43 protein-coding genes, 1 tRNA gene and 1 pseudogene are annotated in these 46,478 nt (G+C 67.1%); 13 read left to right on the top strand and 32 right to left on the bottom strand.

The window, feature by feature from the left end; all coding sequences use genetic code 11:
• From T370_RS0110415 to T370_RS26295, 16 genes and pseudogenes are all read right to left on the bottom strand, one after another.
• Positions 1-547: pseudogene (locus tag T370_RS0110415) on the bottom strand (hypothetical protein); the annotation flags it as partial.
• A 30-nt stretch (positions 548-577) separates the two neighbouring features.
• Complete coding sequence (locus T370_RS0110410) at positions 578-1,471, bottom strand: hypothetical protein (RefSeq protein WP_156034398.1); 894 nt, start codon at positions 1,469-1,471, stop codon at positions 578-580.
• 191 nt (positions 1,472-1,662) lie between these two features.
• Positions 1,663-2,328 carry a DUF2612 domain-containing protein gene (locus T370_RS0110405; RefSeq protein ID WP_005027495.1) on the bottom strand — a complete coding sequence of 222 codons (666 nt, stop codon included), beginning with the start codon at positions 2,326-2,328 and terminating at the stop codon, positions 1,663-1,665.
• Positions 2,325-3,485 carry a baseplate J/gp47 family protein gene (locus tag T370_RS0110400; RefSeq protein ID WP_029435677.1) on the bottom strand — a complete coding sequence of 387 codons (1,161 nt, stop codon included), beginning with the start codon at positions 3,483-3,485 and terminating at the stop codon, positions 2,325-2,327. The genes T370_RS0110405 and T370_RS0110400 overlap by 4 nt, the downstream gene beginning before the upstream one ends.
• Positions 3,485-3,838, bottom strand: coding sequence for a contractile injection system sheath initiator (locus tag T370_RS0110395; RefSeq protein ID WP_005027499.1), 354 nt, complete (start codon positions 3,836-3,838; stop codon positions 3,485-3,487). The genes T370_RS0110400 and T370_RS0110395 overlap by 1 nt, the downstream gene beginning before the upstream one ends.
• Positions 3,835-4,566: a Gp138 family membrane-puncturing spike protein gene (locus tag T370_RS0110390; RefSeq protein WP_005027501.1), complete on the bottom strand. Its 732-nt coding sequence runs from the start codon at positions 4,564-4,566 to the stop codon at positions 3,835-3,837. The genes T370_RS0110395 and T370_RS0110390 overlap by 4 nt, the downstream gene beginning before the upstream one ends.
• On the bottom strand, positions 4,566-5,534 hold the full coding sequence (locus tag T370_RS0110385; protein WP_029435676.1) for a phage protein: 969 nt from the start codon (positions 5,532-5,534) through the stop codon (positions 4,566-4,568). The genes T370_RS0110390 and T370_RS0110385 overlap by 1 nt, the downstream gene beginning before the upstream one ends.
• Positions 5,527-5,832: a phage baseplate plug family protein gene (locus tag T370_RS0110380; protein WP_005027505.1), complete on the bottom strand. Its 306-nt coding sequence runs from the start codon at positions 5,830-5,832 to the stop codon at positions 5,527-5,529. The genes T370_RS0110385 and T370_RS0110380 overlap by 8 nt, the downstream gene beginning before the upstream one ends.
• A gap of 43 nt (positions 5,833-5,875) precedes the next feature.
• Positions 5,876-6,397: a phage baseplate protein gene (locus T370_RS0110375; protein WP_029435675.1), complete on the bottom strand. Its 522-nt coding sequence runs from the start codon at positions 6,395-6,397 to the stop codon at positions 5,876-5,878.
• Positions 6,394-9,138 (bottom strand): phage tail tape measure protein, encoded by a 2,745-nt coding sequence (locus tag T370_RS22845; protein WP_051643815.1) that lies wholly within the window; start codon positions 9,136-9,138, stop codon positions 6,394-6,396. Before T370_RS22845 ends, T370_RS0110375 begins: the two co-directional genes overlap by 4 nt.
• Positions 9,138-9,290, bottom strand: coding sequence for a DUF6889 family protein (locus T370_RS25515; RefSeq protein WP_005027512.1), 153 nt, complete (start codon positions 9,288-9,290; stop codon positions 9,138-9,140). Before T370_RS25515 ends, T370_RS22845 begins: the two co-directional genes overlap by 1 nt.
• Before the next feature lie 26 nt (positions 9,291-9,316).
• Positions 9,317-9,724, bottom strand: coding sequence for a phage tail assembly chaperone (locus T370_RS0110360; protein ID WP_016360354.1), 408 nt, complete (start codon positions 9,722-9,724; stop codon positions 9,317-9,319).
• Between the two features lie 2 nt (positions 9,725-9,726).
• Positions 9,727-10,170, bottom strand: a complete 444-nt coding sequence (locus tag T370_RS0110355) for a phage structural protein (protein WP_005027516.1) — start codon at positions 10,168-10,170, stop codon at positions 9,727-9,729.
• Between the two features lie 16 nt (positions 10,171-10,186).
• On the bottom strand, positions 10,187-11,671 hold the full coding sequence (locus T370_RS0110350) for a DUF3383 domain-containing protein (protein WP_029435674.1): 1,485 nt from the start codon (positions 11,669-11,671) through the stop codon (positions 10,187-10,189).
• 13 nt (positions 11,672-11,684) lie between these two features.
• Positions 11,685-12,269 carry a phage neck terminator protein gene (locus T370_RS0110345; RefSeq protein ID WP_005027520.1) on the bottom strand — a complete coding sequence of 195 codons (585 nt, stop codon included), beginning with the start codon at positions 12,267-12,269 and terminating at the stop codon, positions 11,685-11,687.
• Positions 12,270-12,896: 627 nt separating this feature from the next.
• A complete protein-coding gene (locus tag T370_RS26295) occupies positions 12,897-13,334 on the bottom strand; it encodes a hypothetical protein (RefSeq protein ID WP_371419105.1) in 438 nt (145 codons plus the stop codon).
• A 228-nt stretch (positions 13,335-13,562) separates the two neighbouring features.
• Here T370_RS26295 and T370_RS24990 point away from each other — a divergent pair, with 228 nt between their 5' ends.
• Entirely contained in the window at positions 13,563-13,793 is a 231-nt protein-coding gene (locus T370_RS24990) for a hypothetical protein (RefSeq protein ID WP_156034397.1), read from the top strand.
• Here the strand turns inward: T370_RS24990 and T370_RS0110330 are convergent.
• From T370_RS0110330 to T370_RS23590, 4 genes are all read right to left on the bottom strand, one after another.
• Positions 13,771-14,049: an RNA-binding protein gene (locus T370_RS0110330; protein WP_248604245.1), complete on the bottom strand. Its 279-nt coding sequence runs from the start codon at positions 14,047-14,049 to the stop codon at positions 13,771-13,773. The two genes, T370_RS24990 and T370_RS0110330, sit on opposite strands and share 23 nt — an antisense overlap.
• 11 nt (positions 14,050-14,060) lie before the next feature.
• The gene (locus T370_RS0110325) at positions 14,061-14,447 is read right to left on the bottom strand and encodes a YcbK family protein (RefSeq protein ID WP_016360356.1); all 387 of its coding nucleotides are present in this window, start codon (positions 14,445-14,447) and stop codon (positions 14,061-14,063) included.
• Between the two features lie 389 nt (positions 14,448-14,836).
• Positions 14,837-15,223 (bottom strand): hypothetical protein, encoded by a 387-nt coding sequence (locus T370_RS0110320; RefSeq protein WP_029435671.1) that lies wholly within the window; start codon positions 15,221-15,223, stop codon positions 14,837-14,839.
• A 402-nt stretch (positions 15,224-15,625) separates the two neighbouring features.
• The gene (locus T370_RS23590; RefSeq protein WP_029435670.1) at positions 15,626-17,077 is read right to left on the bottom strand and encodes a hypothetical protein; all 1,452 of its coding nucleotides are present in this window, start codon (positions 17,075-17,077) and stop codon (positions 15,626-15,628) included.
• 319 nt (positions 17,078-17,396) lie between these two features.
• Here T370_RS23590 and T370_RS0110305 point away from each other — a divergent pair, with 319 nt between their 5' ends.
• The 3 genes from T370_RS0110305 to T370_RS0110290 all read left to right on the top strand — a co-directional run bounded on the left by T370_RS0110305 (position 17,397) and on the right by T370_RS0110290 (position 19,819).
• The gene (locus T370_RS0110305) at positions 17,397-18,014 is read left to right on the top strand and encodes a S24 family peptidase (protein WP_009369308.1); all 618 of its coding nucleotides are present in this window, start codon (positions 17,397-17,399) and stop codon (positions 18,012-18,014) included.
• Between the two features lie 999 nt (positions 18,015-19,013).
• Positions 19,014-19,358 (top strand): pyrimidine dimer DNA glycosylase/endonuclease V, encoded by a 345-nt coding sequence (locus T370_RS0110295; protein WP_029435667.1) that lies wholly within the window; start codon positions 19,014-19,016, stop codon positions 19,356-19,358.
• A gap of 68 nt (positions 19,359-19,426) precedes the next feature.
• On the top strand, positions 19,427-19,819 hold the full coding sequence (locus tag T370_RS0110290) for a hypothetical protein (RefSeq protein WP_016360359.1): 393 nt from the start codon (positions 19,427-19,429) through the stop codon (positions 19,817-19,819).
• 291 nt (positions 19,820-20,110) lie between these two features.
• Here T370_RS0110290 and T370_RS0110285 read toward each other — a convergent pair.
• The 7 genes from T370_RS0110285 to T370_RS0110245 form a co-directional block, all read right to left on the bottom strand.
• Positions 20,111-20,187, bottom strand: a tRNA-Met gene (locus tag T370_RS0110285).
• A 151-nt stretch (positions 20,188-20,338) separates the two neighbouring features.
• On the bottom strand, positions 20,339-20,827 hold the full coding sequence (locus T370_RS0110275; RefSeq protein WP_029435666.1) for a EutP/PduV family microcompartment system protein: 489 nt from the start codon (positions 20,825-20,827) through the stop codon (positions 20,339-20,341).
• Positions 20,828-21,059: 232 nt separating this feature from the next.
• On the bottom strand, positions 21,060-21,401 hold the full coding sequence (gene eutS / locus T370_RS0110270) for an ethanolamine utilization microcompartment protein EutS (RefSeq protein ID WP_029435665.1): 342 nt from the start codon (positions 21,399-21,401) through the stop codon (positions 21,060-21,062).
• Between the two features lie 45 nt (positions 21,402-21,446).
• Positions 21,447-22,433 carry an ethanolamine ammonia-lyase subunit EutC gene (eutC, locus tag T370_RS0110265; RefSeq protein WP_029435664.1) on the bottom strand — a complete coding sequence of 329 codons (987 nt, stop codon included), beginning with the start codon at positions 22,431-22,433 and terminating at the stop codon, positions 21,447-21,449.
• Positions 22,434-22,464: 31 nt separating this feature from the next.
• Entirely contained in the window at positions 22,465-23,826 is a 1,362-nt protein-coding gene (locus T370_RS0110260) for an ethanolamine ammonia-lyase subunit EutB (protein ID WP_029435663.1), read from the bottom strand.
• 608 nt (positions 23,827-24,434) lie between these two features.
• Positions 24,435-25,607: an iron-containing alcohol dehydrogenase gene (locus T370_RS0110250; protein WP_051643814.1), complete on the bottom strand. Its 1,173-nt coding sequence runs from the start codon at positions 25,605-25,607 to the stop codon at positions 24,435-24,437.
• Between the two features lie 325 nt (positions 25,608-25,932).
• Positions 25,933-28,002 (bottom strand): sigma-54-dependent Fis family transcriptional regulator, encoded by a 2,070-nt coding sequence (locus tag T370_RS0110245; RefSeq protein WP_029435660.1) that lies wholly within the window; start codon positions 28,000-28,002, stop codon positions 25,933-25,935.
• 584 nt (positions 28,003-28,586) lie between these two features.
• Between T370_RS0110245 and T370_RS0110240 the strand changes: the two genes are divergently transcribed.
• From T370_RS0110240 to T370_RS0110205, 8 genes are all read left to right on the top strand, one after another.
• Positions 28,587-29,474 (top strand): dihydrodipicolinate synthase family protein, encoded by an 888-nt coding sequence (locus T370_RS0110240; protein WP_029435659.1) that lies wholly within the window; start codon positions 28,587-28,589, stop codon positions 29,472-29,474.
• Positions 29,475-29,608: 134 nt separating this feature from the next.
• Positions 29,609-30,802: an NAD(P)/FAD-dependent oxidoreductase gene (locus tag T370_RS0110235; RefSeq protein WP_005027552.1), complete on the top strand. Its 1,194-nt coding sequence runs from the start codon at positions 29,609-29,611 to the stop codon at positions 30,800-30,802.
• A 327-nt stretch (positions 30,803-31,129) separates the two neighbouring features.
• On the top strand, positions 31,130-31,507 hold the full coding sequence (locus T370_RS0110230; protein ID WP_016360363.1) for a (2Fe-2S)-binding protein: 378 nt from the start codon (positions 31,130-31,132) through the stop codon (positions 31,505-31,507).
• Entirely contained in the window at positions 31,507-32,895 is a 1,389-nt protein-coding gene (locus tag T370_RS0110225) for an NAD(P)/FAD-dependent oxidoreductase (protein WP_029435658.1), read from the top strand. Before T370_RS0110230 ends, T370_RS0110225 begins: the two co-directional genes overlap by 1 nt.
• Positions 32,896-33,242: 347 nt before the next feature.
• Positions 33,243-34,601 carry a GntP family permease gene (locus T370_RS0110220; RefSeq protein ID WP_005027559.1) on the top strand — a complete coding sequence of 453 codons (1,359 nt, stop codon included), beginning with the start codon at positions 33,243-33,245 and terminating at the stop codon, positions 34,599-34,601.
• A gap of 64 nt (positions 34,602-34,665) precedes the next feature.
• Positions 34,666-36,231, top strand: coding sequence for an L-serine ammonia-lyase, iron-sulfur-dependent, subunit alpha (locus T370_RS0110215; protein WP_029435657.1), 1,566 nt, complete (start codon positions 34,666-34,668; stop codon positions 36,229-36,231).
• Between the two features lie 171 nt (positions 36,232-36,402).
• Entirely contained in the window at positions 36,403-37,413 is a 1,011-nt protein-coding gene (locus tag T370_RS0110210; protein WP_029435656.1) for a proline racemase family protein, read from the top strand.
• Between the two features lie 490 nt (positions 37,414-37,903).
• Positions 37,904-39,403: an aldehyde dehydrogenase gene (locus T370_RS0110205; RefSeq protein WP_029435655.1), complete on the top strand. Its 1,500-nt coding sequence runs from the start codon at positions 37,904-37,906 to the stop codon at positions 39,401-39,403.
• 218 nt (positions 39,404-39,621) lie between these two features.
• On the opposite strand, the gene T370_RS23585 is transcribed toward T370_RS0110205, so the two are convergent.
• The 5 genes from T370_RS23585 to T370_RS0110180 all read right to left on the bottom strand — a co-directional run bounded on the left by T370_RS23585 (position 39,622) and on the right by T370_RS0110180 (position 45,974).
• Complete coding sequence (locus T370_RS23585) at positions 39,622-42,714, bottom strand: efflux transporter outer membrane subunit (RefSeq protein ID WP_005027567.1); 3,093 nt, start codon at positions 42,712-42,714, stop codon at positions 39,622-39,624.
• Between the two features lie 24 nt (positions 42,715-42,738).
• Complete coding sequence (locus T370_RS0110195; RefSeq protein WP_016360365.1) at positions 42,739-43,776, bottom strand: HlyD family secretion protein; 1,038 nt, start codon at positions 43,774-43,776, stop codon at positions 42,739-42,741.
• Complete coding sequence (locus tag T370_RS0110190) at positions 43,767-44,378, bottom strand: TetR/AcrR family transcriptional regulator (RefSeq protein WP_005027572.1); 612 nt, start codon at positions 44,376-44,378, stop codon at positions 43,767-43,769. The genes T370_RS0110195 and T370_RS0110190 overlap by 10 nt, the downstream gene beginning before the upstream one ends.
• A gap of 454 nt (positions 44,379-44,832) precedes the next feature.
• A complete protein-coding gene (locus T370_RS0110185; RefSeq protein ID WP_005027578.1) occupies positions 44,833-45,372 on the bottom strand; it encodes an HPP family protein in 540 nt (179 codons plus the stop codon).
• Positions 45,369-45,974 (bottom strand): CBS domain-containing protein, encoded by a 606-nt coding sequence (locus T370_RS0110180; protein ID WP_005027580.1) that lies wholly within the window; start codon positions 45,972-45,974, stop codon positions 45,369-45,371. The genes T370_RS0110185 and T370_RS0110180 overlap by 4 nt, the downstream gene beginning before the upstream one ends.
• A 166-nt stretch (positions 45,975-46,140) precedes the next feature.
• Between T370_RS0110180 and T370_RS0110175 the strand changes: the two genes are divergently transcribed.
• The gene (locus T370_RS0110175) at positions 46,141-46,407 is read left to right on the top strand and encodes a DksA/TraR family C4-type zinc finger protein (RefSeq protein ID WP_005027582.1); all 267 of its coding nucleotides are present in this window, start codon (positions 46,141-46,143) and stop codon (positions 46,405-46,407) included.
• The last annotated feature ends 71 nt before the right edge of the window (positions 46,408-46,478 follow it).

Genomic DNA, 46,478 nt, shown 5'->3' with positions numbered 1-46,478 from the left:
CTCGGAAAAACTGGTCGCTCAGCTTGGGAACATATAATCCCGTAGGGTTAGCGGCGTTGGGGCGCCATTTGCCGAGGTTGGCGGCGATGGTGGCACTGATGGCGTTGTAGGCGAGCAGCATTCCGGTGAATCCTCCGCCATCATAGACTTTTTTCAGCTCGGGCCAGTCGGAGAACAGGACGAGGTCTCCGTTCGCCCAGACGTGATTCGCGGGGAGGGTCGTCGAGCGCCAGTAGCGCGGCACGCCGATCATCGACAGGCGGAGCGCTTCGCAATAATCAACGGACTTCTTGTCCGCAGCGCTCATGAGGCCGGCGACGGACTGCGTGGCCGCGGCGTACGTCGTATCCTTGGCGGCGATGGTCAGCTTGTCGTTCGCAGCATCCGGCGTCAGGGTCACGTTGGTCCCGGCTACGAAGGTCAGCGTGTCGGTTTTCGTGTCCGCCGCAATGGAGGTCGAACCGACAAGGATGTTGCTGAACGCGTTCTGGTTCACTTCCGCGCCCGGGGCCACTCCATCCAGCTTTTTCTTGTCCGCAGCGCTCATGAGGCCGGCGACGGACTGCGTGGCCGCGGCTTACGTCGTATCCTTGGCGGCGATGGTCAGCTTGTCGTTCGCAGCATCCGGCGTCAGGGTCACGTTGGTCCCGGCTACGAAGGTCAGCGTGTCGGTTTTCGTGTCCGCCGCAATGGTGGTCGAGCCGACGAGGATATTGCCGAAGGCGTTCTGGTTCACTTCCGCGCCCACGGCGATGCCGTCCAGCTTGCCCTTGTCGCCCTTCGCCATCAGGCCGTCGTTGGAAGCCGTTGCGAGGGAATAGGTCGTGTTCGTGTCCACGTCGCCGACAAGCTCGTACTGCGCGCCGGTGTAGACGAATTCGTAGGTCCGGTTCGCGGCCAGCGTCCCGGCGGCGATGGCGGCCCCACGGTACTGGATGGGCTTCGCGCCCGTGCCGTTGACGTCGAGGGTCGGGTTGGCGGCGCTGTTGGTTACGGTGAACTTCACAAGGACGCGGGCCCCGGTAGCCAGCGCGAATCCCGCCAGCGCAACGGTTTTTGCGGCGGTGGCGGCAGCCGTCGAGCAGGTTGCGTAGTGATGGATGTTCGCCGAGCCGTCGAAGGCCACGCCTCCGATGGTGCGTTTCGTGGCGAGGCGGGTGGCGGTCTGGGCGTTGCCCGCGGCGATCAGGGCCGTGATGGCCGCTGTGATGGCCGTTTCCAGCGCGTCCAGATCGGCATCGTCACGGACGCCCGGCGCGTAGCGTTTGGCGACGAACTGGGCGAGCCCGGCGGCGACGAAGGACGACTGGCGCAGGGCCATGTTCTCCAGCTCGCGTCTGGCGATCCCCGGCTGATGCCCCCGGAGGCGCTGCACGTCGTTCTTGTAATCCTCCAGCGCCATGATGTCGCCGCTGGCTATGGTCCCCTGTGGGCAAAACGAAAGAATTTCATTGATAACGGATGTGGGCATGATGAACTCCTCTTCCGCCCACCATGCCCGCCCATGCCGCCTTTTCCGACCCTGAACAAGTTCCTCCGCTCCGCGCCCCTCCTGCTCCTCCCCCGGCTTCCGGCCCCTCCGGACAAACAAAAAGGGCATGGCGGACGCCCTTCCGTCCGCCATGCCCCCTTTCGATTATCTCCGCCCTGATGCCCCCGCACCTACGGCAGCGGCTCCAGCCTGACGGGCCAGATCCCCTTGCCCCATCCGGACAGGCCGCCCGTTTCGCAGTTCCAGCCGAGCAGCGGTCCGCGCTCCGGGGCCACGGCGTACCACGCCACCCGCACGCCTTCCGGCTTGAGCGGCAGGTACCCTTGCAGGAGGAGGTTGCGCATCACCGCGTCGAGCGGCGTCCCGGCAAGCCCGATGACCACGGACATATCCTGATTGTCCTGCATGAGGATGAGGCTGCCCGTGTCCGCAAAGGCCGATTCCCAGACCTCATACGCGCCGGGCACGGTCCCGTCCCAGCGGTTCGCGCCGATCTTCGCCTTGAGCAGCAGGCGGTACGTCTCGTCGGGCAGGCGCACCATGCCCGTTTCGGGGTCGTACAGCCCCTTCCACGAGCCCCGCGCCCAGCCCACGGCCTCGCGGCCCCATTCGAAATACACGTCGTCCAGCTCAAGCCGCAGGTGGCGGCTCCTGCCGATCCATTCGCCGGTACGGTCGAGCTGCCCGCCCACGGCGGAATCCACGTCAAAAGCGGCGCGCATGGTTTCCAGCAGCTCCTGCAGCCCGCACAGCGGATCGGTGACCGCCGCGACCGTCGCCATGAACCGGGGACGGTTGCGGTGCTCCGAGGTCACAAGGCCGAGATAGCCGCTCATGGCCGCACCACCAGCTTGACGCGATCCACCGAGCAGGACGCCACGGCGTTGAAGGCGACGGCCACGTTTGCGGCGGACTGCGCGCCCTGCGACGTCCCGAGCGTGATGGACTCGATGTCGTAGGAGGCGGCGTTGGCCGCGTTCGCGGGCGAGTACAGGCGCGAAAGCGACACGTCGTCCCCGATGTTCAGGCCGTTGATGTGTTCCGCCACGTTCTTCCTGATGCTTTCCCCGGTGGTGGAAAGGTAGCCGGGGAAGGGCCTGATGGTGACGGTGGCGTACACGGGCGTCTCCACCGGGCGGAAGAACTTGATGACATTGGGGACGCCGAACTTGTCGCGCACGAGCGCCTCGGTCGTGCCGTACGTCCCGGCCCCCGGCCCCTTCTTCGCGGCGATGGCCGCCGCGATGGCCGCCGTATCCCCGCCTTCGACGACCATGCAGATGCTGTGGCCGGGGATGCCGTCGGCGTCGGGCACGCCTCCGTCGTTCTCATAGCCCCGGCTGCGGGTGACGCCGGGGATGGACGCCACGGCCCCCAGCGTGCCCTCGAACACGGTCAGGGACGGGAGCGCGGTGGAGATGGCCTGGCGCCGCCTGAGCTCCGCGTCCGTCTCCACGGCGGCACCGGGCAGGGCCGCGGCGGGGTTGCCCACGGACTGCCAGCCCCGGGCGGGCGTGAGGATCTTGACGATGTCCCCGGCGGCGGCCCGGATGTCCCCGCTCTCCTCCGCCGTGGCGGTCACGGTGATCTCGCCGCTTTGCGGGATGGCCACCTCGTCGGGGAGCAGCCAGCGTTTCCCGGCGGCGTCCCCGGCCATGCCGCCCCGGATGACCGTCCCGGCCTGCCCCACAAGGCGCAGGTCGACGGTGCTGCGGCCCGAGGGCTTGCGCCGGAGGCCGTTGATCTTGACCATGCGGGACAGCCCGGTCCCCTGCGCCGTGGCGGGGGAATAGGCGTTGTAGACGCTCCCGGCGAGGGTATAGGCGTCGTGCAGGGCGAGGGCGAAGACGGCGCAGAGCTGCCCGTCCTGGCTGTCGGGCTCAAGATAGAGGTCGTCGCCGTAAATGCCCCGGAAACGGGCTTTGACGTCCTCAAGGACCGTGGGATAGTCGGGCAGGTGCAGCCCGGTTTCGTCGATGGTGGCGAGCGCCATTAGAAAACCTCCTGTATCGTCGTTTCCCCGTAGACCGTGCCGATGACGGCCCGCACGGAGAGTTTGCGGGTTTCGCCGTCGAAGGAGGAGGCATACGAAACGATGCCGGTCACGCCTTCCGTATCCAGTATCCGCTCGCGGAAGACGGGGTCATACGTGTCCTGCGTGTGCTTGCCGAGCACGCCGGGGACGTAGGGCGTCCCTTCCTTGAGGTCGACGAACCATTCCCCCGCGAACAGCCTCAGCCTGGTCAGGACGGCCTGCCCCACGGCTTCCGGGGTGTCGGCGTGCATGTCCGCGCCGCCGCGCCCGAAGGCGTAGTCGCCGTTTTCCGTCAGTTTGCGGTATTTCATTGCGGGCCTCCCGTGGTCCCCCCGCTGTCGCCGGGGTGCGTATGGCTGTTGAGGCTGATGTTCGATGCGGTCACGTCGCCCGTGGCGTTGAGCGATCCGGCGAGCGTGGCCGTGGTCGCGCCGCCGCCCTGCGACTGCATGGAGAGCAGCCCCTTGATGACGATCCGCGGGGCGTCCAGCGTGATGGAGCCGCCGCTTCTGACGGTGACGGACGAGGGCCCCACCGCCGTAACCGCCCCGCCGGGCGTGATCTCGACGTAGGCGCTCCCGTCGTCGGCGCGAAGCTGCGTGTTCCCCGTGTGCACGGCGGGGGACAGCCTGTGCGGCTGGCTGCGCACGCCGACAAGGGCGAAGCCGTCCGAGAGGTCGTGCATCCGGGGCTCCATCGGCTCGCCGACGCCGCCGGACTGCCACCACGCGTCGATGCAGCGGGAGGCGAACACCACAAGGCACTCGTCCCCCGCCGCCACCGGGAAGGTGAGGGCAAAGCCGCCCCCGCCCGGGAACACCACCGGCACGTCCGGCAGGATGGGCAGATCCACGGAAGCGGCCTTTCCCGCCTCGTCGGAGATCCGCCCGGCAACGGCGGGCTGTACGGAAACCGTCATCGCCGCCGGATCAAAGGACTGGACGATGCCGGGCAGCGCCGTCCACATTTCCGCCTGCCTGCCGTCGAGGGCCGCGCGCAGGGCTTCGACGGGCTCGGCCCATCTTTCTCGTCTGTCCATCACCGTGCCTCGTCCAAAGGAAGCTGAGAGGTATCGTCAATGCCGACGCACGACAGGGTGGCGTACCAGTCCGTGCCCCGCGTGTCGCCGGAGAAGGTTATCGAAAGGATGCGGTAGAGGCCGTCGTGGACGTCCCTCGGCTCCCGCCCCGCCCCGGCCTTGAGCCCGGCCCCGCCCGCGTTGTCGAGCCGGACGCGCCCGCCGATGCGCAGGCGGGGGTTGAGCAGGCACTTGATCTCGATGCCCTTGTCGTTGGCCTTGGGCGTGCCGATGAGCCCGGTTCCGGCGGAAAGCACCACGGCCTCGCCGGGGAGGTAGCCGCTGGCGGGCACCATCTGCATCTTGCCCTTCTGGAAGCTCCACGCCGTGCCGGTGCGCCTCGCGGTATCGCGCATGTAGGCGCGGGCCATGCCGTACATGACCTTGCCCCGGGGGAGCTTCTGGCCGGGAAGGAGAGGGATGTAGCCGGGTTCGATCCCCTTGGCGGAAAAGGCCTTCATGCAGGCGCGGACGTGGTCGTCGGGGGTGGAGCCCGCCGCCAGCGAGGTATTGACCAGCGCGTAGTTGTAGGCCCTGTCGCCGTCCCCGGCGCTGATCTCGAGGCAGGTGTCCACCCCTTCGCCCTCGCCGCCGTTCTTCCCGGCTCCGGGGCCGCCCTCCTGCCCGAGCGCCACCTTGGTGATGTTCCCGTCGAAGATGACGGAACAGTTGCCCTGATACCCGGCCTGAAGGATGACGCGGGTAAATTCCTTGCGGATCCGCCCGGCTGTGGCCTCGGAGAGGTTGTAGACCCTGATCGAGGCGCTGTTGGGGGTTTCCTGCTCGCTCACCTTGACGGTGAAGGCAACGCGCAGTTCCCCAAGCTCCAGCGCGCCGCCCTCCTTGGGCCCGACGAGCAGCGAGCACCGGCGCAGCCACTGGCGGCCCTCATCGCGGCGTTCCCCGCTACGGCTTGTTGCCTCAGCCATGATCAGCCACCTCGAACAGCAGGTCCACGCCCCGCCCGAGCGTATCCGGGGAGGGCGGCTCGTCCCCCGAGAGCAGGAGCGCGCCCCCGAGCCCCAGATACGCATACGGCTCAAGCAGGTCGCACCCCGCCACCAGCGGGATGCCGGAAACGAGGGGGACGCCCTCGGCGTCGGCCATGTCGAGCAGCCAGCCGCCTTCGGGCGCGTCCATCCAGCGGACGGCAAGCAGCAGCTCGCGGCCCGCCAGAACGATGCTGAACCGCTGCGGCTCAGGGGTCAGGGGAATGACATAACGCATTGTCGCACTCACTTTGGTTGTATCTTCAAGGCCATGCAGAACGTCACCTCACGGGGACGGCCTGCTTCTGGCCCTTGTTCGCCGTCCCGCCGGTCTTGGCGGGGTTCCGGTGCCTGCCGGGTTCGGCCGGGACCGCCATCACCTGCGTCCTCACGATGATCACCTCGCGGCACTCCGCCGTCACCATGAGCGCGTGCTCGGAGTCCGGGGTGGTGGTCACCGTCAGCTTCTCCAGCAGCATGTTGCCGTACTTGCGCTTGCCCGTAACGATGTCGAAGGGCTCACGGGCGTTTTGCAGCGCCAGCAGCGCGTTGTAGAGGGTGGCGTTGTACGGGTCCCAGACCGGCAGGCCGTAGGTGCTCTCCGACGACGCGCCCCTGATGACCACCTTGCACGGATTGCGGTAGGCGTGATCGCTGATGTTCGCGCCCTGCTCCACGGGATGCTTGGCGATGGTCAGGGTGTCCTCGTGCTCCTCGGAAACGACCACGTCGAAGGAGAGCCCGCCGAGGCTGCGCAGCGGGCGCAGGAAAACGCGTTCCAGCGGTTGGATCAGCCAGTTCATCGGGCGGCCCCCTGTGCGTAGCGGATCAGATCCGCGTTGATGTTGTCCTGTTCCACGGCGACGCGGCGGGCCACCTCATCCGGCGAGCTTGCGCCGCTGACGTTGATTTCCGTCCTGGATTCCAGCGAAACCGCGCTGCCGGCGGAGGCCATCGCCGCCGACTGCCACGGGGCGGCCATTAGGTAGGCTTCCGTGGAGGGGGAGAAGAACGGCTGCGTCCCGAAGCCTGGCCCGAAAAGGCCCGCGCGGGAGGAGCCGCCCCCCGGCGTCCTTCCCTGTCCGGAGCTTCCCGGAGCGCCCCCGAAGGAGCCGCCGGAAGCGCCCGGGAAGAATGGACCGCCGGGGCCGTCCGCCCCAAAACTGCCCGCCCCGGAACCTCCCGTACCCAAGCCTCCCGCAGGAGCGCCCGCGAAAGCGCCATCCGAAGGCGTGCCGCCCACAGAGCCCGCTCCCCAAGCGCCGCCGGAGGAAACGCCCGCAGCGGAACCCGCCCCCCAAGCATTCCCGGAGGAACCGTTCCCGGAGGAAAGGCCGCCATATCCGGAACCGCCGTTCCCGGCGGGGGCGCCCTGCCCGCCGTGGGCGTACGGAGCGCGGAATCCGGGCATACCGTCCTCCGCGCCCGCATCGGGGAGCCGCTTCCAGCCGAGCTTTTCCAGCGCCCAGTCGGGAAGCATGTCGACGAGCCCGTAGAGCTTTTCCCGCACCCAGCCGAGGGCCTTGCCGAACGCCCCGGCAACCGCCGAAGCCGAGCTTGCCGCCCACGCGCCGAAGTCCGGGAAGGACGCCGTGACCTGTCCCCACACGAAGGCGAACACGCCGAGCACGGCTTCCCCGAGCGCCGCGAAAATGGCGAAAGCCGTTTCCCGGAAGCCCGAGAACAGCCCGAGCGCCGCATCCAGCGCGCCGGAAAGATCCCCCGAGAACACGGAGGCCACGAGATCGCGGATGCTCTGGAACTCGCTGGCGAGCCCCTGCCCCACGGCCTCAGCCGCCGCGCCGAGGCTCGGGAACCGGTCGGATACGAACGCCACTGCGCCGGACAGCGCCGAAGAAAGCCGATCAGCGGCTTCCGAAGCCGCGGGCCCCACCACATCCAGCGCACCGGAGAAGGCCGAGGACGCCGCGCCAGCGACGTTCCCGAAGGCTGCGCCCAGCGTGTCCGCGACGCCTCCGAAAGCCGAAACCGCCGCTTCCGCTAAACCGGAAACCGCCGGGGCCACGGCTTCAGCCGCACCGGAGAAGGCCGAACCCACGGCTTCCGCAACGCCAGACGCCCACGCGCCGAAGTCCGGGAACGCCTCCGTGACCCTGCCCCACAGTGAGGACAGGCCGCCGAGGATGCCTTCCCCGAGCGCCGGGAAGACGCCGAGGGCCGTTTCCCCGAAGTTCCGGAACAGCCCGATCCCCGCATCCAGCGCGCCGGAAAGATCCCCGGAGAAGATCGCGGCGGCGAGCCCGCCGAGGAGCCGGAAGCCGTCCATGATCCCCTGCAAGGCAATCCCGATCGCCGCGCCCATGCCCGAGAACAGGCCGGACACCACGTCCGCCGCGCCGCCGAACGCCGAGGCAAGCAGATCCGCCGTGCCGGAAACAGCCGCGCCGGCGAAGCCCATTGCGGAGGAGACGGCCGGGCCGACAGCCCCGGCAATGGCGGACCCCGCCCCTGTTACGAAGTTTACTGCGTTATTGAAGGCCGACGCCACCGCATCCACGGCGGCCCGCGCGCCGGACGCCACGGCGTCCCAGACGCCGAGGAGGAACGCCTTGACCGCGCCCCAGTTGTCCATGACGACCACCGCGAGCGTTACGGCGGCTCCGATGGCGAGGAGGTAGGGGTTGGCGGAAAAGGCCGCCGTCAGCAGCGCCCACGCTTCCTTGAGGTTGGCGAACCCGATGATCGCCGCGCCCACGGCCCCGCGCAGGGCCATGAAGGCCGCGATCCCCTTGCCGATCCCGGCGACGAGATCCGCGTCCAGCGTCCCGAGCAGGCCCGCGAGCTGCCCGCCCCACGAGACGAGCAGGCCGAGCGCCGCGCCGATGGCCGGGGCGGCGGCGGAGGCAAGCGCGACCACAAGCTCCAGCACGCGCCGGATGTCGTCGAAATGCGCCACGAACGCATCGCCGAGCGCCTCGATGCCGCTCCGGGCCGTGCCCACCAGCGAAAGCGCCACCGTCTTCGCCAGCAGGTCGCACAGGCCCGCCAGCCGCGCCATGCCGTCAAGGAAGCCCTTGCCGTCCTCGGCGGCTTTCGCGGCGTCCGTCCCCGCCGTGGCGTAGAGCGACCGGAACATGTCGCGCAGCCCGGAAACGTCCCGCGTGAGCATGGGGATGAGGGAAGGATCGATGCCCAGCCCCCGCGCATACGCCTCGCGCTGGGCATCGCCCATCTCCCGCATCGCCCCGCCCGCGCGCTCCAGTTCCGAGGCCGCGTCGGACAAACCCGGATTGTTGGCGAGCATGGCCTTGAGGGAGGCCCCGAGCGCGTCCGACGAAGCGCCCGTCTGTTCCGCGATGAACCGCCATTCCGCGAACCGCTCCACGGAAACGCCGAGCGCGTCCGCCTGCGCGGCGACCTCGGCCTCCCCCTTGGCGACCCCGACGAACGCGGCGGACGCGTCGGCAAAGGCCCGCCGGAGAGCGGAGCCGAACGCCGCGGCCTTCTCCAAGGAGGACTTGAGCGAGATCCCGTCGACCTCAAACCCCAGTCTGGTGAGTATCTGCTCTCCGGCTACAGCCATCACGCACGTTCCTTTTCTTTCGCCGCCATAAAGCGGCGTTCGTTCTCTTCCTGCACGGTCAGGGCGTCGTTCATGAGCGCCACGTCCTCAAGCGAAAGCGTGCCGTCCTTGAGGCCCTCATACCGGCACAGCCCCCGCAGGACCGGCCTCATCAGCCAGTCCTGCCCATCGGGGAGCGTTACCCATCGGATTCCGCAGCCTTCCCCGCACGGTTCAAAACCGAGGGGAGGTCTGCGAAAAAACCGGACAGGTTGTCTTTCAGGACATGCGCCGCGATGCCGAGCAGCATGGTCAGATCCAGCGGGAACATGACCACGCCGTTCACGCGCAGCCTGGCGAAACCGCCCGTATCCTGCCGGATCTGCGTCACGTCGAGGCAGGCGTTCAGAATGTAGTCCACATCGGCGTCGGGCAGCTCGCCTACGGTGCGGGCCAGCGGGCCGAGGAAGGCTTCGGGGTCGCCCGCGCTTCCGGCGAGGGCCACGAGCCGCTCGGTCACCGGGGCCAGACGCCGCACCACATGGAGCTGCTGGAAGGCGTTCAGCCTGCCGGAATCGAAGGTCTTGTCCTTGATGGTGAACTGCATGGCTACATCCCCAGCAGGAAGGAAATGGACCCGGCGTTGAACGTCCACTCCACAGCCCCGGCATCGGTGCCGTAGGTGATGGCGGGCTGCTTGGCAAAGGCGCAGTTCTGGCAGGTGATCACGTCGCCGCGCGCAACGTCGCGGATGACGATGGTGTTCATGCCGTGCTGGGCGCCGGTGGTGGTCTGGAGGTTGTACATGATCTGGAGCGCCGCGTTGACGCTGGAGGTCTTGAGCAGCTTGACCGACACGGTGCCGGATTTGTCGCCGAGCAGGCTGTGCATCACGGAGCCGTCGGCCCCGACGGTCATCTTGCTCCGCTCGCCGGCGGGCGTGACGGTGATGCCGCCCTGTTCGACCCCGGCCTCGTCTCCGGCGAGGGAGACGTTGCCGCCCGGCCCGTAGATGGAAGCCTGCACATCGAGAAAGCTATACGAATGTCCCATGGTTTTCCGTCCTCAATCAGCGGTTGACGTCGATCTGCACGTCGACGAAATGGATGGCCCCGGCAAGCTTGGCGGCGATCTGGATGGGCGGGCACTTGCGCTGCTCGCGCTCGGACTGCGCCTGTTCGGCCACGGGGGTCGTGTATACGTAGTAGCCCTTGTCGAGATAATCGCCGCGTTCCAGCAGGCCGAAACCGTCGGCGTTCCACGTGCCCGGAGCCACAAGGCCGTTGTTCACGGCTTCGCCGAGCACGGCCTCGATGCAGGTGATGATCTGGTTGGCGCCCGCGTCGGTCTGGGGGATCTTGGCCTTGGACTGGTAGAGCAGGTTCCAGGTTTCGGACTGGATGGCGTTCTGAAGCCAGTCGAGGCCGTGGATCTCGTCGAAGTAGGCCGGACCGGACATCACGCCTTCCTGGAAGATGGCGGTATCGTTGTCGTAGGCGGCGAACACGTTGCAGCGCTTGGCTTCGAGGGCCTGCGCCTGCGTTTCGGTGAGGCCCTCGGCGACGACGCCGGGAAGCTGCTTGAACTTCAGGGTGATGGTGCTGCGGTTGGCCGAGAAGTTCACGGTGAAGGCGCGGCCGAGCGCGGAGACGATGGCGTAGGGGTTGCGGCTGTAGGCCACGATGGTGCGCTTGCGGGCCAGCTCCTTGAGCTTGCTGGCGGCGTCCTCGGCGTATCCGGCGTCCAGCGCGCGGCTGTCGGTGACGGTGACGCCGTAGATGCGGGCCTTGGCGGAGGCTTCGACAAAGGCGGCCACGTCAAGGTGATCCTCGACGGCCAGGCCCTCGTCGGCAAAGACGCAGCCGTACCAGTCGCCGGACTTGTCGGCCAGCGCGGCCACGGCTTCCTTGGCGGTTTCGCCGTCGGTGCCCGCGACCGGGGGCAGGCCGGTGGAGGCGGTCATGCGCAGCAGGGCGGAAATGTCGGTCCCGGCGGGCTCGGACAGCGGGGCCAGATAGCCGATCCCGGCGGAAGCGCCCAGCGTGCTGGTCTTCATGGCGAAGCGCTGCCCGTCCCACGCGCAGGAAGCCCCGGCGGAGGCGAGGGCGGCGCTGACGACGGCGGCGACGCCGTTCATGTTGGTCGCGCCGGAGAAGTCGAGGCCGGTGATGTCCTTGGAGACGCCGCCCACGGAAACGGCGAAGCTGCCGTCCTTGACGGAAGCCCACGCGGAAGCGTCGGCCTCGCCGTCGGAGAGGATGCCGCCCTTGAGGATGGCGGGAGTGGGGGTTTTGCCCCAGCGTCCCACGCAGAGCTGCGCGGGGCGGGGGGACTGGGAGAAATAGAGTTCGGCGGCCCGGTATTCCGGGGCGTCCATGCCGAAGTCGGCGGCCACGCCGTCGATGCCGGTATAGGCGCGGAGGCGTTCCTCCATGTCGATGACGCCGGAAGCGCCGATGATGAGCAGCGTGCCGAAATTGCGCCGGGCCGCCGCCATCGGCTGGAGATTGATGCCGACGCGGACGACGCGGTCCACGCTCAGAGCTCGTGCCATGATAAAACTCCTGTCAGTTGCCGCGGATGCCGCAATCGGGCTGTTCCGCATGGGTGATTGCCACAGTGCCTTCCGCCGCCTTGCCCTGCGGGGACGAGGGCCCCCGCCGGAAGGTCAGCGTCAGATCCGCCCGCCCGCTCCAGCGCAGATCGTCAGGTACGCCGGGTGCGGAGGAAGCCGGAGGCGTGATCACGTCCCCTGCCTGCACCAGCGCGATGTTGGCGTGCCAGAGCGGTTCGCGGTTCTGGGAAATGTGAAGCCCCGCCTTCAGTTTCAGGGCCATGTCCTCGCAGGCGGGGCCGAAGAAGCTGGCCGGGACCGTCAGCGTCTCAAGGGTGAGCACGCGGCTCATGCCCTGCCCGTCCTCGGTTTCGTAATGCCGCACCTGCGATTTGGATTCGGAACGCTTCGTGATGCCGAACGAGCACCACGTGGCCCCGGTTTCCGGATCGGCCTGAGGCACGGCGATCCGTTCGCGGACGAGATCCCGGGGAAGCCCGGTGATGCCCGCGATCACGTCCCCGATCAGCCGCTCGATGTCCGAACGGGCCAGACCGGGTTCGGGCTGAAGGAAGCCGCCTGTCGCGCTAGTGTTCATGAACGCTCCTTTTGTGATCCGGGGCCTCCGCATTCCGGAGCGCCCCTCCCCCTTGCGGCGAGGGGCCCCCTGTCATCAGGGCCCGGCTTTATGCGCCGATCGACCTGCCCCTGTGCGGCGAGGGGCCTCCCCATCGGGAGGCTGTCCCCACAATGCGGCGCAACGCCCCAAAAGCGCACCCTGAACAAGTTCCGGCGGACGGAAAAAGCCGAAAACGCCGGGCCGCGGGAAACCGTTTGCGGCGGAAAACCGCCCCCGGAGAAGGGCATTGAAACAGGGGGCTGGGCAAGGGGAAAGGGATGAAGGCACGGATGAAAGCCGGAGCGCCTCCCTACGGGTGGGAAAGGGCGTGCGTAGGGAAGCTTATCGGATCGGGCTATGGGAACGCCCCGCGGACGGGAAAGGGGGTATCCATTCCATAGCTGTCCATGTTGATCGTAAGGACGCCCCACGGGTGGGAAAGGGTCCCCCCGGACGGGAGGGTCCCGGAGCTGCGCCTCGGCCTCAAGCGCTTGCAGGGCCCCTCCAGACGGGGATGAAGGTCTCATGCGGGCTGAGGAAGCTGGTATGTGTGTGCAGGCCCCTCCAGACGGGGATGAGGGGGTGCCGGATGCGGGACGCCGGAGATCAGCCGAAGACCTTCATGAGCAGCGCCCCGACGCTTCCGGCGACCGTGGCGATCGCCGCGAGCGCGGAAATCCCCCCCGCCCGCCTGTTCTCGGCCTGCTCAAGGGAGCTGATGCGGATATCCTGCATGGCCAGCCGCTTGCCGTGATCCTTGAGCTGGGTGATCACGATGTCGTCGAGGCGCTGGTTCGTGCCCGCGACCTCGGCCTTGAGCCCCGAAAGCTCGGCCTTCACTTCCCCGATCTCGCGGACAAGCCGGATGTTCTCTTCTTCGCTCACCGCGCCGCCTCCATACCCTTGAACCGCAACCCCCACCCGCCGGAACCGGGCACGGGATGCGCCCGCCGCCCCGGATACGGGGCCTCCGGGCCCGCTTCCCGCGCCAAGCCCAGCCCTTCCCCGCCGGAACAGGGGCTTGCCGGGGAGACGGTTCCCCATACGAACGGCAGCCCCTCCGCAGAGCCCGCCACGCAAGGCTGAGACGGCTCCGGGAACGCCCCCGCAGAAGGCAAGGGCGGGTCCGGTGTATGGGCCAAAATGCCCGAAAGCCGCCCCTCCGCCCCAGAAGCCGGGAGGCCCGGAAGCGGGGCCGGTTCCGGCATAATCCCCTCCAATGTATCTGAGAGCGGGGCCGGCATACCCCACTCCGATGCGGAGGCCGGGAACGTGCAGGCCGGACGTGCCGGGCCTTCCGGAGCGGTGGCGTCCGCCAAGGCCAGCCCCGTCCACTGGGCGCAGCCGCACGCCCCCGGCAGCAGCGCGCACAACAGCGCCATCAGCCGCCCCACGGCGGGCACGCGCCAACTCCGGGATTGCCGCCAGCCGCGGGCCTTGCCGCCCGGAGAGCCGCTTGGGGGATACGACGGCCCGCGCATCACTTCCCCGTCACGGCTTTGACTTCGGCCTGCACGGTTTCGGATCTGCCGTCCGCCACCGCGCCCCGGTTCTGCCCGAAATGCGCGGCAAAGGCATGGGCCCAGCGGTACACGGCGGCATACGGCCCCGCCGTTCCCTTGGGCACGGGCATCCAGACGGTAGCCACCGCGCACAGCCCGCAGACGGTCATGACCGCGCTCAGGGCGACGGCAAGCCACGCCGCGTCGGGATACTGGGCGGCGAGCTGGGCCAGTGCCGAAAAAAGGAACTCAATCACAGCCGTTTCCATCAGTATGCGCCTCCATGCCGGTAAAAGGCCACGTCGCGCGGCTTGTCCGGGTCGTTGTCCACATGGATCCACGTCGGGGCCAGCTCGATGCGCCGGAAACCAACTTCAAGCAACGCTTGAAGGATCACAAAACGGGAATGGGAATCCACACAGCGGATGTCCACGGCATACCCGCGCGTGTGGGCGGACGTGGGCACGCCCCCGACGGCCTTGTTGTGCTTGGGGCAACGGTAGGCGGACGTCAGCGAAAACGGCGTGCCCGCCAGATCGCGGGCCTCGTCGAGCAGATGCAGCAGATCGGCGTCCATTTTTTCCATGCCCGCGCCGCACCCGCACTTGCAGCGGAATTCGACCGGGGAAAAATGACGCAAGGTAAAACCAGCCATAGGAACCTCCTCCCCCCACCTTGGCGCGTCCGGCCCGGAAGCCACACCCTGAACAGTTTCCGGCGGAGCCCCGCCCCACGCCCCCAAACGTACGGCCCACGCCAGCTCAGGAGCCCCCGGGGAGCCTCAGGTTCAGGCCCGCGGGAAGCTCGCCCCACACCGTGGATCGGCAAGAAAAAAGAAAGGGGCACCTCCCCGCGCCTCGGGCAACAGGCTGCCTTGCGACGTTTCCGGGGTTGCGGCGGAAACCTCCCACGCCTCGCGCACGGGGCTTTGCGAAGCCCCGAACCGCCCCCCTCCCAACCCGGCAAGCCGTGCCTGCCGGAAGGGGCTCCGATTGAAGCGGGCGGCGGACAACGCGGACAACGCGGGGCGCGCCCTTCCCCTTCTCAGTCCGGGCGGCATACCGAACCCCGCCCGCCGCTTCCGCCGCTCCCGATCTTGCAGCGGCTTGCAATCATGCGCACATACCGTTCCGTGACGCCGATTTCGAGGGCGACGGCCCCCGGCGCCTTGCCGGATTCCAGCAGGCGCGCGATCCGTACCTTGGAGGGCTCGTTGCGCCTCCTGTTGGGCAGCGTCACCCGCAACCCGCCGAACGCCGAACACAGCCGCCTCATCCGTTCCATGCCGATGACCCCGCAGAGCGGAGAACCTTCCGGCTGCGTGCGCGGAATGTACGTGGACACCCCGCCCACGGCGCGGCACAGCTTTTCCGCCCCGTCTTCGCCAATGGCATCAGCCAGTTCCGCATAATTCACCCAAAGCTCGCCCATCACGCCTCCTTTTTGTTTCCGTATTCCGCTTCCCCGTTCCGCAGGGCTCCGGCACCCCCGGAGCCCGCGCCATCCCGCGCCGTGCCCCGCAACCCCCAGCCACCGCGCGCTTGCCCGCCCGGAAAGGCCCCGCACGCGCAGGCGCGTCACCCCGCGCGTCCGCAGCCTCCCCGTTTCCCGCGCTCCATCTTCCCCCGCAGGTTCGCAAGGATTTTGGCGCACCAGTCCGTATTCAGGGCGATCTGCTCGTCCCGCGTCAGCGTCCTCCCCGGCAGGGCCCGCTCCGCCTCCCGGCGCGCCTCAAGCCCCCGGCGCAATTCCTCGCAACGCCGCCATATATCCGCAACCGTAGGGAAATACGGGGATTCGCGGCGATGTGCCTTTACAGCCCGCTCCACGATGTCACGCGGGAACGCCGCAAGATCCTCCGCCCAGTCCTCCGCCAGAATCCGCAGCTGCGCGGGCGTCCTGCCCGCCTGCGGGTAGTGCAGCGCCAGATTGACCAGCGTTTGAAGCATAAAGTCCAGATTGTGCATGAGCCCTCCGCACCTGCAAAAGCATTTTCGCCATGTCGTCGTTGTCCTGCGCCCGCCGCGCCGCCGTGCCGACACGCGGACGCCCGGCCCCCGCGCATCCCTCCGGCTCCACGAACGGGCGGTCATTCCAGCCCATCCCGGCCAGCCATTTCGCCATCTTGGGGATCTTGCCCCGCCTCCAGCGCGTGTCCTCGGCCAGCATGAGCCGGATGGCCTCCCGCACGGCGCAGGGTTCGGGAAGCGCCCGGCGCTCCCAAAGCCGCAGCCACTCGCGCCATGCGTCCTCCCGCCCCTGCTGCACGGGATACGCCGACCAGCAGGACAGGAACCCCTCCCGCTGCGGGTGCCCTTCCAGGAGAGGCCCGCCCGGAAAGGAGCCCGACGAGGGGAAAGGCCGCTCCGCCCTTTGGGGCGCCGGATGCCCAGCCCGGAGTCCTGCCGGATGCCCAGCCGGGTACGGGGCCTGATGCGGGAACGGATGCGAAGCCGAGCGCGCCCCGCAAGGAAGCCGTCCGTCGGGCAGGGGCATCCCCGCCGCAACGCCTCCCCCCTGTGGGCATTCTCCCGATGGATATTCCCCCGGCAAGCGCCCGTCCGCAGGGGCCCCATCCCGCGGGCTTCCGTCCGGCGAAACGCTTCCGGCGCAAGCGAAGGCCCCGCCCGGAGCCCCGCGCCCGCCAGACGGGAAAGCCCCGGCCTCTCCATCCCGGATCGCTCCGCCCGCGCGCGTGCCCCTTCCCCCCTTCCGCCGCTGTTCCTGCTCCTGTTCCTGATTGGGCATACCCTCCGGAAAGGCTTCCCCGAAGGGTATGGGCAAGGCTTCGGAAGGAGCCCCGGCAAGATTTCCGGGACGGCTGGCGGAAACGCCGGGCGCGGCCCGGCCCAACACGCCGGGGAACGCCTCGGCGAACGCGTTGCGGAACCCCTCCCCAAGCGTCCGGACGGCCTCACCCGTGCGCTCCAGCATGGCCCCCTTCAGCGGGGATTCCGGCAAGTCCCTGAAGGCCCCCACCCACGAGCGCACAACATTGGGCGATTCCGGCATGTTGTGGCGGAGGAAGTTCGGGAACCATACGAGCGGGGCCTTGGCGTCCTCCTTGGCGATGCCGAGCGCGAGGACTTCCCCGAACGCCTTCCGGAACACCTTTTCGGACCACCCGAGCTCACAGGCGAGGCCGGGGGCGTTCGCCCGGATCGCGCCGAGCGGGGTCATGTGCGGGTGCGTCAGCAGGAATAGCAGCGCGAGCTTGCCCTTGTCGGAAAGCTCGCGGACTTTGGCGTCGTTCCAGATGCACGGCGATATCTTACGGTATTTCATCACCTTTCCTCCCGTATGGCGTCCGGGGCGGCCCTGCCGTCCCCCCTAAACCTCAAGTGTTCCTTCAACTTTTCCGCTCCCTTGCCCCGCACGATGAAACGCCGGCGAAGCGGCAACGGCGCGCCGATGATGCCGGCCTCGCCCCTGATTGGGCCGGGCAAGGGGTGCCGAGCGCCGGGGCACAGCCTCGGGCCGGTTCACGAAAGCGCGCCCTATCCCATGTACGGAATGGATAATTCCATATATGAAAATAAATGGCAACAGAAAAATGCCACATGGGAATCTTCCCATATATGAAAAAACTTGCTACGGTTCCGGGATGAAGACCGATTACGAAAAGGCCATAGAATGGCTGAACAAAAAGGCGGAAAAGGCGGGCGGGATCACCAATCTGGGCAAGACGGTGGGAGCCCCGGCCTCGACGTTTTTCCGTGTGCTCAAGGGCGGATCGCCTCCCGGAGCCGACAAGCTGCTGGACTGGATTTCCCAGCTCGGCGGAAAAATCGTATTCCCTGACGAGCGGATGGAAGGCTATACCCTGATCCCCAAGGTCGTGGCCCAAGCCGGGGCCGGATCGTCGCTCATCACTTCGGACGAGGTTCTGGGGATGTATGCCTTCCGCGACGACTTCCTGCGCAGGGTGGGCGTCCACGCCAAGGAATCCGTCATGCTGGACGTCATCGGGCACAGCATGGAGCCGATGATCCGCCATAAGGACACCATCCTCGTCGATCAGTCCGTCAAGGAGCTGCGGGACGGGGACATCTTCCTCGTGGGCTTCGGGGAGGAGCTGCTCGTCAAGCGCGTCCAGCGCACCCCGCGCGGCTGGCTGCTCAAGTCGGAAAACCGCGATTTCTCCGACATCGTGGTCGAAGGCCCGGATCTCGAAACCTTCCGTGTCTACGGGAGGGTACGCTGGTTCGGGCGGGTCGTCTGAGGGCTGCCCCTTCCAGCGGGAAAGCACCCGCCACACGCCTATCCCGGCTCACAGGAGGAGTCCCCCCCTCCCCTTTGCAGCCCCCGCCAACCTACACATATCCCGGAATGCGGCCCGCGCAAGGCTCCTCGGAGGCACGGGCCGCCTCCCGGCACAGCCCAGTGCGGGCACGCCCTCCTTTTTCCCTCCCTCTCTAGGATAGCGGGGGGCACCCTTTGCCGCCCCCCACCTCCTCCCCCTCCACGTTCCTACCTTCATGGCAGGGGATTCCCCGCCGTACCCACGCCTTTCCTTTAGGAAAACCGTACCATCAGGCATTTCCGCTCCCCTGCCCGTGCAGCCCTCTTATCGGTGTCCGCAAGCCTCACCATGATTGGCTGCCCTGCGCCCCCGGAACCGCCTCCCCCCAACCGCCTCTCTCCTCAAGGCCCAGCCGCCCCACCGTACCGCTCCCTGCCCGGCCCGGAGCCCGTTCCGGTCGGCCATGCCCTTACGCCTCCCCCGTCCACGGCCGCCCCTTTCCGGGCTTTCCCACCAAACCGGGCTGTGATTCCTTCCTATCGCCTTCTTCTGATCTTTTTTCGCATGGTTGGGAAATGGATTCCCATGCATGATGCTGTGTTTGGAATCCATACGACGGTTTTTAATCTCATATATGGAATTTTATCTTGACTTGATACTCTATATATGGAACGCTCTCTTCACGGCACGGAGCTGAAAGCCCGCTGCCGACGTAATCCCGCGGAGTGCAGGGAAGGGCCCGTCCTCCACCGGGCTCAAGGTTCCCGGCTCCCGGGGTTACGTCAGTGCCCCGCCCACATGGGCAGCCTTCCCGCCGCGAAACGGACGGAGGCCGCACAGGGGAAAACGGCGGCGCAACCCGGTTCCTCTCCGGCGGAATGGCGGCTGCAAAGGCACAGCCCAAGCGCCGCAAGCCCGCACAAGTCTCATTGTATGGAAGCGCCCCGCCCGCTAGACTCCCGGCAAAGGAGTACGGCTATGCGAATGTGGATGCTTCCCCCGGAAACGATGTGCCGTAAGCACCTGCTGGGCGAACATGTTGAATTACATATGCTTCTCGGAAGCTTACGGCGCGGGAAAAACATTGACGGGTTCCTCGCCGGGAAGCTGGTGGACCCCCGGCGCATGTTCCGGCGGCACGAAGAGCTTGTGCTCGAAATGGAGCGGCGCGGCTACAGGCACGCGTCGCCGCTGGATGAGGCCGAGTGCGAAACGCTGGCGCGGCGGTACGGGCGCACGGGCACGGGGATAGATGCCGGAGCCAATGCCGCCGAACTGGCGCGCAGATGCCCGGAGTGCGCAAAACGCCTCCGCCGCCCCTAGCACGGAAAGCCCCGGGACCGGGGCTTTTTGTCCCCGTCAGGTTTCCTTAACAATCCAAGGAGGATGCCATGCGTAACCCTTATGAGGCGGAACCGGCTGAGGAGCCCCGCGTATGCGCCACCTGCGCCCGGTATTTCGATTTCGACCGGATGTGCAACGTGCCCGAAGCGGTGGAAAAGCTGTTGCGCGAGCGCTTCGGCATCGTGCTCGGCGGGTCTGAATTCGCCGTCGAACCTGAAAAAATCACCGACTGCGCCGCATGGGTAAGTGCCCGGCTGATCGACCGGTACGCCCTCCTCCGGGCCAAGCAGGACGGAAAGGCCGCGGCACGGGCCGCCTCAGCCCCCGCCGCGAGGCATGTTGCGGATGCCGCATCGGGCTTCGCACGGGCACGCCCCTATCCTCCGGGCGGGCGCCGTACGCCGTACGGGCAGCCGGGCGGCGCGCGGCCTGTGGTATAGCGCGTCCCTGCCAGGGAAAGCGGAGCCCTTTTCACGTGGAGGACCGGTCCCGCTCCGAAATCCCCGCCCCGTTCCACGCAGGCCCGACGGCACGGACAGTCCGCCATTCCCCTACGCGGCGTCGGCGATGGACAGCCTGCCGTTCCAGCCGCCATGCCCCACGGCGGGCATTCATCAGGGCCAAGGGCGGGACAGTTTTTTCCGCCAGCCGCCGATGCCCCACGTCGGGCATACCGCACGCACAACAAAAAAAGCCCAAGGAGGTTGTCCTTGGGCTTCTTCATGTCGTTGTGGTTGCGGGGGCAGGATTTGAACCTACGGCCTTCGGGTTATGAGCCCGACGAGCTACCATGCTGCTCCACCCCGCGTCGTGTGGAAAGAGTCCTACGCTTACCATGCGGGAATGGCAAGCTTTTTTTCGCCCCGTGGCAAAAAAATCCCGCCCCGCTGCCGTCCGTCCAGCCCGGACCCCTTCGAGAGCCTTTCCAACAGGCCTTCCTTACAAGGCTTTCCTCCAGCTCAGGCGCCTTTCCCGGTTCCGGCGCACGGGACGAGATCGTTCTCTCCAAGCCAGCGGCGCAGCGGCTCCAGCGTTTCGGGCCGGAATGCCGACACCGTGAAGAACGGCCCCCGCAGGCCCATGCGCGCCAGCCCCCGCTCGGCACGCGGGATGTCCGCGCCGGGATGTTCGATTTTGCTGATGATCCCGGCGATGAGGAGGTTCGGCACGGTTTGCAGCAGCCCCGGAGGGACATGGGCGGGCTCCGCCGTGGCGGACTGCACGTACAGGATGGCCCGCACGTCCTCAGCCGCCACAAGGAACGCCGTGCGGCGCTGCGGGTAGGTGATGTACTCGCCGGGCAGGTCTACCATCAGATCTTTATGGAATACGGGCGATTGCGTCTTGATGACCCGCCTTTCGGAACCGGGCTCCAGAAGCGCGGCGCAGAGCGTGCTCTTCCCGGCCTCGGGCGGCCCGGCAAGCAGGCATTTCCAGCGTTTGGGCATGATTTCCTCCGTAGCGGCCTCTCCCCTTCAGCATCGGCGTAAGGCCGCCCCCCAGCGGCTCCAGCGGCCTCAGCGCGCCGGGCCCGCAGATAAGCGATGCCCCCCGCTTCCGGATTGAAAGCGGCATGGCGTCCCCACCCCGGAAGGCGGGAGGCACGCAACGTATCGCTCTGCTGGCATCGCCCCGCCCGAACCCACTCCGGAACGGGGGCGGGCCCAGCGCTGCCCGGCGTCAGTGCCGGGTGACGGGGCAAATGGTGAATTGCAGCAGCCGGTTGAGCATGTCGTTGACCTGCGCGAGGGCCTGCTCCACCGCGCCCACGGAACCGTACAGGATCAGCGTGCCGGAAAAGCGGTCGAGGAAGGCCACGTTCACGTCCGCCGAACGCACCGCCATATCCCCGGCGATGATCGCCGTCTCGCCCGGCGTCAGGGTGAGGATGCCGATGGCGTCCACGTCGGGAATCCCGGCCTTTTCGCAGATTTCCGGCGCGGGGTGCGCGATGAGGTGCGCCACCGTCACCTGCTTCCCCGGCACATAGGCGCGCGTCCCGGTATTCGCCTCATTGGGCATGGGCTTCCCCCTTTCCCGTCCCGGCATCCCGGCCTGCGGACGGCGTCATGCGCCCGCGTCCCCGGCCTGACGCCTGTTCAGCTTGATGCCGCTGGCCTTCCAATGCAGCATGTCCCGGACAAGATCCACAATGACGGCGGCGGCTTCCACAGGCGGCGTCCCTTCCCTGTGGATGTTCGAAAGCACCGAACGGTCGGATTCGAGCGTGTCCGCCGTGGGGCGGTAGACCGCGTAGCAGCTCATGCTTTCCGACTGCCCAAGCCCCGGCCTCTCGCCCACGAGCATGACCACCACGTCGCAGCCCACGGCCTCGCCGATGCGGTCTTCGGCCTTCACCCTGCCGTGCCGCAGGAACAGCGGGGCCCCGGCCCGGATGCCGGCCTGCTTGAGCCCGTTCAGGAGCGGGGGCAGGATTTCCTCATAGTTGGCGAGCAGCGCGTCCGTGCTCAGGCCGTCCGAAAGCACGATCACCACCTGCGGGGCGTCGGCATAGCGGCGCTTCAGCTCCCGCAGCGACTCCTCGGACAGCAGCCGCCCGAGGTCGGGCCGCGTGAGGTAGGTATCCTTGTCCTCCGCCAGCGTGGAAACGCTCCACAGGCCATGCCCGCTGATCCATTCTTCAGGTACTTCTTTAAAGACCGTCCCCTTCGAGCGGGCATGATCCGCAAGGAAACGCAGGCAGGCCCGCGTCGGGGGCCGCGTCCCCACAGTCCCGGTGGCGATGCGCGCCCCGGTGTGCGAAACGAAATCATCAATGACGTCATGCCGATGGGGTGAAGCGATGAAACACCCCCGGCGGAATTCCGGCCCCGCCAGATCGGGAAGCGTACCGTCCCCGTCCCGGCCCTCGTCCTGAGCCGTGGGCATCCCGGTATGCGCCGCTTCCGGCTGGCTTCCCCGCCCGGCGGGCGGGACAAGGCCCGCCCCCCCGGTATCCCCCCGGCCGACCGGACGATCCGCCCCGGCCGGAGCGCCTTCCCTCAGCGCGGCGAGCACTTCCGCCGCGATACGCTCTACATCCTGTTCCCGCATGTCCTTTCCTTACGAATGGCGACGCCGCGCCTTAAAAGAGGAATGAGGCGTCCCCGGCCCGCGCCGTGAGCATGCCGTTTTCCATGATGCCGTGCCGCTCCAGCCATTGCTCGAACTCCGGCGCGGGCCGCAGGTTGAGCAGCTGGCGGGCCGTGGCGATGTCGTGGAACGAGTTCGTCTGATAGTTCAGCATGATGTCATCCCCCATCGGCAGGGAGATGATGAAATTGACCCCGGCGACGGCCAGCAGGAGCATCAGGTTCTCGTTGGAATTCTGGTCGGTGTCGGCGTGGTTGGTGTAGCAGCAGTCGCACCCCATCGGCAGGCCGTGCAGCTTGCCCATGAAATGGTCCTCAAGGGCGGCGCGGATGATCTGCTGATGGTTGTACAGGTATTCCGGGCCGATGAAGCCGACCACCGTATTGACCATGAACGGCTGGTAGCGGCGGGCCAGCCCGTAACAGCGGGCCTCCATCGTCACCTGATCGCAGCCGTAATGCGCGTCCGCCGACAGCGCGGAACCCTGCCCCGTCTCGAAGTACATGACGTTGGGCCCGGCGGCCTGGCAGTAATGCCCGGCGAGGTCATACGCCTCGTCAAGCAGCCCCACGCTCACGCCGAACTCGCCGAGCCCCTTCTCGCTCCCGGAGATGCTCTGAAAAATCATGCCCGCATTGGCCCCCTGCCGGATGGCCTCCATCTGGGTGGTCACGTGCGCGAGCACGCAGTTTTGTGCGGGTATCCGGTGCCGCTCGATGACCTCCCACAGGGCGTTGAGCATGGCCTTGGTGTTTTCCACGGTATCCGTCACCGGGTTGATGCCGATGACCGCGTCGCCCGCGCCGTAGGACAGCCCCTCATAAACCTGTGCCACAATGGAGGAAATGTCATCCCGCGTGTCGTTGGGCTGGAGGCGCGAGGAGAACCGCCCCGGCAGGCCCACGGTATTGTTGGAGCGCACCACCACGGGCATCTTCTTCGCCGCGCAGATGAGGTCGGCGTTGGACATGATCTTGGACACGGCGGCGGCCATTTCGGAGGTGAGGCCCTTGCGGACGCGCTCGATGTCGGCGGCGGACGTGCGCCCGTCCAGCAGGAATTCCCGGAACTCCGCGACGGTCCAGTTCCTGATGCTCCCGTAAACCGGCGTGTGCACGGCGTCCTGAATGACCCGCGTGATGGCGTCGTCCTCGTAGGGGACCACGGGGTTTTCGCGCAGGTCGCCGAGCGTCAGCTCGCTGAGCACCTGCTTGGCGGCGACCCGCTCCCGCATGGACGAGGCGGCGACGCCCGCAAGCACGTCTCCGGAGCGCAACTCCCCGGCCTTGTTCAGGACTTCCTTGATCGAACCGAATGCATACGTTGTCCCGAAAAGGACGGTCTTCAGCTTCACGGCTGCTCCACGAAAAAAACGTTGCCCCGAGGCGGCACGCCGGGGATGGCGGCGCCCCGGAAGGGGATGGACGGGCCTCCCGCCGCGCGCCTGGGGATGCGGCGGCCTTCGGGAAGCGGGCATGTGCGGAGGCAAGCGGCCCCAGCCGGGCTGGGCGGCCCCGCCCGAGGGGGGCGCCCCTGCCCGAAGGTCCCCTTGCGGGGCGGGCCACTCTCCGCCCCGCAAGGCTGCCGGGCCTGCGCCACACGGGAACGGGCTCCGGGCATATTCCCAAAATCCAAAGCCTATCGGACACACCAACGGGGAAGGGGTTCCAGTCCCAGCCACCAAGCGGGGGACGGAAGAGCCGCCGGGACGCCCTCAGCGCGAATACAGCCACCGCCCCGCGCGGGGAACGGCTGCAAACCCACCTTCCCCGCCTTCTCAGGCAAGTCCGCCGCCCACGCGGGGAACGGGCCGCCCGCTGGCTCACATTGGAGGGGCCGCCCTCCGCACAGGAACGGGGAGGGAACGGGGCCGGGAGCGCCGGAGGCATCCGCTGAAACCCAGGCCCCCGCCGCCCGCGCGGGGAGCGGCACCCCGCGCGCTTCCCGGAAAGGGAACGGCGGCTACTTGTAGGACTGCATCAGGATTTCGACCACGTCCGCTTCCGTGACGGTGTAGCGGTCGCACTCGAACCCGACTTCGGCGGCGGCGATATGGGCCACCTTGGGCAGGTCGTCCTTGTTGATGCTGAAGCCGGACATGGCGAGCTTGTCCATGCCGGTACGCTCCATGAGCTTGGCAAGGGCGGTCACGAAGGCGTAGCCGGGCTTGGCGGGGTCGGCCTTTTCGCCCATGATTTCGCCGATGGCGTCGAATTCCGTGGGCAGCAGCGAGCAGACCTTCTTATAGTAGGCGTCGGCGATGAGCAGCAGGGACGCGCCGTGCGGCACGTTGGGGAAGAACCCGCCGAGGGCCTGCGCGATGATGTGGTGGGAGGTGGTGCACACGAGGGACTGCGTGAACCCGCACAGGATATTCGCGGCGTAGGAGATGTTGCTGCGGGATTCGAGGTTCGAGCCGTCCTCGGAGAGGATGGGCAGGTGCTTGGCGACCTTTCCGATGGCGTCGACGGCGAAAAGCTCGGTGAGGCGGTTCTCGTTGCCGTTGTTCACGTAGCATTCGGAAGCGTGGAACAGCGCGTCGAAGCCTTGGAACAGGGTCAGCTTGTGCGGCAGGGTGAGCATCAGCTCTGGGTCGATGATGGAAATGGCGGGGAAGATCTCGTCGAGCGTGAAGTCGAGCTTTTCGTTGGTTTCCTCATTGGTCACGACGGCATAGGGGTCGGCTTCGGTGCCCGTCCCGGCGGTGGTGGAGATCGCCACCACGGGGAACGCGCCGGAGACCGGCTTGCGCCCGCCGCTTCCGGCGGAGGCGTAATCCCACAGGTCGCCGGGGTTGGCCATCATGATGGAGGCGGCCTTGGCGGTGTCGATGCTGCTGCCGCCGCCGAGCCCGATCACGAAGTCACAGCCGCTTTCCTTGGCGAGCGCGGCGGCCGCCATGACGCCGGTGCGGGTCGGGTTGGGGGTGACTTTGTCGAACACGGCCACGGACACGCCGTTCTGTCCGAGCAGTTCGATCACGCGCTGCTGGATGCCGAGCTTTTCCATGAGCTTGTCTTCGGTGACGCACAAGAGGGCCTTCTTGCCGGGCAGGGAAAGAGTGGCGAGTTCCTTCAGGCGGCCCGCGCCGAAGACGATCCGGGTGGGGATGAAATAGTCGATGCGCTTCATCATGGCTTTGTGCTCCGTATAAGGTTTGGCGTTTTCAGAGGCGTAGCGCCTTGTTCTCATGCCCTTTCAGTGAGCAATAACGGTGCCAAACTCCTATCCGTTCAAATTGCTTATCTCTTTTCACAAAGCCCTGTTTGTCCGCTCAAAGTATCTGTAGCGGAGCACGCGGAACCTGTAGCGCAACGCTACACTTTTCACAAGGAACGGCCAAACTGTAGCGTTCTCGGACAAAGAGACGCGGGGGAAGGTGGGAGAAACGTTTCTGAAAAAGGGGGGAGCGCCCCACGCTTCTCCTCCCTTCCCCAGCCTTCTCTCCCCATCCGCCCATTCATTCAATAATCCCAAACTTTCGCAGCCTTCTGTACAGCGTGCTGCGGGCCACGCCGAGCTGCTCCGCCGCCTTGCTCAGGTTGCCGTTGCAGGCGTCCAGCGTGCTGCGGATAAGCTCGTAATACACCGTGTCCACGCTTCCGGACGCGAAAACCTCGTTCCGGGCGGGCGCATCGCCCGGCGCACCCTCCCGTGCCCCGGCATCGAAGCCCTCGCCAAGCCCGCCGCCCTCCTCGCCGGGCTGCGCCCCGTGCGCCGCCTCAAGGATGCGCGGGGGCAGGTGCGCCTTGGTGATGGCCGCGCCGCCGGAAAGCAACCACGCGCGTTCACAGACGTTCTCCAGCTCGCGGATGTTGCCGGGCCACGCATAGTCCTGCATGGCCTTGAGCGCCGGGCCGGAAATCTCCGGCGCGCCCTGCCCGCTGGCCTGACTGAGCCGGTCGAGGAATATGCCCGCGAGATAGCCGATGTCGGCTTTCCGTTCGCGCAGCGGCGGGATGGCGATCTCAATGACGTTCAGCCGGAAATACAGGTCGCCCCGGAACGTCCCCTGCGCCACGGCGTCCTTGAGATCCTCGTTGGTCGCGGCGATGATGCGCACGTCCACGGGCGTCGGCTTGGTGTCACCGATGCGCACGATCTCCATCTGCTGCAACGCGCGCAGCAGCTTGGCCTGCATTTCGAGGGGCAGGCTGTTGACCTCGTCGAGGAACAGCGTGCCGCCCTTGGCAAGCTCCATCTTCCCGATCATGCCGCCTTTTCTGGCCCCGGTGAACGCCCCGCCCACATAGCCGAACAGTTCGGACTCGATGAGGTCGCGCGGGATCGCCGCGCAGGAAACCGCCACGAACGGCCCCTTGCACACCGAGCTGCTGTTGTGGATGGCCTGCGCGAAAAGCTCCTTGCCCGTGCCGCTCTCCCCGGTCAGCAGCACGCGCGAGGCCGTGCGCGCCGTGCGCCGGGCAAGGTCGATCTGCGCCTTGAGTTCCGGGCTTTTCCCCCTGATGGCGTCAAAGGAATATTTGGCGTAATTGCCCCCCGCATGGTTGGCAATATTGATGATCTGGCTCTTCATGCTGATGGAGAGGGTCATGCCGAAGTCGCCGTTGCTGAGCTGGATCGGCTCGAAGCGGCAGAAGTGCGTCCGCTCGCCCTCGTGCGTCAGGATGGTCACGTCCCCCGTCTCCGGAACCCCCCGCCGCATGAACTGCCGGACGCGCGGCAGTTCGGGCTTCGGGAACAGATCGTCAATGTTCTTGCCCACAAGGACGCCGTTCTTGGGGAGCAGGTAGTTGGCGGCCTTGTTGTTCGCGTGGGTGATGGAGCCGTTCCCGTCGATGGCCACGACCGCCTCGGGGAGCGAGTTGAGCACGCGCTGGAGCATGGCGTTGAGGCGCTTTTCCGTGTCGATGAGCGCGCTCTCCCGCAGCCGGATGCTGATGCAGTTGGCGCAGGAGGTCGTGAGCGTCAACGTGTGGATGTCCTTGCACGAAATATGGCTCGAAATGGTGAGCGAGGCGATGGGGATGTCGTTGTCGTTGAAGATGGGGGCCGAGGCGCATTTCCACTCGTGGAACCAGCAATTATAGTGTTCATAGCCGGTTATCTGGATGGGCGCGCGCTCCACGATGCTCATGGACAGCGCCGACGCCCCAATGGTCTTGATGCTCCTCTGCGCGCCGGGGATATTGTATTGGCTCCGCGCCTGCACAAGCAGGTTGTCGTCGCCCACGGCGGCCAGCAGGTGCCCCGAGGCCACCGCGAGGATGGCGATGTACCCGGTGTCGCGGATCGAGACTTCCAGCATGTCGAGGATGGGCTTGGCCGAGTCGATGAGCGTCTGGTGCTGGCGGCACAGGCTCGCCAGTTCCCGCTTGTTCAGGACCGGCGGCACCTGCGGGTTCAGCGGGTCCATGCCCGCCTCGCGGCTCAGTTTCCAACTGCGCAGGATGTGCGGCGGGATGTCCTTCTCCCTGATGGGCTTGTTGGCGATGAACTGTTTCCACGCCTCATGGACGGCGGATTGGTAGCTTTTTTCAAGGAGATTGCGTTTTTCGTAGGTATCCATGCGGGGCCTCCGGAAGTCCGGGCGAAAGGGGGAAACGGGGCGGCGTCCCGTAGACGCGGACGGCGCCGACGGCTGAAGCATTCAACGCCGTATTGGACAGCGGCGGGCGATGATCGCCCTGTGGGGCTTCTGCCCCGTGCGGCATCCCACGGACGGGGCGGCGCAACAAAGACGCCCCGGGGGACAACCTCAAAACGGCGTCCCGTAAACGCGGACGGCGCGGCGGCGGAGCGGACGCCCCAAGTGTAGCGCGCCGGTGTCCGCCTGTCGTGTATCGCTACACTCATACGCCCTTTTAGGGAAAAGTGGAGCGAAACGCAACACTCGAACCACGCTTTTCCGGACACGGTTTTGCCGTCCGCCAAAAAAGGTTTCCTCTTTCCAAACGATTCTCATACGATAGGGAAACCGTCCCGTTTTGGCATTTTCCTTGCTGTCAGTGAAGAATCCGCAGCAACCAACGCAACACGGAATCCGCGCCCTCCGGCTCCCGGCTTCCGCAACGGACAACGGCGGCCGACGCCGCCCGCATCGCGGAGCCGGCGCGCGGAATCCGCCGCAACCAACACAATGAGGTGTTCTTCATGAAACAGATCCACGGCATTTTCGCCGTCACCGTCACCCACTTTCAGGAAAACGGCGAGATCGACTACGCCGCCTGCGCCAAGCACATCAACTGGCTCATCGAATCCGGCGTGCACGGCCTGCTCCCCCTCGGCGCGACCGGCGAATTTTCCGCGCTGACCCTTGAAGAACGCAAAGCCTTCGCGGAATTCGCCATGAAGGAAGTGGCGGGGCGCGTTCCGGTCATCATCGGCGCGGTGTCCACCAACGTGGACGTCACCCTCGAAGTCGCCAAACACGCCGCCTCCATCGGCGCCGACGGCGTCATGATCCTCCCCCCTCCCGGCCTGCATCCCAGCCAGGACGAAATCTACGCCTTCTACAAGCACATCTCCGAAAACGTCACCCTGCCGGTGATGATCTACAACAACCCCGGCAGCAGCGGCGTCAACATCCTCCCAGAAACGCTGGACAAAATCGCTGATCTGCCGCACATGGGCTTCCTGAAGGAATCCACCGGCGACATCATGCGCCTCACCCGCGCCGTGGACGAGCTGGCCGACCGCCTCGTGATCTTCTGCGGCTGCGAGAGCCTCGCCTACGAGAGCTTCGTCATGGGCGCGAAGGCGTGGGTCTGCGTCCTCGCCAACGTCGCCCCGGCCCAGTCCGCCCGCCTCTACGACCTCATCGTCAATCAGGGCAAGCTTGAGGAAGCCCGCGCGCTGTACCGCCAGATCCTCCCCCTGCTCCGCCTCACCGAGGAAACCGGCGAGCTGTGGCAGATCGTGAAGTACATCCTCAAGCAGCGCGGCTTCGGCACCGGCACGCTCCGCCTGCCCCGCCAGCCCATTTCCGAAGGCGTGAAGGCCCAGCTCGACGAACTGCTCGGCAAGACCGACTTCGCCTAAGTCCCCCGAATGGGGAGCCCTCCCCGACCGCCCCGGCAGGCCCCGGCCCCCGGGCGCGCCGCCGGAGGGCCCCCGCGCCGGGCTGGAAACCGCCCGGCAAGCCTCCCGCCGCTGAAAGGCCAAAGGAACGAACGATGAACAAACACGAAAACGCGGAAATCGTCGTCATAGGGGGCGGAGCCGTAGGGACCGCCGTCGCCTGCTACCTCGCCCGTGACGGCGCGGACGTGGCGCTCGTCGAGCGCGGCGAATACGCCTGGGGCTCCAGCCGCCGCTGCGACGGCCACGCCGTGACCTACGACAGCGCGCCCGGCTACTTCAGCCAGTTCTGCAAGATCGGGCAGGACATGTTCCCGGAAATCAGCCGCGAGCTGCCCTGCGACATCGAGTTCGAGCCCGAAGGCCTCGGCCTGCTGGTCGACGACGAGCGGGACATGGAAACCGTGCTCGCCAACTATGAGGGCAAGAAGAACGAAGGCGTGGACGTGACCTTCTGGGACCGCGACGAACTGCTCCGCCACGAGCCGCACGTCTCCGACAAGGTCATCGCCTGCCTCAACTTCAACGGCGACGCCAAGCTCAACCCCATGCGCCTGTGCTTCGGCCTCGCGGAGCTGGCCCGCCAAAAGGGTGCGAAAGCCTTCAACCGCACCGCCGTCACCGGGATCACCGTCAGGAACGGCGCGGTGCAGAGCGTGGAAACCAGCAGCGGCAGCATCGCCACCAAGAAAGTGGTGCTGGCCTCCGGCGTCTGGACCCCCGGCCTCGGCGACATGGTGGGCGTGAAAGTCCCGATCCGCCCCCGGCAGGGGCAGATCCTCGTCACCGAGCGCCTCGACGGGCTTGTGAGCAAGAACTACGCGGAATTCGGCTATCTGGCGGCCAAGAGCGGCAAGAAGCGCCCCGGCGTGACCCCGGAAATGGAGCAGTTCGGCGTGGCGATGGTGCTTGAGCCGTCCGCGGCGGGCACGGTGCTCATCGGCAGCAGCCGCCGCTTCGTGGGCATGGACACGACGCCCCACCCCGCCGTGATGCAGGCCATAGCGCAGCGCGCCAAGCATTTTTTCCCGTCCTTCAGCGGCGTGAAGCTCATCCGGGCCTACGCGGGCGTCCGCCCCGCCTCCCCGGACGGCAAGCCCATCATCTCCCCCACCCATGTGGAGGGCGTGTATGTGGCCGCCGGGCATGAAGGCAACGGCATCGGCCTGTCCCTCATCACAGGCAAGCTCGTATCCCAGATGCTGCGCGGCGAAACCCCGCTGGTCGATCTCGCGCCCCTGTGCATCGACCGGTTCGGCATGAACCCGCCGTCGCTGCCGTCGGCCTGACCGGAACGGCGGGAACGGTCCCGCAGGCAGCCCGGAAACGGGCATGGCTCCCGAGGCGGGCCAGCCGGAAAAGCCCGCCGCACTGAACCGGGGGCCCCGGCTCCGGCCCGGAAAGCGGACCGCCGGACCCTGCGAAGGCCGCCTTCCGGCAGGCCCTTGCCGGAGGCCGTCCCCCCTCCGGCGGAAAGCGGGCCGGAAGGCCACAGCAGGCCCCCCGCAATGGAAACGGGGCAAGGGCGGCGATGCCGGGGCAAAGGACGGCGGAAGGCCGCCCGGAAAGGGGGGTTCCCCTTCAGGGATTCCCCTCCCTTGGAAGCAGGCCGCGGGATGTCCCGCAGACAAGCAGCCGCAGCCGGTTCCGGCACGGAAACGACAGCGCAGGAGAGAGGTTTTTTCATGTTCAAGTCCGTTTTTCCCCCCCAGCGCGCACTGGTCACCATCACCTTTGAAGGCGAGGCCATACAGGTTGAGGAAGGCACGACCGTCGCGGCGGCGGTCCTCGACCGGGCGGGCGGCGAAACCCGCACCACGGCCCGCAAACACGACGGGCGCGGCCCGTACTGTCACATGGGCGTCTGTTACGAATGCCTCATGGAGATCGACGGCGTCCCAAACCAGCAGTCCTGCCTCATCCCCGTGCGGGAGGGCATGTCGGTGAAACGGCAGTCCGGAGCGCCTTCCTTCAGGACAGAGGAGAACAAGTGATGCGTACGCAATGGGATATCGTCATTATCGGGGCCGGGCCCGCGGGCATGAGCGCGGCGTTGCAGGCCACGCGGCACGGGCTTTCCGTCCTCGTCCTTGACCGGCAGGCCGAGCCCGGAGGCCAGATCTTCCGCAGCGCCGGTTCCGCCTCCGCCGACAAACGCAAGCAGATCGGGGCCGATTACGCGCGCGGCGAAGCCCTCGTCCGCGAATTCCGCCAGTCCCCCGCCACCTTCCTGGGCGGGGCGAACGTCTGGCACCTTGCCCCGGGCCGGGCCTATGTCAGCCATCAGGGGACGAGCCACGTCATGCAGGCGCGGCAGATCCTCATCGCCACCGGCGCTATGGAGCGCCCCGTGCCCCTGCCGGGCTGGACCCTGCCGGGCGTGCTCGGTGCCGGGGCCGCCGACGTGCTGCTCAAGTCCGCCTCCATGCTGCCCGAAGGCCCGGTCGTGCTGTGCGGCAACGGCCCGCTCATCCTCCAGACCGTCGTGCACCTGAAGCATTTCGGCATCCCCATCGCGGGCGTCGCGCTGACGGGCAGCCCCGCCAGCCTGTTCAAGGCCGCGCTGCGTATGCCCGGCGCGCTCCTGCGCCCGCAGTACCTGCTGCACGGCATGGGCATGGGCCTGCGCACCTTCTTCGGCGCGCCCTGCCACCCCGCCGCAAATGACATTTCCATCCGCAGGGACGGCGAAACGCTGACCGTGGACTTCACCAGCTTCGGCAAGCGCAAGTCCCTGCAAGGGACCGCCGTGCTCCTGCATGAAGGCGTGGTCCCGGAAACCCGCATCACCCGCCTTGCCCGCTGCCGCCATGCGTGGAACCCCCGCCAGCGCTACTGGCACGCCGAGACGGACGTATGGGGCAAGACCAACGTCTGCGGCATCCGGGTCGCGGGCGACAGCGCGGGCGTGCGCGGAGCCGACGCCGCCATCGCCAGCGGCGAGGCCGTGGCCCTCGACATCTGCCGCGAGCTCGGCGCGCTGACGCTGGAAACCCGTGACCGTCTGGCAAAGGCCGCGCTGTTCCGGCTGTACCGCTGCGACGCCATGCAGCCGTTCATGGAAACCTTTTTCGCGCCCTCCCCGTCGGCCCTCCTGCCCGCCGACGACGCCGTGGTGTGCCGCTGCGAGGAGCTGACCGCGGGCGAGCTGCGCCGGACCATCGAAGCCGGGTGCTACTCCCCCGACGGGCTCAAGTCGCAGGCCCGCCCGGGCATGGGCACCTGCCAGGGCCGGATGTGTTCCGCCGCCGTAGCCGAAATGATCGCCCACGCGCACGGCCTGCCCATCGAGACGCTGCCGCCCTACCACGCGCAGCCGCCCCTCTTCCCGCTCCCACTGGAAGAGCTGGCCTCCATGTCCATTCCACCCGAAGGATTATAGCCGTCAGGCCGTAATCTCTCATAAACGTTCGGGATTTCTTTTTCCTGCCACGGCCCGCGCCCCGGTTCCCACCCCACGGGGACCACGGCGCGCCGTCGGCGGGCGGGTATTCCATTCCCCCCGGAGTACCTGAACCGTCAGCCGGAGGCGCGTTCCCCGCGTGATCCGCAGGCCAAGCCGGAAGCGCTTCCCCCGCGTTTTCGTCAGGCCTTCCGCCGGAGGCGCTTCCCCCGCGACCTCCGGCGGACACATCGACGGCGAAGAACCCCTTACACCCCCGGCCCCCTGCCTCCCCACGGCAGGCTGTCCTTCCCCGGACCCCCCAACCCCTTCCACAGGAGCCTTTCATGGACGGTAACCTCTCGCTCATCCTGGCCTTTCTTGTGTCCATCTCGGTCGTCTTGGCGCTGGTCATCAAGTTCAAACTGCACCCGTTCCTCTCGCTGTTCATCGGCTGCCTGCTGATGGGCGTATGCTCCGGCCTTGACCCGATGGCCATCATCAAGACGTCCTGCAAGGGCTTCGGGGACACGATGGGCGACATCGGCATCATCATCCTGCTCGGCGTCGCCATGGGGCAGATCCTCCACGAATCCGGGTGCACCCGCGAAATCGCCAACACCATGCTGCGGCTGTGCGGGCGGGAAAAATCCGCGCTGGCCCTGAACCTCACCGGCTATATCATCTCCATCCCGGTGTTCTTCGACGCGGCCTTCGTCATCCTCATCGGCCTCATCCGCGAAATGGCCCGCGAAGGCAAGCTGGCCCTCAACACGCTGGTCACGGCCCTCGTCGTCGGCCTCACCTGCACGCACGCCCTCGTCATCCCCACCCCCGGCCCCGTGGCCGTCGCCGGGAACATGGGCGCGGACATCGGCTGGTTCATCGTCTACGGCGTGCTCATCGCCCTGCCCGCCTCGCTCATCGGCGGCGTGCTGTACGGCAAGTTCCTCGGCAGGAAGTCCCCCATTTTCCTCACGGACGAGGAGCCCGACGCCGCCCTTGTGGAGCAGGCCCTCGCCAAGTCCGACCACCCCAGCGGCGCGCTCGGCATCGCCATCATCTTCCTGCCCATCATGCTGATTTTCTTTGCCAACATCCTGAACGCCTTCCTTGACCCGGCCTCGTCCGCCAGCCGCGTCGTCTCCTTCTTCGGCAACACCAACATCGTGCTGCTGATCACCGTGTTCGTGGCGTATTTCTCCCTGCGCGAGCACCTCCCCGAACCTTTCGACACCGTGGTTTCGCGCGGCGCCGAATCCGTGGGCTCCATCCTCGCCATCATCGGCGCGGGCGGCGCGTTCGGGGCCGTCATCGGCGCGAGCGGCATCAGCACCGCCATCGTCGACGTCATGCAGAGCTGGAGCATCCCGGTCATCCTGCTCGGCTTCCTCATGAGCCAGTGCCTGCGCATCGGCCTCGGCTCCATTACGGTCTCCATCGTGACGGCCTCCGCCGTGCTCGCCCCGGTCGCTTCCCAGCTCGGCGCCTCCCCGGTCCTCGTGGGCCTCGCCATCTGCTGCGGCGGCATCGGCCTCGGCCTGCCCAACGACTCCGGCTTCTGGACCATCTGCAAGATGTCCGGCCTGAGCACCAAGCAGGCGTTCCTCGTCTACCCCATCCCCACGCTGATTTCCGGCCTCGTGGGGCTTGCCGTCCTCCTCATCCTGAACATGTTCGCAAGCTCCCTCCCCGGCCTCATGTAGCCGTACCGCGCGGGGCCTCGACGGGCCCCGCTCTTTTTTTCAAGCACTACTTTAAGGAGTCGTTATGGCAAAACTTCCCGCAAGCCTGTTCAACGACGTCATCGGCCCCGTCATGCGCGGCCCTTCAAGCTCCCATGTCGCCGGGGCCGCCCGCATAGGCGCCCTTGTCCGCCAGTCCCTCGGCGGGGATGTCCGCAGCGTCCTCGTCGAATTCGACGTCAACGGCTCGCTGGCCGAATCCTACCACGGGCACGGCTCGGACATCGGATTCGTCAGCGGGCTCCTCGACATCGACCTGACCGATCCCCGCGTCCCCGATGCCTGCGCCATCGCCGAGCGCGAAGGCGTCGAGGTGGCCTTCTCCATCCTCGACTACGGGGCCTCCCACCCCAACAACTACCGCATCGCCGCGACCGGCGGCGACGGGCGCACCCTCCATTGGGAAGCCGTCTCCGTGGGCGGCGGCATGGTGGAGATGCAGCGTTTCGAGGGCTTCCCCGTGAGCATCGACGGGGGCTACCATGAATACCTGCTGCTCATCGACGCCCACGCCGCCCCCCTCGAACAGGCCGCCGCGTCCGTGAAGGCCGTGGCCTCCTCCGACGAACTGCGGGCGGAAAGCGACGGCGCGCGTCTGCTCATCAACCTCAAGCGCGCCTCCGCGCTCGATGCGGAAGCCGTGGCCCGGCTGCGGGCGCTGCCCGGCGTGGCCGGGTGCACCGCGCTCGATCCCATCTTGCCCACGCGCTCGTGGGGGGGCTGCTCCGTCCCCTTCTCCAACGCCGCCGGGCTCCTTGAATACGCCAAGCAGGACGGCAGGCCGCTGTGGGAGCTTGCCGCCCGCTATGAAAGCGTGCGCGGCAACACCACCGAAGAGGACATTTTCAACAAGATGGATCGGCTGGTCGGCATCATGGAAAAGGCCGTCGAGGACGGGCTTGCCGGGACCGAGTACGCCGACCGCATCCTCGGCCCGCAGGCGCACCTGATCGACGCGGGACAGCGGAACAGGACGCTCCTGCCCAACGACCTGTTCAACAACGTCACCAAGTACATCACCGCGATCATGGAAGTGAAGAGCGCGATGGGCGTCATCGTCGCCGCGCCGACCGCCGGATCGTGCGGCGGGCTGCCCGGCACGCTGATCGGCGTGGGCCGCACGCTGGGACTGCCGCGCGAGGAGATCGTCAAGGCCATGCTCGCCGCCGGGCTCATCGGCGTGTTCATCGCGGAGTCCGCGACCTTCGCCGCCGAAGTCGCCGGGTGTCAGGTCGAGTGCGGCGCGGGTTCCGGCATGGCCGCCGCGGGGGTTGCGCTCATGCTCGGCGGGACCGTGGCCCAGTGCCTCGATGCCGCTTCGATGGCCCTCCAGAACATCACCGGCCTCGCCTGCGACCCCGTGGCGAACCGCGTGGAAGTGCCCTGCCTCGGCAAGAACATCATGTGCGGCTTCAACGCCGTGGCCTGCGCCAACATGGCGCTGGCGGGCTTCGACAAGGTCATCCCGCTCGATGAGACCATCGCCGCCGTCTACGACGTGGGGCTCATGCTTCCCCTCGATCTGCGCTGCACTCTCGGCGGCCTCGGCAAGACCCCGGCCTCGTTCGCCATCCGCAAGCGCCTGAGCTAGTAGAAAGATTGGGGAAGGGAGGGAAAACTTTTCTGAAGAAAAGCTTTTCCCTCCCTTCCCCAAGCCCCATCCCTCCCTTTCCAAAGACTTTTATTCTTATCGAATCCCTGTTGGCGGTCTTTTCCAACACAGATTCTTTTTGGAAAATACGAGTTCAAAAAGGAGCCTATTATGCTTGCATCCCAGTCGGTTTTCGTTGTGGACGCCCACACCACGGGCACCCCGATCCGCGTCGTCACCGGCGGCATCCCTCCCCTCAAGGGCGCTTCCGTGGCTGAAAAAATGGAAGACATGCGCCGGAACCACGACTGGCTGCGCACCTGCATCATGCAGCAGCCGCGCGGGTTCCTGTCCCTCGTCGGGGCCATCCTGACCGAGCCCTGCTCGCCCGAGGCGGACTATGGCGTGTTCTATATAGATGCTCTGACCTATCAGCCCATGTGCGGCGCGGGGACGCTCTCCGTCGCCAAAGCCCTCGTGGAGACGGGCATGGTCAAGCGCGTGGAGCCCGAAACCAAGATCGTCCTCGAAACCCCCACCGGGCTGGTGACGGTCTATGTGAAGTGGGAAAACCACATGGTCGCCAGCATCAATCTGGAGAACGTCCCGGCCTTCCTGTACCGCAAGGATCTGCACATCGACCTTGCCGGATACGGCGACGTTTCCGTGGACATCGGGTATGGCGGCAACTTCTTCGTGCTGGCGGACGTGCATTCCCTCGGCCTGACCATCACCAAGGACACGGTCAACCTCCTGCGCAGCCTCAGCAAGGACATCCTCGCCGCCGCCAACAAGGTCATCAAGGTGGCCCATCCGACGAACCCGGCGATCAACTACCTTGATCAGGTGCTCTTCTGCCAGAACGTCCCGGAAGAGGACGGCGGCTATCTGGCCCAGTGCATCTTCGGGGACGCGCAGGCCGACATCTCCCCCTGCGGGACCGGCACGTCCACCCGCCTTGCACAGCGGTACTTCCGGGGCCTCATCGGGCTTGAGGAAACCTTCGTCCAGAAAAGCGTCTGCAGCGGCGCGTTCCACGCCAAGGGGCTGCGGGAAACCACGCTGGGCGGCGTGCCCGCGATCGTCCCCTACGTGTCCTGCTCGGACGTCCACATCACCGGGTTCAACCACCTTATCGTGGAAGAAAACGACAAGCTGAAGAACGGGTTCGTTTCTTGGTAGCCGTGGCGGAAGGTTAGGGGAAACGTGCCGGGGGGAGCCTTTTGGGAGAGCGGGAAGCCCCCGCACAGATTCCCCTCCCGGCCCCTCTCCCTAGGCTTTCGTCCGGCGGGGGCCGCGCGGAAGGCATCCGTTCCGGTGCGGTCCGGCGAAAAGGCTGCTGAGGCTACCGGGAAGATCCGCCCCCTGCCGGAAGGCGTTCAAGGCTGTCCCCAACGGACCGTATCATAAGGAATAAAGCAAGGAGGGGCCCCGTTCCGGAACGGCCCGGACAGAGGGATGCGGCCTCACCCCACGGGTATATGCTCCCAAGGGATTGGCCGCCGCGTTTTTCCTGCGCCGGTTCCGACCGGGCGGGCAACCATCAACAGCGAACCCCTCCGCCGCCTTTCGGCGGGGAGTTTTGCGGAACCGGCAGGCGGGAAGCGCGCGCCGCACCGCCCTCCGGCCCTTGGATCTGAAAAGCCACTCAAACGATTAAGGAGATGCCACCATGACATTGCTGTCCCACGCCGACTACGAACGAATTGCCGCGAACCTGTCCTACCCGACCGAAGCCTTTATCGGCGGGACATTCGCCCCCGCCCTCTCCGGCGAGACAATGCCGACCGTCAACCCCGCGACGGGCAAGGAAATCGCCCGGGTCGCCTCCTGCGGGCGCGAAGACGTCGACAAGGCCGTAGCCGCGGCGCGCAAGGCTTTTGAAAGCGGGGCCTGGTCGCGTATGCATCCTTCGGAGCGCAAAAAAATCCTCATGCGCTTCATCGGGCTCATCGAAAAGCATCAGGTCGAACTGGCGGTCCTCGAATCGCTGGACAGCGGGAAGCCCGTCCGCGAATGCCTGCTCACGGATCTGCCGGAAACCATCGAGTGCCTCGAATGGCACGCCGAATGCGCGGACAAGCAGTACGGCGGCATCTCCCCCTCCGGAGACGGCAGGCTGGGGCTCATCGTGCGCGAGCCCGCCGGGGTGGTCGCCTGCGTCCTGCCGTGGAACTTCCCGCTCATGATGGTGGGCTGGAAGCTCGGCCCCGCCCTTGCCGAAGGCAACAGCGTCATCCTCAAGCCCGCCAGCGTCACCTCGCTCTCCACCCTGAAGCTCGCGGAGTTCGCCGCCGAAGCGGGCATCCCCGAAGGCGTGTTCAACGTGATCACGGGCCCCGGCTCCTCCGTGGGCGAAGCGCTCGGGCTGCACCCCGGCGTGGACGTGGTGTCCTTCACCGGCTCCACCGAAGTGGGCCGCCGCTTCCTTGAATACGCCGCCCGGAGCAACCTCAAGCGCATCGTGCTGGAACTCGGCGGCAAGAGCCCCTTCGTGGTGCTCGACGACGTGGCCGACTACGCCGCCGTCGCCGCGCAGGCCGCCGCTGCCGCCTTCTGGAACATGGGCGAAAACTGCACCGCCAACTCCCGGATCATCGTGCCCCGCAAGCGCAAGGACGCCTTCACCGAAGCCCTGCTCGCCGAGCTTGAAAACTGGCGCATCGGCGACCCGCTCGATCCTGAAAACAACCTCGGCTCCATCGTGAGCGAAGGCCAGTTCAGGACGATCATGGGCTACATCGAGAAGGGCAAGGCCGAAGGCGGGCATGTCCTCACCGGCGGCGCGCCCCTCGCCATCGGCAGCGGGCTGTTCATCCCGCCCACCATCTTTGACGGCGTGACCCCGGACATGACCATCGTCCGTGAGGAAATCTTCGGCCCCGTCACCGCCATCCTCCCCGCCGACAGCGACGAGGAAGCCGTAGGGCTCGCCAACGCCACAGCATACGGCTTGCAGGCCACCCTGTTCACCGAGGACGTCACCAAGGCCCACAAGTACGCCCGCGCGCTCCAGGCGGGCACCGTCTCCGTCAACTGCTTCAGCGAGGGCGACAACACCACGCCATTCGGCGGCTACAAGCTCTCCGGGTTCGGCGGCAAGGACAAGGGCCGCGAATCCCACGACCAGTACACCGAAACCAAGACCATCTTCCTGAACCTCGACAGATAGAGCCTCCCCCCACGCGGGCCGCTGCCCGCCCCGCCGGAACGTTCCCGTTCCCCGGAGCCCAGCGGCCCGCCCCGGCCGGAAGCCCCCGGGAAGGCGTATCCCCGGCGGGACATTCCGAAACGGTGATGGAACGGAAGCCCCGTGCGGCGGAAGGCGCAGGCCGGCTGGTTCGGGCGGGGAAAGGGAATCCCTTCAGAAGGGTTCCCTTCCCCGACGCCTCATTCAAACCCCTTCGCTTCCGTCCAGCCCCCGCCGAGCGCCTTGCACAGCCCGACCACGGCGGCGAGCTGGCGGCGGCGCGCCTCGGCCTGTTCCTGCCGGGCGGCCAAGAGCTGGCGGCGCACGTCGAGCAGGTCCATAACGCTGCTCAGGCCCGCATCGTACTGCTTTTCCATGATCTCGTTGCTGCGCGTGAGTTCCTTCACCCGCTCCGTGCTGGCGGCGAGGGCCTTGCGGCTGATGCGGTTCCCGGCGAGGGCGTCGCGCGTCTCCGTGAAGGCGTTCCGCACGCTCCCCACATAGGCCGCCCGCGCTTCCTCGTATTTGGCCTCCGCCATGCGCTGCTTCGCCGTGAGCCTGCCGCCCTCGAACAGCGGCTGCGCCAGCCCGCCCATGACGCCCCATATCCGCGCCGGATCGAGGAATACCCGATCCAGATGCGTCGAGGAGTAGCCCCCCTCCGCCGTCAGCGAGAAGGACGGGAAGAACGCCGCGCGCGCCGCGCCGATGCGGGCGTTGGCGGCCATGAGGCGGCCTTCGGCGGAGCGGACGTCCGGGCGGCGCTGGAGCAGATCCGAAGGGATGCCCGAGGGCACGTCCGGCGGCGGTGCCAGTTCGCCGAGCGTCCGGCCTTCCTGAAAGGCCCGCCCCGCCCCGTCCACGATCCCGGCGGGGCTGAACCCCGCGAGCACCGCAAGCGCGCCTTCGCAGCGGATGCGCCGTTCCTCCAGATCGTACAACTGCGCCTGCGTCTTGTCGCGTTCCGCCGCGAACCGCCGCAGCGTGGTTTCCGGCGACTGCCCGAGGCGGTAGCGCGTCTCATAGACCTTGCACGTCCGCTCGTAGGACTTGAGCATGTCGGCGGCGATCCGTTCCTGCTCCTGCAAGGTGCGGAGCTGGAAATACGCCAGCGCGGTTTCCGAGGCCACCGCCAGCCGGATCGTGTCGCGGGCGGCTTCGGTCGACAGCAGCTCGGCGCGGGCGGCCTCGTCCAAACGGCGGTACTTGCCCCACAGGTCAAGCTCGAAGCTCAGGAACCCGACCGCCTTGTACGCCTCCTGCGTCCGCGAGGCGTAGTGGTGCGCGAGCTCCTCCCCTTCCGTCATCAGGCGCTTGCCGTCCTGACTCCGCAGGCCCACGGCAGGCAGGCGATCCGCAAAGGCGACGCCCGCCGCCGCGCGTGCCTCCTCGACCCGGGCCATCGCCTGCGCGAGGTTGCTGTTGTGCGCGAGGGCGGCCTCCTCAAGGCGGTTCAGGGCGCCGTCATGGAAGACTTCCCACCAGCGTTCGCGGGTGAACAGCGCGCCGGGCTCGTCCGCCGCAACGGAAGCGGCGGGCAGATCCAGATCCGGGCGCTTGTAGTCCGGCCCGAGGGTGCACCCCGCCGCCAGCAGGCAGCACAGGAGCAGCCCCGCCAGCGGGAAGGCGGGGCGCGGCAGCCGCGACCGGACGGCGGCCCACAGGCGGGACAGGCTATTCCGGGCATGGGCGCGCACGGCGTGGGGGTGCGGGTCCACGCGACGGCTCAGGAGGGCGCACACGAAAGCCACGCACGCCACCAGCGACAGGATGAGGAAGAGATGATCGAACGTAAACACGGACGCCTGCTTTTTGATGGATGAGGACACGATGAGGAGCGCGTCGTGCCGGGACTGGGAGGGCGAGAGCCCCTGCCCGGCGAACAGCGCCGACCAGCGCGAGATGGAAGCCGAAGCCGCCGAGGAGCCCTGCGTCACCTGCGCGGCGATGAGGGCGAAATACCACTTGTTGAGGAGCACGCTCAGGGTGGTGATCGACCCCATGCACAGGCACATGCTGAAGAAACGCACGCTGTTGATGGCCGGGAGCGTCTGCGGCTGCTTCTCCGGCGGGACGTTGCGCAACAGGAAGGGCGTGGCCGAAGCGCTGCCCATCGCATAGCCGAAGCTCCGCAGGGCCAGCGGCACCGCCATGTGCCACCAGTCCGCGTTGGCGTCGAGCCGCGAGAGCAGGAGCCCGGCCCCGGCGATGCAGGCGATCCCGGCCAGGAGGAAGGGCTTGGGGTTGCCGTGCGTGGCGACCATGATGCCCGTCGGGACGACCGTCAGCACGAACACGCACAGCGGCAGCAGGAACATGAGCCCGATCTCCGACGGCGGGTAGCCGAGCACGTTGCGCATGAACAGGATCATCTGGATGCGCATCCCCACATGGCTGATCACGAGCAGGAGCGCCGCCATGACCGCCGGCCCCACGCCCTTGATGCGCAGGTTGCGCAGGTGCAGGAGTGGGGCCTCGGCGCTGAGGCAGGAGACGAGGAACAGGAACAGCGCGGAGACGGCGCAGAAGATCATGATCAGGATGAACGAGGAGTTCCAGCCGAAGGTCTGCCCGTAGCACACGGCGATGAGCGTCGGCACGGCGAAGGCGACGAGGAAGGCGAACGAGCACCAGTCGAACGGCGGCATCCCGGCGGGGCGGCTGTCCGGCAGCAGGAAGAAGAGGATCACAAGGCACGGCAGCGCCACCACGGGCGAGAGCAGGAACAGGGAGTGCCACGTCAGGAACTCCACGAGGAACCCGCCGAGCAGCGGGCTCAGGTTGGACCCGAACCCGATGAAGAAGCTCCAGATCGCCATCATGAGCCTGCGCGATTCCGGGGGCACGGCCACAAACAGGATGCGCGCGGAAAGGCTCAGGAACAGCCCTCCCCCGAACCCCGCCAGCGCGTACCACAGGGTCATCTCCGTGAGGGAGCCGGAGGAGGCCGCCCCCACCCCGGCCACGGACACCACGCACAGCGCGAGGAAGAGCGCCCCGCGCAGGCCGAGCCCGGCATGGATGTGGTTCACCAGCGGCTGGACCAGCCCCATGATCAGGAGGTTGCCGAGCGCCAGCCGCCCGAGGTCGATGAGATCCGCGTTGAAGTCGCCGGAAAGCGCCAGATAGGCCGAGCTGAGCATGGCCATGTTGGAAATCGGCAGCATCCCGCCGATGAAGGCCACAAGGATCAGGATGCCCTGCCGGGCGCTCCGGTGCGGGACCGAGCCGATTTCCGGCGCGGCGAAGAAACGGGCGAGGGCGTCCCCCGCCGCAATCAGGGAAGCAGGCATGGCATCACCTTCCGGGCCGTCGCGTTAGAGCTGGATTTCAATGGTTCCCTGCATCCCGATGCGGAACACCACCTCGGGCTCGCCGGGGTCCGTTTCCGGGCTGTCGAGGCGCGGCAGGGAAATTTTCACCGGGACGCGCTGCATGATCTTGGTGAAGTAGCCCGCGACGTTTTCGGTGGAAATCAGGGAAAACACGGAGCACGCCGCCGGGTTGATCTCATAGATGCGCCCGGAGAAGGTGCGGCCCGGATAGCCGTCGATGGTGAAGGCCACGTCCTGCCCCACGCGGATCTGCCCGATGCGGGTTTCCTCGATGCGGGCGTTGAGCCAGATGTCGTCGGTATTGACGAGCGTGAACAGCTTCTGCCCCGCCGCCACCAGTTCCCCGGCGCTCACGAGCTTCTGGGCCACGACGCCGTTGACCGGGGAAGGGATCACGCTGTCCTGGCACAGCACGTTGATCTCGTCGAGTTCGGCCTGCGCCTGCATGACCTGCGCTTCGGCGGCCCGGATGACTTCCGGGCGCGAGCCTTCCTTCTTGAGGGCAAGCTCCTCCTGCGCGGCGGCGACGTTGGCCTGCGCCGCACGGTAGGCGGAACTCGCGGCGTCCCGGTCGGCCTGCGTCACCCCGCCGTCGTTGCGGGCAAGCTGCTCCATGCGCCGGAAGTCGCGCCCCGCCCGCTCCAGCATGGCCTGCGCCTGATCCAGATGGGCCTGCGCCGCCATGATCTCCTGCCGCCGGAACCCGGCCTTGGCGTCCTCCCAGCGGGCCTTGGCAAGCTCAAGCGCGGCCTCGGCCTTGGCTTTGCGGGCCATGACGCTGCGGCTGTCGATGCGCACGAGCCCCTGCCCCTTGTGCACCGTGTCGCCCTCGTTCACCATGACCTGCACCACCCGGTCGGACAGGCGGGAAGCCACGCCGACAAGCGTCCCCTCGATGCGGGAGTCGTTGGTGATCAGGACGCAGTGGGTGCGGTACCACAGCCAGATGCCGCCGATGATCCCCGCGCACAAAACCACGCCGAACGCATACAGCACGGGCTTTCTGACGCTTACCGCCATGCTTCGCCTTCCTTCGGGGCAACGCCGCCGATGAATACGGACACCGCGTTTTCGATGTATTCATCCCGGACCAGCCCCGGGCGCTTGCGCCCGATCACCAGCGTCATGACGAAGCCGAAAATGAGGTTCCAGAACAGCGAGGAAACATACAGGCTGTCCAGCTGCCGGATGTGCCCGCGCCGGATCATCTCCTCGAAATACGCCCGCAGGCGCTCACGGAACGAGGTGACGTCGCTGACCAGCTCCGTGCTGTGCTCGTCGATCTGCCCGATGGCGCTGAAATAAATCCGCCAGATGCCGATCCGCTGCTCGGCGATGTCCATGTAGCGGCGCATGAAATGGCGCAGGTCGTGCTCAAGCTCCCAGCGGACATGCGTGGTGAAGACGTCCTCGATCATTTCCGCATACGGCGCCCGGCGCATGGCCGCCATCAGCATGGCGTACTTGGAAGGGAAATGCCGGAACACGGTCATCTCGCTGAGGCCGACGGCCTTGGCGATTTCCCGTACCGACACGGGGTTGTAGCCTTTCGTATTCATGAGCCCGATGGCCGCATCAAGGATGCGGTCCGCCGTGGAAGTGGTACCCGGTTTCGCCGTCATGCCGTCCATCCTGAAAGAAAAACGTTTTGCCCTCTCCGCCCCGGCGGGGAGCCGCGCGGGGGATCCTGACATTGCAAGCTGGCGGAGGGCCCCCCGCGAACCCGGCGGGCGGGCAGGGAATCCCCGCAGCGCGTGAGTTAGTATAACTAACATTCCGGACTGTCAAGCGGCCCCGCGCCCGTGTATGGCTCTGCGCCAAGAAAGGGCCAGCCGGGGCCGCTGCCCCGCGTACGCCGCCTTTCCTCCATACGGCGCAGGGATGCGCCCAACGCACGGAACCCCGCCCCCATAGAGGAAAAAGCACGGAAAAAGGGGCGCTCCATACGAAACGCCCCTCAAGGGTACGGCCTTCCGGCCTTCATCATAACGGGAACGCCGCCTTCCCGCCTTTGCCGCTTCCGGGCTTCCCGGCCCCTTCCGCGCCGTTTTCCCTGCTTCCGGAGGGCCCTCCCCACTACCACCAGAATTGCGGATAGCGCTGCGCCTTGGGGATGTTGTTCACGATAAGGGCGATGGCGAGCATGATCAGTGCCCCGAGCAGGCACGGCACGAAGGCGTACAGATAGCCGAGCTGGTGGATGCCCTCCCCGCCCGTGACCGCGATGAGCGCCGTGGCGCCTCCCGGAGGGTGCAGGGTTTTGGTGACGTGCATGAGCGCGATGGCGGTGGCGACGGCGAGGCATGAGGCCAGCCAGGGCGTGCCGGGGAACAGGAAGTAGCACGAGACGCCCACGAGCGCGGACAGGAAATGCCCGCCCACCAGGTTGCGCGGCTGTGCCAGCGGGCTGCGTATGGCTCCGAAGGCCAGCACCGCCGACGCCCCGAACGAGCCGATCAGCAGCGGGAAGCCCGAGTTGCCCGTGGCGTAGCGTTCCAGCAGCGCGATGCAGGCGATGGCCAGACAGCTCCCAACCCACGCGGAGAAGATTTCCCCGGCCTTGGCGCGGGGCGGGGACTGCTCGCCGCCCGCCATTTTCAGCAAAAGTTCTCTCACTGCATCACTCCAAAGGCATTGATGATATCGGTGCGCGACACGATCCCCACAGGCCGCATCCCGGCATCGACGACGGGAATCCGGTTGATCCGGCGCGTCCGCAAGAGTTCCAGCATGTCGCCCAGATGGGCGCCCTCCCCGACCGAGACGCACTCCCGCGTCATGATCGAGCCGACGGGGGCTTCAAGGTCCGCGCCGCTGACGCACCCCTGCCGCATCAGCGTGTGCATCAGGTGCATGACCGTCACCGTCTCCCCGCCGCCGACGAACCGGACGACGTCGCTTTCCGAGACGACCCCGGAAAGGCGCCCTTCCGCGCCCACGACGGGCGCGCCGGAAATGCGGTGATCGTCGAGGAAGATGACCAGATCCCGCACGGACTGCTCCTCGGCGACGCACAGCACCGGGACATGCATGATGTCGCCCGCCGTAATGGACGAGAGCAGCCTCCCCCGGGCTATCTTGTAGGCATGGGCGTAGATTTCTTGGAAATCGCGCGGGGTGACGTCCAGATACGCGCCGATTTCCTCCATCCCCTTGTAGATGTCCTCCCGGCCGAGCGGGAGGGGATCGCGTGAAGCCAGACTGATGTTCCTGTTCATGGGCACGCTCCTGTTGCAAGCATGAAGGCACGGTACCCCCATCCCCCCCGGCGTGATGTGACCGGGGTCACACCGGGGAAAAAGAGGCGCGCCGGATGGACGAAGCCCCCGCCGAGGCCTATAGTAAGAGGAAAACATCCCGCGAAAATGCGGAAAGGAGGCGGACATGGCGAGCGGCTGGGCTGGCGACGGAGCGGTACAGGATCAGATTCAGGATTCGATCAACGACGAAGTGGCGCGGGCGCGGCGCAACCTGCCCAAAGGCGAGAGCCTGCATTTCTGCGAGGAGTGCGGCGAGCCGATCCCCGAAGCGCGGCGCAAGGCCCTCCCCGGCGTGCGGCTGTGCGTGGCCTGCCAGGAGGAAGCCGACAAGGATCAGCGCGCCGTCAGCCTCTACAACCGCCGCGGCAGCAAGGACAGCCAGTTGCGTTAAAGAGTGGGGAGGGGAAGATTGGCGAGAGTTTTGGGGAGGGGAGGCGGAACCCTTCTGGAGAAGGGCTTCCT

Origin of the sequence: Bilophila wadsworthia ATCC 49260, from assembly GCF_000701705.1 — a bacterium.
Taxonomy (GTDB): Bacteria; Desulfobacterota; Desulfovibrionia; order Desulfovibrionales; family Desulfovibrionaceae; genus Bilophila; species Bilophila wadsworthia.
This window is presented reverse-complemented; position numbering and strand designations above follow the sequence as displayed.

Excerpts from the sequence above, each read along its gene's own strand:
- T370_RS0110410 (WP_156034398.1), bottom strand. The coding sequence starts at position 1,471 with ATGCCCACATCCGTTATCAATGAAATTCTTTCGTTTTGCCCACAGGGG.
- T370_RS0110405 (WP_005027495.1), bottom strand. The coding sequence starts at position 2,328 with ATGAGCGGCTATCTCGGCCTTGTGACCTCGGAGCACCGCAACCGTCCC.
- T370_RS0110400 (WP_029435677.1), bottom strand. The coding sequence starts at position 3,485 with ATGGCGCTCGCCACCATCGACGAAACCGGGCTGCACCTGCCCGACTAT.
- T370_RS0110395 (WP_005027499.1), bottom strand. The coding sequence starts at position 3,838 with ATGAAATACCGCAAACTGACGGAAAACGGCGACTACGCCTTCGGGCGC.
- T370_RS0110390 (WP_005027501.1), bottom strand. The coding sequence starts at position 4,566 with ATGGACAGACGAGAAAGATGGGCCGAGCCCGTCGAAGCCCTGCGCGCG.
- T370_RS0110385 (WP_029435676.1), bottom strand. The coding sequence starts at position 5,534 with ATGGCTGAGGCAACAAGCCGTAGCGGGGAACGCCGCGATGAGGGCCGC.
- T370_RS0110380 (WP_005027505.1), bottom strand. The coding sequence starts at position 5,832 with ATGCGTTATGTCATTCCCCTGACCCCTGAGCCGCAGCGGTTCAGCATC.
- T370_RS0110375 (WP_029435675.1), bottom strand. The coding sequence starts at position 6,397 with ATGAACTGGCTGATCCAACCGCTGGAACGCGTTTTCCTGCGCCCGCTG.
- T370_RS22845 (WP_051643815.1), bottom strand. The coding sequence starts at position 9,138 with ATGGCTGTAGCCGGAGAGCAGATACTCACCAGACTGGGGTTTGAGGTC.
- T370_RS25515 (WP_005027512.1), bottom strand. The coding sequence starts at position 9,290 with ATGAGGCCGGTCCTGCGGGGGCTGTGCCGGTATGAGGGCCTCAAGGAC.
- T370_RS0110360 (WP_016360354.1), bottom strand. The coding sequence starts at position 9,724 with ATGCAGTTCACCATCAAGGACAAGACCTTCGATTCCGGCAGGCTGAAC.
- T370_RS0110355 (WP_005027516.1), bottom strand. The coding sequence starts at position 10,170 with ATGGGACATTCGTATAGCTTTCTCGATGTGCAGGCTTCCATCTACGGG.
- T370_RS0110350 (WP_029435674.1), bottom strand. The coding sequence starts at position 11,671 with ATGGCACGAGCTCTGAGCGTGGACCGCGTCGTCCGCGTCGGCATCAAT.
- T370_RS0110345 (WP_005027520.1), bottom strand. The coding sequence starts at position 12,269 with ATGAACACTAGCGCGACAGGCGGCTTCCTTCAGCCCGAACCCGGTCTG.
- T370_RS26295 (WP_371419105.1), bottom strand. The coding sequence starts at position 13,334 with ATGGGGAACCGTCTCCCCGGCAAGCCCCTGTTCCGGCGGGGAAGGGCT.
- T370_RS0110325 (WP_016360356.1), bottom strand. The coding sequence starts at position 14,447 with ATGGCTGGTTTTACCTTGCGTCATTTTTCCCCGGTCGAATTCCGCTGC.
- T370_RS0110320 (WP_029435671.1), bottom strand. The coding sequence starts at position 15,223 with ATGGGCGAGCTTTGGGTGAATTATGCGGAACTGGCTGATGCCATTGGC.
- T370_RS23590 (WP_029435670.1), bottom strand. The coding sequence starts at position 17,077 with ATGAAATACCGTAAGATATCGCCGTGCATCTGGAACGACGCCAAAGTC.
- T370_RS0110305 (WP_009369308.1), top strand. The coding sequence starts at position 17,397 with ATGAAGACCGATTACGAAAAGGCCATAGAATGGCTGAACAAAAAGGCG.
- T370_RS0110295 (WP_029435667.1), top strand. The coding sequence starts at position 19,014 with ATGCGAATGTGGATGCTTCCCCCGGAAACGATGTGCCGTAAGCACCTG.
- T370_RS0110290 (WP_016360359.1), top strand. The coding sequence starts at position 19,427 with ATGCGTAACCCTTATGAGGCGGAACCGGCTGAGGAGCCCCGCGTATGC.
- T370_RS0110275 (WP_029435666.1), bottom strand. The coding sequence starts at position 20,827 with ATGCCCAAACGCTGGAAATGCCTGCTTGCCGGGCCGCCCGAGGCCGGG.
- eutS (WP_029435665.1), bottom strand. The coding sequence starts at position 21,401 with ATGCCCAATGAGGCGAATACCGGGACGCGCGCCTATGTGCCGGGGAAG.
- eutC (WP_029435664.1), bottom strand. The coding sequence starts at position 22,433 with ATGCGGGAACAGGATGTAGAGCGTATCGCGGCGGAAGTGCTCGCCGCG.
- T370_RS0110250 (WP_051643814.1), bottom strand. The coding sequence starts at position 25,607 with ATGATGAAGCGCATCGACTATTTCATCCCCACCCGGATCGTCTTCGGC.
- T370_RS0110245 (WP_029435660.1), bottom strand. The coding sequence starts at position 28,002 with ATGGATACCTACGAAAAACGCAATCTCCTTGAAAAAAGCTACCAATCC.
- T370_RS0110240 (WP_029435659.1), top strand. The coding sequence starts at position 28,587 with ATGAAACAGATCCACGGCATTTTCGCCGTCACCGTCACCCACTTTCAG.
- T370_RS0110235 (WP_005027552.1), top strand. The coding sequence starts at position 29,609 with ATGAACAAACACGAAAACGCGGAAATCGTCGTCATAGGGGGCGGAGCC.
- T370_RS0110230 (WP_016360363.1), top strand. The coding sequence starts at position 31,130 with ATGTCCCGCAGACAAGCAGCCGCAGCCGGTTCCGGCACGGAAACGACA.
- T370_RS0110225 (WP_029435658.1), top strand. The coding sequence starts at position 31,507 with ATGCGTACGCAATGGGATATCGTCATTATCGGGGCCGGGCCCGCGGGC.
- T370_RS0110220 (WP_005027559.1), top strand. The coding sequence starts at position 33,243 with ATGGACGGTAACCTCTCGCTCATCCTGGCCTTTCTTGTGTCCATCTCG.
- T370_RS0110215 (WP_029435657.1), top strand. The coding sequence starts at position 34,666 with ATGGCAAAACTTCCCGCAAGCCTGTTCAACGACGTCATCGGCCCCGTC.
- T370_RS0110210 (WP_029435656.1), top strand. The coding sequence starts at position 36,403 with ATGCTTGCATCCCAGTCGGTTTTCGTTGTGGACGCCCACACCACGGGC.
- T370_RS0110205 (WP_029435655.1), top strand. The coding sequence starts at position 37,904 with ATGACATTGCTGTCCCACGCCGACTACGAACGAATTGCCGCGAACCTG.
- T370_RS23585 (WP_005027567.1), bottom strand. The coding sequence starts at position 42,714 with ATGCCTGCTTCCCTGATTGCGGCGGGGGACGCCCTCGCCCGTTTCTTC.
- T370_RS0110195 (WP_016360365.1), bottom strand. The coding sequence starts at position 43,776 with ATGGCGGTAAGCGTCAGAAAGCCCGTGCTGTATGCGTTCGGCGTGGTT.
- T370_RS0110190 (WP_005027572.1), bottom strand. The coding sequence starts at position 44,378 with ATGACGGCGAAACCGGGTACCACTTCCACGGCGGACCGCATCCTTGAT.
- T370_RS0110180 (WP_005027580.1), bottom strand. The coding sequence starts at position 45,974 with ATGAACAGGAACATCAGTCTGGCTTCACGCGATCCCCTCCCGCTCGGC.
- T370_RS0110175 (WP_005027582.1), top strand. The coding sequence starts at position 46,141 with ATGGCGAGCGGCTGGGCTGGCGACGGAGCGGTACAGGATCAGATTCAG.